Source organism: Thalassospira sp., assembly GCF_002709775.1.
Classification (GTDB): Bacteria; Pseudomonadota; Alphaproteobacteria; order Rhodospirillales; family Thalassospiraceae; genus Thalassospira.
Genome location: NZ_PAQR01000003.1, coordinates 57672 through 115342, shown reverse-complemented (window position 1 = coordinate 115342; position 57671 = coordinate 57672). Strand labels below are relative to the sequence as shown.

52 protein-coding genes and 3 tRNA genes (2 of these 55 cut by a window edge) are annotated in these 57671 nt (G+C 55.5%); 30 read left to right on the top strand and 25 right to left on the bottom strand.

Annotation, left to right across the window (positions count from 1 at the left end):
• Positions 1 to 177 carry the 5' portion of a redox-sensitive transcriptional activator SoxR gene (gene soxR / locus CMO10_RS01630; protein ID WP_297018584.1) on the bottom strand. 285 nt of this gene lie to the left of the window's left edge, so 177 of the gene's 462 nt are visible here — the first part of the coding sequence; the start codon lies at positions 175 to 177; the stop codon falls past the left edge of the window.
• A gap of 113 nt (positions 178 to 290) precedes the next feature.
• On the opposite strand from soxR, the gene CMO10_RS01625 reads away from it, so the two are divergent.
• Complete coding sequence (locus CMO10_RS01625) at positions 291 to 881, top strand: NADPH-dependent FMN reductase (RefSeq protein ID WP_044827300.1); 591 nt, start codon at positions 291 to 293, stop codon at positions 879 to 881.
• Positions 882 to 1067: 186 nt separating this feature from the next.
• On the opposite strand, the gene CMO10_RS01620 is transcribed toward CMO10_RS01625, so the two are convergent.
• Positions 1068 to 1394, bottom strand: coding sequence for an HPF/RaiA family ribosome-associated protein (locus CMO10_RS01620; RefSeq protein WP_044827015.1), 327 nt, complete (start codon positions 1392 to 1394; stop codon positions 1068 to 1070).
• Between the two features lie 303 nt (positions 1395 to 1697).
• Here CMO10_RS01620 and htpG point away from each other — a divergent pair, with 303 nt between their 5' ends.
• From htpG to CMO10_RS01605, 3 genes are all read left to right on the top strand, one after another.
• Entirely contained in the window at positions 1698 to 3572 is a 1875-nt protein-coding gene (htpG, locus tag CMO10_RS01615) for a molecular chaperone HtpG (protein WP_297018583.1), read from the top strand.
• 165 nt (positions 3573 to 3737) lie between these two features.
• Complete coding sequence (locus CMO10_RS01610; protein ID WP_297018582.1) at positions 3738 to 5063, top strand: deoxyguanosinetriphosphate triphosphohydrolase; 1326 nt, start codon at positions 3738 to 3740, stop codon at positions 5061 to 5063.
• A gap of 3 nt (positions 5064 to 5066) precedes the next feature.
• A complete protein-coding gene (locus CMO10_RS01605; RefSeq protein ID WP_297018581.1) occupies positions 5067 to 5297 on the top strand; it encodes a hypothetical protein in 231 nt (76 codons plus the stop codon).
• A gap of 90 nt (positions 5298 to 5387) precedes the next feature.
• Here CMO10_RS01605 and CMO10_RS01600 read toward each other — a convergent pair whose 3' ends face one another.
• The 7 genes from CMO10_RS01600 to CMO10_RS01570 form a co-directional block, all read right to left on the bottom strand.
• Positions 5388 to 5585 carry a YqaE/Pmp3 family membrane protein gene (locus CMO10_RS01600; protein ID WP_044827018.1) on the bottom strand — a complete coding sequence of 66 codons (198 nt, stop codon included), beginning with the start codon at positions 5583 to 5585 and terminating at the stop codon, positions 5388 to 5390.
• 30 nt (positions 5586 to 5615) lie between these two features.
• Positions 5616 to 6464, bottom strand: a complete 849-nt coding sequence (locus CMO10_RS01595; protein WP_297018580.1) for an OmpA family protein — start codon at positions 6462 to 6464, stop codon at positions 5616 to 5618.
• A 428-nt stretch (positions 6465 to 6892) separates the two neighbouring features.
• Positions 6893 to 7729, bottom strand: a complete 837-nt coding sequence (locus tag CMO10_RS01590) for an AsmA family protein (protein WP_297018579.1) — start codon at positions 7727 to 7729, stop codon at positions 6893 to 6895.
• Positions 7730 to 7922: 193 nt separating this feature from the next.
• Complete coding sequence (xth, locus tag CMO10_RS01585; RefSeq protein WP_297018578.1) at positions 7923 to 8720, bottom strand: exodeoxyribonuclease III; 798 nt, start codon at positions 8718 to 8720, stop codon at positions 7923 to 7925.
• 61 nt (positions 8721 to 8781) lie between these two features.
• Complete coding sequence (locus CMO10_RS01580) at positions 8782 to 9468, bottom strand: fumarylacetoacetate hydrolase family protein (protein WP_297018577.1); 687 nt, start codon at positions 9466 to 9468, stop codon at positions 8782 to 8784.
• Positions 9469 to 9620: 152 nt separating this feature from the next.
• Complete coding sequence (locus CMO10_RS01575) at positions 9621 to 10010, bottom strand: hypothetical protein (RefSeq protein ID WP_297018576.1); 390 nt, start codon at positions 10008 to 10010, stop codon at positions 9621 to 9623.
• Between the two features lie 149 nt (positions 10011 to 10159).
• Entirely contained in the window at positions 10160 to 11146 is a 987-nt protein-coding gene (locus tag CMO10_RS01570; protein ID WP_008890071.1) for a 2-hydroxyacid dehydrogenase, read from the bottom strand.
• 200 nt (positions 11147 to 11346) lie between these two features.
• Here CMO10_RS01570 and CMO10_RS01565 point away from each other — a divergent pair, with 200 nt between their 5' ends.
• Positions 11347 to 11862, top strand: coding sequence for an SH3 domain-containing protein (locus CMO10_RS01565; protein WP_297018575.1), 516 nt, complete (start codon positions 11347 to 11349; stop codon positions 11860 to 11862).
• A gap of 42 nt (positions 11863 to 11904) precedes the next feature.
• Here the strand turns inward: CMO10_RS01565 and CMO10_RS01560 are convergent, their stop codons facing one another.
• Positions 11905 to 12963, bottom strand: coding sequence for a coiled-coil domain-containing protein (locus CMO10_RS01560; protein ID WP_297018574.1), 1059 nt, complete (start codon positions 12961 to 12963; stop codon positions 11905 to 11907).
• A 179-nt stretch (positions 12964 to 13142) separates the two neighbouring features.
• Positions 13143 to 14534: a class I SAM-dependent RNA methyltransferase gene (locus CMO10_RS01555; protein ID WP_297018573.1), complete on the bottom strand. Its 1392-nt coding sequence runs from the start codon at positions 14532 to 14534 to the stop codon at positions 13143 to 13145.
• Between the two features lie 454 nt (positions 14535 to 14988).
• Here CMO10_RS01555 and CMO10_RS01550 point away from each other — a divergent pair, with 454 nt between their 5' ends.
• Entirely contained in the window at positions 14989 to 17544 is a 2556-nt protein-coding gene (locus CMO10_RS01550) for a bifunctional diguanylate cyclase/phosphodiesterase (RefSeq protein WP_297018572.1), read from the top strand.
• 106 nt (positions 17545 to 17650) lie between these two features.
• Here CMO10_RS01550 and mgtE read toward each other — a convergent pair whose 3' ends face one another.
• The 3 genes from mgtE to CMO10_RS01535 all read right to left on the bottom strand — a co-directional run bounded on the left by mgtE (position 17651) and on the right by CMO10_RS01535 (position 21952).
• The gene (mgtE, locus tag CMO10_RS01545) at positions 17651 to 19054 is read right to left on the bottom strand and encodes a magnesium transporter (RefSeq protein ID WP_297018571.1); all 1404 of its coding nucleotides are present in this window, start codon (positions 19052 to 19054) and stop codon (positions 17651 to 17653) included.
• Positions 19055 to 19232: 178 nt separating this feature from the next.
• The gene (locus CMO10_RS01540) at positions 19233 to 21524 is read right to left on the bottom strand and encodes an NADP-dependent malic enzyme (RefSeq protein WP_297018570.1); all 2292 of its coding nucleotides are present in this window, start codon (positions 21522 to 21524) and stop codon (positions 19233 to 19235) included.
• Between the two features lie 341 nt (positions 21525 to 21865).
• Positions 21866 to 21952: transfer RNA gene (locus CMO10_RS01535), tRNA-Leu, on the bottom strand.
• 117 nt (positions 21953 to 22069) lie between these two features.
• On the opposite strand from CMO10_RS01535, the gene lipB reads away from it, so the two are divergent.
• From lipB to CMO10_RS01520, 3 genes are all read left to right on the top strand, one after another.
• On the top strand, positions 22070 to 22720 hold the full coding sequence (lipB, locus tag CMO10_RS01530; RefSeq protein ID WP_297018569.1) for a lipoyl(octanoyl) transferase LipB: 651 nt from the start codon (positions 22070 to 22072) through the stop codon (positions 22718 to 22720).
• Between the two features lie 21 nt (positions 22721 to 22741).
• Positions 22742 to 23770: a diguanylate cyclase gene (locus tag CMO10_RS01525; RefSeq protein WP_297018568.1), complete on the top strand. Its 1029-nt coding sequence runs from the start codon at positions 22742 to 22744 to the stop codon at positions 23768 to 23770.
• 319 nt (positions 23771 to 24089) lie between these two features.
• The gene (locus CMO10_RS01520; RefSeq protein ID WP_297018567.1) at positions 24090 to 24629 is read left to right on the top strand and encodes a ribosome modulation factor; all 540 of its coding nucleotides are present in this window, start codon (positions 24090 to 24092) and stop codon (positions 24627 to 24629) included.
• Between the two features lie 321 nt (positions 24630 to 24950).
• On the opposite strand, the gene CMO10_RS01515 is transcribed toward CMO10_RS01520, so the two are convergent.
• The gene (locus CMO10_RS01515) at positions 24951 to 25259 is read right to left on the bottom strand and encodes a DUF4169 family protein (RefSeq protein ID WP_297018566.1); all 309 of its coding nucleotides are present in this window, start codon (positions 25257 to 25259) and stop codon (positions 24951 to 24953) included.
• A gap of 135 nt (positions 25260 to 25394) precedes the next feature.
• Complete coding sequence (locus CMO10_RS01510) at positions 25395 to 26516, bottom strand: OmpA family protein (RefSeq protein ID WP_044827033.1); 1122 nt, start codon at positions 26514 to 26516, stop codon at positions 25395 to 25397.
• A 337-nt stretch (positions 26517 to 26853) separates the two neighbouring features.
• Here CMO10_RS01510 and CMO10_RS01505 point away from each other — a divergent pair.
• From CMO10_RS01505 to CMO10_RS01490, 4 genes are all read left to right on the top strand, one after another.
• Positions 26854 to 26930: transfer RNA gene (locus tag CMO10_RS01505), tRNA-Arg, on the top strand.
• A gap of 54 nt (positions 26931 to 26984) precedes the next feature.
• Positions 26985 to 27061 (top strand) — tRNA-Arg (locus CMO10_RS01500).
• Positions 27062 to 27232: 171 nt separating this feature from the next.
• Positions 27233 to 28561, top strand: a complete 1329-nt coding sequence (locus CMO10_RS01495; protein ID WP_297018565.1) for a hypothetical protein — start codon at positions 27233 to 27235, stop codon at positions 28559 to 28561.
• A 203-nt stretch (positions 28562 to 28764) separates the two neighbouring features.
• Positions 28765 to 29286, top strand: coding sequence for a glycine cleavage system transcriptional repressor (locus CMO10_RS01490; RefSeq protein ID WP_297018564.1), 522 nt, complete (start codon positions 28765 to 28767; stop codon positions 29284 to 29286).
• 13 nt (positions 29287 to 29299) lie between these two features.
• Here the strand turns inward: CMO10_RS01490 and CMO10_RS01485 are convergent, their stop codons facing one another.
• Positions 29300 to 30460 carry a GGDEF domain-containing protein gene (locus CMO10_RS01485; RefSeq protein WP_297018563.1) on the bottom strand — a complete coding sequence of 387 codons (1161 nt, stop codon included), beginning with the start codon at positions 30458 to 30460 and terminating at the stop codon, positions 29300 to 29302.
• A 401-nt stretch (positions 30461 to 30861) separates the two neighbouring features.
• On the opposite strand from CMO10_RS01485, the gene CMO10_RS01480 reads away from it, so the two are divergent.
• Entirely contained in the window at positions 30862 to 31848 is a 987-nt protein-coding gene (locus tag CMO10_RS01480) for an HpcH/HpaI aldolase/citrate lyase family protein (RefSeq protein ID WP_297018562.1), read from the top strand.
• 63 nt (positions 31849 to 31911) lie between these two features.
• Here CMO10_RS01480 and CMO10_RS01475 read toward each other — a convergent pair whose 3' ends face one another.
• A complete protein-coding gene (locus CMO10_RS01475; protein WP_297018561.1) occupies positions 31912 to 32406 on the bottom strand; it encodes a GNAT family N-acetyltransferase in 495 nt (164 codons plus the stop codon).
• A 158-nt stretch (positions 32407 to 32564) separates the two neighbouring features.
• On the opposite strand from CMO10_RS01475, the gene CMO10_RS01470 reads away from it, so the two are divergent.
• The 7 genes from CMO10_RS01470 to CMO10_RS01440 all read left to right on the top strand — a co-directional run bounded on the left by CMO10_RS01470 (position 32565) and on the right by CMO10_RS01440 (position 42131).
• Complete coding sequence (locus tag CMO10_RS01470; RefSeq protein WP_297018560.1) at positions 32565 to 33521, top strand: acetyl-CoA carboxylase carboxyltransferase subunit alpha; 957 nt, start codon at positions 32565 to 32567, stop codon at positions 33519 to 33521.
• A gap of 126 nt (positions 33522 to 33647) precedes the next feature.
• Entirely contained in the window at positions 33648 to 34484 is an 837-nt protein-coding gene (locus CMO10_RS01465) for an ion transporter (RefSeq protein ID WP_297018559.1), read from the top strand.
• Positions 34485 to 34598: 114 nt separating this feature from the next.
• Positions 34599 to 35378, top strand: a complete 780-nt coding sequence (locus CMO10_RS01460) for an MBL fold metallo-hydrolase (RefSeq protein ID WP_044827040.1) — start codon at positions 34599 to 34601, stop codon at positions 35376 to 35378.
• Between the two features lie 93 nt (positions 35379 to 35471).
• Positions 35472 to 38699 (top strand): ABC transporter transmembrane domain-containing protein, encoded by a 3228-nt coding sequence (locus CMO10_RS01455; protein WP_297018558.1) that lies wholly within the window; start codon positions 35472 to 35474, stop codon positions 38697 to 38699.
• 73 nt (positions 38700 to 38772) lie between these two features.
• On the top strand, positions 38773 to 39018 hold the full coding sequence (locus CMO10_RS01450; RefSeq protein ID WP_297018557.1) for a hypothetical protein: 246 nt from the start codon (positions 38773 to 38775) through the stop codon (positions 39016 to 39018).
• A 181-nt stretch (positions 39019 to 39199) separates the two neighbouring features.
• Entirely contained in the window at positions 39200 to 40687 is a 1488-nt protein-coding gene (locus CMO10_RS01445; protein WP_297018556.1) for an NAD-dependent succinate-semialdehyde dehydrogenase, read from the top strand.
• 43 nt (positions 40688 to 40730) lie between these two features.
• Positions 40731 to 42131: an aspartate aminotransferase family protein gene (locus tag CMO10_RS01440; protein ID WP_297018555.1), complete on the top strand. Its 1401-nt coding sequence runs from the start codon at positions 40731 to 40733 to the stop codon at positions 42129 to 42131.
• 128 nt (positions 42132 to 42259) lie between these two features.
• Here the strand turns inward: CMO10_RS01440 and CMO10_RS01435 are convergent, their stop codons facing one another.
• Positions 42260 to 42682, bottom strand: a complete 423-nt coding sequence (locus CMO10_RS01435) for a hypothetical protein (RefSeq protein ID WP_297018554.1) — start codon at positions 42680 to 42682, stop codon at positions 42260 to 42262.
• A gap of 190 nt (positions 42683 to 42872) precedes the next feature.
• On the bottom strand, positions 42873 to 43892 hold the full coding sequence (locus tag CMO10_RS01430; protein ID WP_044827303.1) for a TRAP transporter substrate-binding protein: 1020 nt from the start codon (positions 43890 to 43892) through the stop codon (positions 42873 to 42875).
• A 229-nt stretch (positions 43893 to 44121) separates the two neighbouring features.
• Between CMO10_RS01430 and ehuR the strand changes: the two genes are divergently transcribed.
• The 9 genes from ehuR to CMO10_RS01385 all read left to right on the top strand — a co-directional run bounded on the left by ehuR (position 44122) and on the right by CMO10_RS01385 (position 53294).
• Positions 44122 to 45519: a MocR-like ectoine utilization transcription factor EhuR gene (ehuR, locus tag CMO10_RS01425; protein ID WP_297018553.1), complete on the top strand. Its 1398-nt coding sequence runs from the start codon at positions 44122 to 44124 to the stop codon at positions 45517 to 45519.
• 155 nt (positions 45520 to 45674) lie between these two features.
• The gene (locus tag CMO10_RS01420) at positions 45675 to 46259 is read left to right on the top strand and encodes a TRAP transporter small permease (protein WP_044827047.1); all 585 of its coding nucleotides are present in this window, start codon (positions 45675 to 45677) and stop codon (positions 46257 to 46259) included.
• 14 nt (positions 46260 to 46273) lie between these two features.
• Positions 46274 to 47557: a TRAP transporter large permease gene (locus CMO10_RS01415; protein WP_297018552.1), complete on the top strand. Its 1284-nt coding sequence runs from the start codon at positions 46274 to 46276 to the stop codon at positions 47555 to 47557.
• 106 nt (positions 47558 to 47663) lie between these two features.
• Positions 47664 to 48467, top strand: coding sequence for a maleate cis-trans isomerase family protein (locus CMO10_RS01410; protein ID WP_297018551.1), 804 nt, complete (start codon positions 47664 to 47666; stop codon positions 48465 to 48467).
• The gene (gene eutB / locus CMO10_RS01405) at positions 48464 to 49453 is read left to right on the top strand and encodes a hydroxyectoine utilization dehydratase EutB (protein WP_297018550.1); all 990 of its coding nucleotides are present in this window, start codon (positions 48464 to 48466) and stop codon (positions 49451 to 49453) included. Before CMO10_RS01410 ends, eutB begins: the two co-directional genes overlap by 4 nt.
• A 5-nt stretch (positions 49454 to 49458) precedes the next feature.
• Positions 49459 to 50451 carry an ectoine utilization protein EutC gene (gene eutC, locus CMO10_RS01400; protein WP_297018549.1) on the top strand — a complete coding sequence of 331 codons (993 nt, stop codon included), beginning with the start codon at positions 49459 to 49461 and terminating at the stop codon, positions 50449 to 50451.
• A gap of 57 nt (positions 50452 to 50508) precedes the next feature.
• Positions 50509 to 51690, top strand: a complete 1182-nt coding sequence (gene doeA, locus CMO10_RS01395; protein WP_297018548.1) for an ectoine hydrolase DoeA — start codon at positions 50509 to 50511, stop codon at positions 51688 to 51690.
• A 111-nt stretch (positions 51691 to 51801) separates the two neighbouring features.
• Entirely contained in the window at positions 51802 to 52800 is a 999-nt protein-coding gene (gene doeB, locus CMO10_RS01390; RefSeq protein ID WP_297018547.1) for a N(2)-acetyl-L-2,4-diaminobutanoate deacetylase DoeB, read from the top strand.
• Positions 52801 to 52802: 2 nt separating this feature from the next.
• A complete protein-coding gene (locus CMO10_RS01385) occupies positions 52803 to 53294 on the top strand; it encodes an Lrp/AsnC family transcriptional regulator (protein ID WP_044827053.1) in 492 nt (163 codons plus the stop codon).
• 76 nt (positions 53295 to 53370) lie between these two features.
• Here CMO10_RS01385 and CMO10_RS01380 read toward each other — a convergent pair whose 3' ends face one another.
• The 5 genes from CMO10_RS01380 to CMO10_RS01360 form a co-directional block, all read right to left on the bottom strand.
• Positions 53371 to 53556, bottom strand: coding sequence for a hypothetical protein (locus CMO10_RS01380; RefSeq protein ID WP_297018546.1), 186 nt, complete (start codon positions 53554 to 53556; stop codon positions 53371 to 53373).
• Positions 53556 to 54908, bottom strand: coding sequence for an amidase (locus CMO10_RS01375; RefSeq protein WP_297018545.1), 1353 nt, complete (start codon positions 54906 to 54908; stop codon positions 53556 to 53558). Before CMO10_RS01375 ends, CMO10_RS01380 begins: the two co-directional genes overlap by 1 nt.
• A 13-nt stretch (positions 54909 to 54921) precedes the next feature.
• Positions 54922 to 56343 (bottom strand): TRAP transporter large permease, encoded by a 1422-nt coding sequence (locus tag CMO10_RS01370; protein ID WP_297018544.1) that lies wholly within the window; start codon positions 56341 to 56343, stop codon positions 54922 to 54924.
• 56 nt (positions 56344 to 56399) lie between these two features.
• Positions 56400 to 56972, bottom strand: a complete 573-nt coding sequence (locus CMO10_RS01365) for a TRAP transporter small permease subunit (protein ID WP_297018543.1) — start codon at positions 56970 to 56972, stop codon at positions 56400 to 56402.
• A gap of 98 nt (positions 56973 to 57070) precedes the next feature.
• On the bottom strand, positions 57071 to 57671 hold the 3' portion of the coding sequence (locus CMO10_RS01360) for a TRAP transporter substrate-binding protein (protein WP_297018542.1). 557 nt of this gene lie beyond the right edge of the window; 601 of the gene's 1158 nt are visible here — the last part of the coding sequence; its start codon lies off the right edge, out of view; the stop codon is at positions 57071 to 57073.

Genomic DNA, 57671 nt, shown 5'->3' with positions numbered 1-57671 from the left:
GATAATGGCAAGCTTGCGCAGCACACCACGATGGAAACGGCGTTGGTTGCCATCCGTTCGGATGGAACTAATCAGCCCCTTGCGCTCATAAAAATGCACCGCTGAAACCGCAATCCCGCATCTTTTCGCGACTTCACCAACACTCAGATAGCGCTGCAGCGCCCCTTTTTCCGCCATTTTCCCTCTCCCGGCACGGCACATCAGAAAGTTTCGTTTTCACGCTTGACCTTAACCTTTGTTGAGGTTCTAGAACAAGAACCATTGAAAAGAAAACGACAGGAGTGAGCGTTGTGAAAGAGACATACAATGTCGCCGTAATCCTTGGCAGCGCCCGCGAAGGGCGCTTTGGCGAAACAGTGGCCAATTGGGCTGTTGAAACACTGCGATCCGATCAGGAGCTTTCGGTTGATCTGATCGACCCGGCGAAACTTGATCTGCCATCCCGCCATGTCGGGGCCGAACACCCCGGTGTTGCAGAACTCCAAACGGCACTGGCCGAGGCCGATGCCTTTGTCGTCGTCACCCCGGAATACAATCACAGCTTCACCGGCGAGCTAAAGCTGCTGATTGATGCCGCCAAACCGCAATGGAAGCGCAAACCGCTTGCCTTTGTGTCCTATGGCGGGATGTCGGGTGGCCTGCGTGCGGTTGAACAGCTGCGGCTTGTCTTTGCCGAACTGCATGTTGTCACCATGCGCGACGTCATCAGCTTTGCCCATGCCCATGACAAGTTCGATGAAACGGGTCGGCCCAAGGATCTTGAAGGCACCAATGCCGCCCTGCATCACATGATGACGGATCTGAAATGGTGGGCAGGTGCCCTTCGCGAAGCCCGCTATCCGCATGCCAAGCTTCAATTGCTTGAAGCCATCGCGTCCTGAACCGCGTCCTGACCGGCGTCACACCCGTCGGCCTTGCATCAGTCCGTCGCTGTTTGAACAGCTCCCCCACCCCTGACAGAGACGGGCTGATGCACCATCCTTTGCGCCCGGACTAAGGGCCATCACGCAAAACGGGGTGACCAGATGGTCACCCCGTTTGCTTTGTCTTTCAGACGCTCTGAAACCTTAGTGGTTTCGCATCTTGTCTGCATATTCCTTGAGCTGCCGACGTGCCGCCTGGAAACTGTTTTTCAGCGCGATATAGACGTCTTCGTGGGCATGATCGGCGCTATCGCGTTTCACCATGATTTCCTTGCCCGGTACATTGATGCCGAAATGCACGGCAAAGCGGTTTCCATGCGCATGAGAAGATTGTGGGCGCTCCACCACGACATGACAACTGGTCATGCGGTCGAAGGTTTCTTCCAGTTTTTGCACCTTGAAACGGATGCGCTCATCCAGCGCATCAGACTGATCAACATCACGGTAGGTGATTTGAACGGGAACCTTCATGGTACGGCCTCCTGTTTAAAGCCTTGGACGCAAGACAGGGCATTGCACCCTGCCGATTAACCCGGCCTGCTTTTTAACGGCTCGGGGACTTTCAGGAACGCTTCCAAAATTCTGTCTGCGTCCCTGTAATAAAACCGTCTTTCTTTATACTTAGGATACAAGACTTGCGCTGCAAGATGCGTTGACGCATATCAAGCTCGGTTTAGTTTAAGGACGTAAACTTTAACCCGTTGAGGAGTCAGTTCTTCTGCCAATATCGGAGGAGACTGACAGACGCTTGAAACAAAGGAGAAAAAAGAGGTCATGACGGAAGAAAAAATGCGGTTCGAGGCCGAGGTTAGCCGACTGCTCGATATCGTTGTCCATTCGCTTTATTCCAACAAGGACATCTTCCTGCGCGAGCTGATCTCGAACGCTTCGGATGCGTGCGACAAGCTGCGCTATGAAGCGATTGCCAAACCGGATTTGCTCGCTGGTGATGCCGACTTCAAGGTGCGCCTTCTGACAGATGATGTCCGCAATGTTCTGACGATTGCCGATAACGGGATCGGGATGAACAAGGAAGATCTGGTCGATAACCTGGGCACCATCGCCAATTCCGGCACCGCCAAGTTTCTGGATGCGGTTTCCAAATCCGACAACGCCAAGGATGTCGATCTGATTGGTCAGTTCGGTGTCGGCTTCTATTCCGCCTTCATGGTTGCCAACAAGGTCGAAGTCGTCAGCCGCAAGGCGGGCGAGGATCAGGCTTGGAAATGGTCATCTGACGGCAAGGGCGAATACACCATCTCCGAGGCCGAGATGGAAGGTCGCGGTACGCAGATCACCCTGCACCTGACCGACGACAACAAGGAATTCACAGACGAACATCGTCTGCGTCATATCGTCAAAACCTATTCCGACCATATCGGTATTCCGGTGGTTCTGATGAAGGGTGATGGTGATGAAACGCTTAACGAGGCATCCGCACTCTGGACCCGCCCGAAAAGTGAAATCACCGACGAACAGTACAAGGAATTCTACAAGCACACCTCGCACGCCTTTGATGATCCGTGGAAGACCATCCACTATCAGGCCGAAGGCGCGATTGAATATACCGGCCTTTTGTATCTGCCGACCATGCGCCCGTTCGATCTGTATGATCCGCAGCGCAAAGGTCATCTGAAGCTTTATGTCCGCAAGGTGTTTATCACCGAAGGTGCTGATGAGCTTCTTCCGCCTTGGTTGCGTTTTGTTTCCGGTGTGGTCGATAGCCAGGACCTGCCGCTAAACGTCTCGCGCGAGATGCTTCAGGACCATCCGTTGCTGACCAAAATCAAGAACGGCCTGACCAAAAAAGTCCTGTCCGAACTTGAAACCGCAGCCAAGAAAGATGCTGAGGGGTATGAGACCTTCTGGGAAAACTTCGGCTCGGTCGTCAAGGAAGGTCTGTATGAAGACCAGACAAACCGTGACCGCATCCTGAAACTTGCCCGGTTCCGCTCGACCCATGGTGATGGCTGGACGACCCTTGCCGACTATGTCGAACGCATGAAGGACGGCCAGAAGGCGATCTATTACATCAGTGGTGAGGATATCGACGCCCTTAAACGCAGCCCGCAGCTCGAAGGTTTTGCTGCCAAGGGGATCGAAGTTCTGCTTCTGACCGATCCGGTGGATGAATTCTGGATGCCGTCTGTTGGCCAGTTTGAAGAAAAAGACTTCAAATCAGTCACCCGCGGAGGCGCGGACCTCAATGACATCAAGTCTGATGACAAGGAAGCCGACAAGGACGACAAGAAGGAAGAGGATGCAAGCGATGCATCTGCCCTGATTGCCGCAATCAAACTGGCCCTTGGCAATGGCGTGAAGGACGTTCGGGAGTCTGACCGCCTGACCAGCTCGGCCTGCTGTCTGATTGCCGATGAAATGGGCATGGATCTGCGCATGGAACGCCTGATGAAGCAGCACAACCGTGTTGATGAAATCAGCCCGCGCATCCTTGAAATAAATCCGAAGCACAGCCTGATCAAAAAGCTGTCTGACATTGCCACCAAGGATGCCAAGGCCCCGATCCTGAATGACGCAGCCCTGTTGCTGCTGGATCAGGCCCGCATTCTCGAAGGCGAAGCCCTGCCCGATCCGGTCAGCTTTGCCCGTCGCCTTGATCTGGTGATGGAAAAGGGTCTGGGTGCTTAACGGCCCCGAAAATTTAATCTTTGTAAAACGGCGCATCATCAGATGCGCCGTTTTCTTTTGGTTTTGTGCAATATGTAAAATGCTTATTTACCAACAAGCGGCATAAACATCCCAGATATCAAAGAACCGAAGTCGGGCGGGAAGGCACAAAACACGATGACAGCGATGATGAACTGGCAAAAACTGCTTTCACCGGCGCGCCTTGGCACCCGTCATTCCAGTGTCGGGCAATTTGGCCGATCTGACTTCCACAAGGATTACGACCGGATCATATTTTCGGCGTCCTTTCGCCGCCTGCAGCGCAAGACTCAGGTTCATCCCCTGCCGGAAAATGACAATGTCCATACCCGCCTGACCCACAGTCTTGAGGTTTCCTGCATTGCAAGGTCACTGGGGCTTACAGTTGGTCATCGCCTGCATGAAAAGGGCAGCCTGCCCGACACGATCGAGCCCGATCACATGGCCGCCATCGTTCAGGCCGCAGCGCTTTGTCATGACATCGGCAACCCGCCCTTTGGCCATGCTGGCGAGTACGCCATCCGTCAGTGGTTCGTCGACGCCGCCCCGGAATTCACCCAAAGCCTGACTGCCGAGCAGTTCGCCGATCTGACGACATACGAGGGAAATGCACAGGGCTTCCGCCTTCTGACCAACAAACGGACTGGTCTGTATGACGGCGGAATGCGCCTGACCTATGCAACTTTGGCCAGCTTCCTGAAATATCCATGGTCAGCAGCCGGAAGCCCCTTCCCGCAGAAAAAGAAGTTCGGTGCATTTCAGAAAGAATTCGCTCTGCTCGAAGAAGTTGCTGATGCCACCGGCCTGATCCGCACTGGCGATCAGTCATTCTGTCGTCACCCGCTGGTCTATCTGGTCGAGGCAGCCGATGATGTTTGCTACGCCCTGATCGATATCGAGGATGGCGTGGAACTTGAACTGGTCGAGTTCGATGTTCTTGAAAAGATGCTCCTGCCCTGCATCACGGATGAGCTTCCAGTCGAGTATGCTCGCGAACCCAATTCCAGTCGCAAGATTTCCTTCCTGCGTGGCAAGATCATGACCGGGCTTTTGGACGCATTGGTCAACGCGTTTGTCGCCAACGAAGAAGCCCTTTTGGCCGGGGAATGGAAAGGCGATCTTCTGGCCTGTGCCGATGGCCCCTATAACGAGCTGATCACACAGGCGAAGTCATTCTCGGAAAAGCAGATCATTCTGAACCGGCGCAAGGTCCAGATCGAAGTCGGCGCCTTTGCCCATCTGGAGACCCTGCTTGAGACGTTCTGCAAGACTGCCCTTGATGTCCATCATGCCAAGTCGGAAGCCGATATATCCTATCGCACCGGTCGGGTGCGCGAGCTGATTGGCAATGATGCGATGCCCATCGGGGCGCCGCTTTATGATCTGTATCTGGTCATTCTCGACTATGTATCGGGCATGACCGATGATTTCGCCGCACGCCTTGCGCGTGATATCGGCGGCGGACAGCATTAAGCCATGTGGTTGTTTGGTCGCTTTATTTACCGTTACCAGCGTCGTACTGCATTTCTGGGTGCAGGGGCATTGGCCGCGATCATCTATGGCCTTGTTGATCAAAGCACACGGCCGGAAATTGAAGCATGGTATTGGCCGTCTGTTGCCAGTGCGGTGACCTTTTTTATCACGCGCTTTGTTATCTCGCGCCTGATTGGCCGGTTCATCGGCGGTGTCCGGCGGAAGCTTCAGTAAAGAACATCCAAGGCAAAAAGAAAGGCAGGCTAAAAAGCCTGCCTTTGCTATGCGGGTTTGTGGTGTCCACCAACCGGTGAACAGGGTCAGTTAGTCCTGACCACCACCCATGGCGCTGTTGATTTTCTTGTCAGTGTTATACTGACTGAGCGAGTAAACCGCCCAGATTGCCGCCGGGACCCAACCGACGAGGGTAATCTGCAAAATCAGGCAGATGACACCTGCAATCGGGCGCCCGATGGTAAAGAAAAGCAACCAGGGCAGAATAAGTGCGATCAATAGACGCATGGATGAAATCCCCTTTTTGGTTCGACGTGCTTACATGCCGTCTTCGAAAGTGACCGTCACAACGCGGTTGCCCTGTTCCGGCACACCGTCTGCGGTTGAAACCGGTACATTGGCTTCGCCGCTGATGCTGATTGCAAGTTTGCTTGCCGGAACACCGCCATCACGCAGTGCCTTGACGACCGCATCAACACGCGACTTGGCAAGGATGTCATTATACATCGCATCACCGGCACGGTCAGCATAGGCAACAAGGCTGATCATTTTCGGCTCGTAGCGGCCATAGGCCTCAACGATACCATCAACAACCGACATCGCCTTGCCATCAATTGCGGCACTGTCGAAACCGAAATAGACATTCATCGGAACCGGCATCGGCATTGCTGCCATCGGGGCCGGACCGGTGTCGAGTTCGGCCTGTACGATCGCCAGTGCCTGATAGAACGCCGAACGGCAGTTATCGATGTCTTCCTGCTGGATGTTTTCTTCGAGTTCCTGCAACCAGCAATCAAAACCGGTCTGCGCACGGGCAGCAGCACTTGCCGCCTTTTCACGACCACCGGCGTCAAGGGCCGACATCAAATCAGCGCGTGCAACTTCGACTTCGGCCACCGAACCTTCAGGAAGGTTACGCTCGGCAATAGCCTGCGGGCCGGCATCCATGCCCATGGCTGCCGTCTTGGAACGGTTGGTGAAATAACGCGCATCCGACCAATCCGCTTCGTCATATTCTGCCTGGGCAAGGTCGGCATAATTCTGGTGAAGAGCCGCGTCAAAAGCCGACCCTTCGTCGGCCATCTCGCGTACTCCGGGGATGTTCATGTTTGCGCACGCGCTTAAGAATGCAGCGGCGGATACAACGGCAAGCAGTTTAGCTTTCATCGGTTTTACTCCTTGGTCTGACCGACTGTCGGGATCCCAATCCCATTGTGTTTTGGCCATGCCGACATTTGTTCCCAATGTCTTGTCTGGCCAAAATGGCAGGCCTTTTGGCCCGTCTTTTCCATGTCACTCTTGTCATCAATCAGATCAGAAGACCTGACCCCGAATTTTGACCCGTCCCAAGTCCTTGGACGAGCCCCCCAAGACAACACAGATTGTGGATATACTTATCCCTATCCAGAAATATATAGAAGTCAAATTCATGAAAAAAAGCAGTGGGATAGAGAAAATTCATAATCCGCTAACATCCCGCTGCATCAACAACAGCAAAATCTTGTGGGTCTGCCCTACAAACACAAAGACCCGACGGATCATGGTCAATCCGTCGGGCCAAAGATCAGTTCAGGCCATTGCCATCTGATGATGGCCTAGTCCGAAGAACCACCAAACAGGCCCTTGACCGCGCCACCAAGTGCGTCGGCCCCTTCCTTAAGCTTGGTACCACCGCCACTGGCAGCACCGCCAACGGCACCGACGACACCCTTGCCAAGGTCACCAACACCCTGCAGCAGGCCATCAACATTCAGGCTTGAGACCGCCTTGAAGACAGAGGTGTTGATCGCTGTCAGGATTTCACCAGCCACCTCGGCCGGGGTCGCACCACCATCTTCCTTGCCAACATCGGTCAGGTGAATTTCAGGCAGGTTGGTCGAAAGCCTCTTGCCCTGCAGGAAGCCTGCTGAAACGCCGACATCACCATTACGGACATAGACATTATCAATAATGATCTTGGTTCCGCCTTCATCGGCGGCATCGCCGGATGCTTCGCTGTCCGCACCACCGGCACCGGTCGGGCCCGAAACGCGCTGGACGAAGGCCTCAACATTGCGCTGGATGGTGGCGATGTTTGAACTGCCATTGCCCAGCTCGTAGATTACGCTTGGTGAATCCACCACGACTTCGATGATCCGGATGGTATCGCTGGTCAGGGTCGAACCATCAAGGCGCACCGAAATATTGCCGAGCGAGAACGCATAATCGGTATTGAACCCGTCCGGGTTGCCGACCACCAGCCCGTTGATCGCGGCGGTGTTTTGCGTTGTTTCAATCGATACCCCGTCAACCGTGACATCGGCCAGGGTCACACGCGTGCCGGCCTCTTCGATGGTGGATTTCACGATGTCATCAAGATTGACGTAAACATATACAAGCCCGCCAACGACCAAAACGATGATCGCGGCCAGACCAATCAGTATCTTTTTCATTGCCCGTATCCTGCGTAATGAGCCACCGAAACTGCGTGAATTTTATCCCTTGAAAGGCAAATGGGCACGCATCCGGTTTCGTTCAACCAGAAGAGTTGCGCTGATCGGGCTGACAATCAAGTTATTTCACATGACAAAACAGCGGATTAGGTTTCCCTGATCCGCTGTTTTGATGTCTTCGATTATCGATGGTTCAAAGATTGAACTCGACCACAACGGGTGCATGATCGGATGGCTTTTCCCAGTCACGGGCAAGATCATAAACCGATGCGGTGCGGACCGTTCCAGCCATGTTCGGCGTCATCCAGACGTGATCAAGACGCCGGCCCTTGTTGCTCGCGCGCCAGTCGCGTGCGCGATAGCTCCACCAGCTAAACAGCTTTTCGGGTTCGGGCACAACTTCGCGCACGGCATCGATGAAATCGCCGGACTGGCGGAATTTCTCAAGAATTTCGACCTCGACCGGTGTGTGGCTGACCACTTTCAGAAGCTGCTTATGAGACCAGACATCGTTTTCCGACGGCGCGATGTTGAAATCCCCGACCAAAACTGCCTTGCGATCCGGATCGGCGGCGCGACGGTCGCTCCACCAGCTGGTCATTTCATCGATGAAGGACAGCTTGTGGGCGAACTTTTCATTGATCGCCGGGTCGGGTTCGTCACCACCCGCCGGGATATAGAAGTTATGAAGCTCGACACCGTTTTCGAACTTCGCCATGCAGTGACGACGATCTTCCTTGCCGCAGAAATGCTTGATGTCGGTCTCGACAAACGGCAGCCGCGAAATGATCGCCACCCCGTTATAGCTTTTCATGCCATGGTTATGGCGATGAACATAGCCCGCCGCCTCAAAGGCATCGTGGGGGAAATGTTCATCCGGGCATTTCAGTTCCTGCAAGCACAGCGCATCAGGCTGTTGGTCTTCAAGGAACTTGATGACCTGTTCAATGCGCAGTCGAACGGAATTGATATTCCAGCTTACGATTTTCAAAACGGACTCCGTTTTCATTCTTTTCAGGTGGGGCTCCTGACCCGCAATCCCCTGAAAGTTCCTATTTCAGGGTGACGGACAGTTCCGCAACATCTGCAATCACAAGATCCATCCGATCACCGCGCACGACCTGACCAACGCCTTCGGGCGTTCCGGTAAACAGAAGATCGCCCGGTTTCAGTTCAATCAGGGTCGAGAGATGCATCAGCGCATCAACTACCGGCCAGATCATCTTCGCCGTGGTATCGTTCTGACGCACATCGCCATTAACCGACAATTTCAGATTGGTCGCATGCGGGTTGCCGGCATCGGTCTTGGGCTGGATCGCGGAAATGGCCGCACAACCGTCAAAGGACTTCGCCATATCCCATGGCAGGCGACGTTCCTTAAGGCCCGCCTGCACATCACGGCGCGTCATATCAAGACCGGCGGCATAGCCGAAAATGGCGTCTTCGACGGCAGCACGATCAAGATCCTTGCCCCCCTTGGACAGGGCTGCGACCAGTTCACCTTCATAGTGCAAATCTTCGGTGCCCGACGGATATGGCAGATCGCCATTGCCAACAACCAGGCAGTCGGTCGGCTTCATAAATACACAAGGCGGGGTGTCAGAGGGATCCGATCCCATTTCGCGGACATGTTCGGCGTAGTTCTTACCGATGCAGAAAATGCGATTTACCGGGAAAACGTCGTTCGTGCCCTGAACCGGAATGGTCGTCGGTGCGGGCGCTTCAAAGATCAAACTCATGATGACCCCATGTTGTTTATTCAAACTGTCCCACAGTCATAAACAAGCACGGGTCAGAAAGAAACGACCAAAACGCGTTGAACCGCTTCTGCTGTCAGGAATTGTCAGGAGGGCCAATTATGGCTTTGCACGAAGCCTGTCATCCGATCCGATCAGCACCAGTTCTCACCCAAGATCATGTCGCGGACTTTGGTCTTGGCGGCCTGAAGAACAGAAAACTTTTCCGGATCATGAAGCGGCGGCACAGACAGGATCAAAAGCCGTGCTGTTTCCCCCGCATTGACATGCAGATGATATCGCTGCCCCTGAAGGATCGAAATGCAGCTGTCATGGCCTTCAAACACATTGCCGTCGCCATCAGAAATCTCGACATTTCCGGAACGCACAAAGACGATTTCCTCGGCATGGCGGCTTTGAACGCCTGATACCACGCATGGGCCCTGCAGCGCGACTTCGCGGGTCGCAAGACAGGATGCAACATCGTCATTGGCCGGGGTCGCCAGAACGTGATCAGCAGCAATCGTATTTGACAGGGTTACCATGTGTGCATTTCCCGAAATTGAAATCGCTCGGTGTGAACGCCGGGGAAAATGCCGATATCGGGTGAACTTCGATATCCACAAATGGGGAGTGCAAACAAAAAGGGTGATACAACTCGTATCACCCCTTTGAAATCGTTATGAATTGAGGATTACAGCAATCCTTCGATCACCCGGTCTGGCGGGGTATGACCATCGACAAATGTCTTGATGTTGATCAGGACCTTCTCGCCCATATCAACGCGCCCCTCGATGGTGGCCGATCCCATATGCGGCAACAGAACGGCATTTTGCAGTTCAAGCAGCTTCGGGTTCACCGCCGGTTCGTGTTCAAACACATCAAGACCGGCACCTGCAATTTCGCCATCGGCCAGCATCCGGGTCAGGGCCGGTTCGTCAACAATCTCGCCTCGTGCGGTGTTGACCAGAATGGCATGCGGCTGCATCAGTTTCAGACGACGCGCAGACAGCAGATGATAGGTCGCCGGCGTATGCGGGCAGTTGACCGAAATGACATCGACATGGGCCAGCATCTGATCCAGGCTTTCCCAATAGGTCGCATCAAGTTCTTCTTCAATATCCGGGTGCACACGACGGCGGTTATGGTAATGCACCGACAGGCCAAAGCCCTTTGCCCGGCGCGCAAGTGCCCGGCCAATACGGCCCATGCCAACAATGCCAAGACGCTTGCCCCAGATACGATGACCCAGCATCAGCGTCGGCCCCCAACCAGCCCATTCGCCCTTGCGAATAAGGCGCTCGCCCTCTGCAAGGCGGCGCGATACCGACAGGATAAGTGCCATGGTCATATCGGCGGTGTCTTCGGTCAGGACATCTGGCGTGTTGGTGACGGTAATGCCGCGCGATCGTGCGGTCTGCAGATCGACATGGTCAACACCGGTGCCGAAATTGGCAATCAGACGCAGGTTCGGACCAGCATGCGCCAGAACCGCTGCGTCGATCTTGTCGGTCACGGTCGGCACCAGCACATCGGCTTCCTTGACCGCATCAATCAGTTCCTGCTTGCTCATCGGCGCATCGTCAATGTTCAGACGTGCGTCAAACAGTTCCATCATGCGGGTTTCAATCGCTTCCGGCAGCTTCCGGGTCACGACGACAAGCGGTTTTTTCTTGGTCATGTGCCGATCCTATGCGGTCTTTTAACTCTTTTTCAGACAAAATAAGGCATGTTGCACTTTGGTGCCCTGCCGCACTGCAGTGATGCCACGCCGCAAGGTACAAAAGCAAGGATTTTGACGCAATTTTTGTAATTTTATTTCGCAATCGCGAATCTTTACAAAAGCCGCGCAAAGAGAATAAACGAGGGAATACCAACAAGATGCCGCAGAATTTGCGCAAATTTCTGTATCGCTTCATGGCCTTGGCGATTCTGACGAGCGTGACCACACCGATCGTGGCCAGCGCACAGGAATCGGGCCTGCCGATCCCGCGATTTGTCGCACTGCGTTCTGACAAGGTGTTCCTGCGCTCAGGTCCCGGCCTTCGATACCCGAAAGTCTGGATCTATCATCGCCGCAACATGCCGATGGAAGTGGTGTCGGAATTCGATACCTGGCGCAAGGTGCGCGACTGGGAAGGCAGCGAAGGCTGGGTGCATCAAAGCCTTCTGATCGGGTCGCGCCATGTCATCGTTACCGATGAAAACATCACGCTGTATTCAGCAGCCGACAAAAACGCCCGCAAGATTGCGCTGGTTTCGGCAAGCGTGATCGGCCGCATCGAAGATTGCCCGACGACGGTTGACTGGTGTCAGTTGCGTTTTGGTGATTTCGAAGGCTGGGCCCCCCGGCATGGCTTCTGGGGCATCTATGACGGCGAGAATATCGAAGGATAAGATCCTTCGGGTTTGCCGCGCTAAATCAGCCTAAAGCAGGAATCAGGCTTCGACAGAAACCCGGTTGGTCGGGCGATCCGCAACACCTGTGCCACCGCTGCTGCCAAATGTGCCATTGCCGCCGCTGTCATAGCCGCCAAAGGCTGGCGTTGCGAACGGCTGTGTTGCCCCGCTGCCCGGAATCGACTGGCCAAGGAAGTCCTGACCCGGGTTGGTGCCATCTTCTTCGGCTGTCGGATCAAGGAACGGATTTTCTTCCTGTTCCGGAACAGGGTCCGGACGCGGTTCAGGCAGGGTAATGCCACCAACGGCGACTGTCTGGCTGGCAAGCTGGGACGAAACGTCGCCAAGATAAGCCTGAAGATTTTCCGAAATACGTGCCTGCGCGTCTTCTCGACCGGATGTTTCCGATGCGGCAAGCTGGGCCTGCAGAATGTTTTCACCTGCGACCTGCGAAATCCGGTTCTGGTCCTGTGCGGTGCCAAGGCTGCCCTGATCAGCCGCCAGCGAGATTTCGCGATCACGCAGCGCTTGTTGCGCTTCATCCACCAGCGTGCGCGCATTCGTAACACCCGCACTGTCGGAAACATCGATGCTTGAAAGACCGGTCGCCAGATCCTCGGCACTCGATGCCGACAGATCAACATCAATACGATTGTCCGATGATGTGCCGGTACCCACCTGCAACGTGATCGATTGATCAGACGCAAGAAGGTCGCGGCCCTCAAAATTGCTATTGGCGGCAATATCGTCGATCTGGGTCAGGTAATCTTCGATCTGCGCATTCAGCTGTGCGCGCTGCTGCGTCGATAGATCTGTATTTTCTTCGGCAATCGTGACCAGCGCATCAATCTCGTCCAAGGCACTGCCGATCCGCGAAAGATCCATTGATGCCTGATCAAGAAGTGCACCCGCATTGCCAAGCGAGCCATTTAATTGTGCGCTGGTGTAACCGGCATTGCGAACCGAGTCGGAATTGCGGTTTGAGCTCTGGCTGTCAGAAGAAAACTGGCTGCTTTCAGACGCAATCAACCGGTTCTGCGGTGCGATTGCACGCGCAGTGTTGGTATAGATCGGCAGCTGACTGGCCAGTGGTTCCATTGCTTTTCCGCTCAAACAAGCCGGCAAGGCAACTACGTGCTGCACGGACAACGGATCGATTGTCTTCGACCCATTGCCCACCTGACCATCCTGGTGTCCGGCGGAAATACCAGCTACTAGTATAGTATATCAGTGAAGAAAAATTAAGCCCCAAAGCGAACCTGTGCGCGAACCAGGTCTTAGCCATTGGAAGTACGGCGCAAGACCGCAAACAATTCCAGATGCGATGACCACAGGAACTGATCGACCGGCACGACTTTTTCAATCTCGTAACCGGCATTGCGCAAAACACGCATATCGCGGCTAAAGGTCGCCGGATTGCAAGACACCGCCAGAACCCACTCCGGTCCATCAACAGCCAGCGCCTCGCATTGGGCAAGGGCACCGGCACGCGGCGGATCAAACACAACCAGATCAAATCCGCGCAGTTCATCCCCACTTAGGGGCTGTCGAAACAGATCGCGACGCACGACCTTGATCGGGCTGCCCGACTGCCCCACCGCATATTGCAGCAACTCAACCGCGCGCGGATCGCTTTCAACCGCCGTAACCGAACGGCGTTTGCCCGACAGGGCCAGCGAAAATGTAAAACTGCCGACACCACAGAAAAGATCAGCAACGTTTTTGGGCGCAATATCAGAAACGGCCGAGGTGATGGCACGAACCAGTGCCTGTTCGCCTTCACGGGTTGCCTGCAAGAAGCCACCCGGTGCAATCGGCACATCGATCCCTTCAAACCGGACCAACGGGGTATGGCGGGCCGCAACCGGCTCATCAGCGCGATCGCCACTCTTCCAGCTTAGCCGGGCGATATTCTGGTGATCGGCGAACTCCGCCAGATCCTGTCGCATATCAAGATCCGGGTCGTTGCTGGCGTGGACCAGTACATCCAGACCGGTATCGCTCAGGGTAACAAAGACTTCCTTGATATCGCGCGCATGCTCGGGCGGGCAGGCTTCCAGAAACATCACAAATGCTTCGCGAAACGCCATCAGTTCCGGCCGCAAAACCGCACAATCGGGCACATTGAGAACCGTGTGACTGAACCGCCCATGGAAGCCGACGAAAACGCCGGTCGCCCCGACATGCACCGAAAACCCGGCCCGCCGCCGACTGGCTGGTGGCGAGATTTCAACGTCCACGACCAGATCGTCGGCATCTTCGGGGTCAAGGCCAGCACGCTGAAGGGCGACCATCGCCTTGTCACGTTTCCAGGTGCTGTAATCATCGTCATTCATGTGTTGAAGCGCACAGCCACCGCATTCCTTGAAATGCGCGCAGCGCGGGGCGCTGTAGCCATCGGCGCGCGCAATTTCCGAAACGACCTCTGCCCCATAACCGTCGCCGCGCTTTTGGCGAAGTGCCACCCGCACTTCGTCACCGGGCAGGACGCAATCAACATAGATCAGCACCGACTTACCATCAGGCGCGGTGACATGGGCAATACCATCGCCGCGCGCACCGATCTGTTCGATGGTTACGTCTGCTTCAAACCCGATCAGCGGATCACGACGGGATGGTTGACGTTTGCGTCCCCCACGGGCGCGGGGATTGCGGTGATGGTGTTTCATGAACTCTCTCTGGGGGTGATCTTTGTCACACGAAAACCGACGATGTCTGCGGGGTGTCGGATTTCCGCCTGAGATACACCACTTCACGTTTTCAGAACAGGGGCTAAGCGGATTTATTATCGCCAAACCTGCCTCAAAACACTGTCACGGAATGCTTTTTGGTCATCACGCGGGAAAATTAATGCGTAAATGAAGGCGACCAACCCCTTAAAGTCGTGTAAGAATAACACCATAAAAGAATGGTAGCGATTTTGATCAATCAGAATGACAGCGCCTTTTTTCATCTATCAATGACAGAAAAACATTGATGGAAACTGGTATTGCCAGATATCGGCACGCCGCCTGATCGGGGAGGATCAGGACGTGTCACTATGTTGGGGGAGACATAGAAGAAGAAACAAAGCAGGCTGAGGAAAACGCAAACAAGCAAACGTCGCGCCTGAAAAAGCGGGCTTTGGCGGCGGGTTTTCTGACGGCGGCTTTCTTTGTCACAGCCACTTTCCTGATCTGGCAAACGGTTGAAAACAACCGCCGGGCCATTTTGCAATCTGCCGGACAGATCACGGCTAACGCCGTCGCCCAGCAGGTCAAAGGCATTGTGAACAACAACCTCGCTGTTCTTGAAAGCTTTGCCGACAACTGGCAGGGCGGCCCGCCTGAGGACGAGCGCGAGTATCTTTCAGTTGCGACCCCGCTGCAAAGCCGGTTCCCCGCCCTGCAGGCGATCAACTGGATCACGCCAAACTACATCATTCTTTATGTTGCCCCGATCAAGGGCAACGTCCCGGCCATGGGGGCAGATCTTAAACGTCATCCGCTGGCCGGTCCGGTTTTGGATATTGCGCTTGATCAACGCCGCACCCAAATCACCCCGACCCTTGAGCTGATGCAGGGCGGGCGTGGTTTTGCCGCCTACAGCCCGGTTTTGGGCCGTGATGGCGAGATCATTGGCATCATCAACGGGGCGTTTCGAATTCGCTCCATGCTGGCGTCCGTCATCAATACCGAACAGGTCGAAGATTACACCGTCCGTGTACGCGAAGGCGACACGGTGCTATTTGAAATCCGTGGCGAGGGGGATGACGAAACCCTGCAGCACACCGTGCCGTTTGATGTGGTCGGTCGCCAATGGCAGGTGGACGTTATTGCAGATCCCAAACTGGCGCAAAGCACAGTAAACCCCGAACTGATCGTGATGTTCGGTGCGCTGACAACGGTTCTGTTCACCACCATCGTCTTCTTGCTGACCAACCGGCAAAAGGCCGCTCTGCGCCGCACGGTTCATCACATCAATGCTGGCGATGACATCAATGACCTGTCGCTTTCGATCACCAAGCTTGACGGTCATCTGAAATCGATGTCACCGGAAACCGCTGAATTCTTTGACCTGCGTGAAGAGGATTACGGCTTTATCCGGTTCTATAACCTGGCACCGGAATTCCAGTCCGATGGCACCGCATCACGCCGATCGCAGGAAAAGATGCTGCTTGCGATCACCCGCGGTGATGATGAACTCCGGCGCGAGTGGATTGTCCGCAGTGCCGAAGGCGTTCATGTTGTCTGCAATCTGGCAATGAAGCCGTCCGCAACCCATCCCGATTGCGTCGACATTACCCTGCACCACAACCCGGCGGCCAATGCATCGGCCAACCGGCTGCGCTATCTGGCGACTCATGATCCGCTGACGGGTCTTCCGAACCATGCCCTGTTTGAGGATCGCCTTAATCAGGCAGTGGCGCATGCCAAACGCTATGAAAAGCTGCTGTCGGTTCTTGTCGTCGATATCGATAACTTCCGGGCGATCAATGACCGGTTTGGGGCCGATGTCGGCGATGAAACGCTGCGCACCATTTCCGGTCGTCTGCGCGCCACCGTGCGTGAAAAAGACACCTGTGCGCGGTTCTCGGGCGATATGTTTGCCATCATCGCAACCGACCTGTCGGAAGCAGAAGGTGCCGCATTGGTTGCAGAACGCGTGGTCGAGGCCATGTCGCAACCAATCCTGACCACCACGGGCGATGAAATCCGTCTGCATGTCAGTGTCGGTGTTGCGCTTTATCCCAATGATGCGCGCGCCCCATCGCAATTGATGGCCAATGCGGATGCAGCGATGTATCGCGCCCAGAAATCGGCAGAATCGTCTTATTGCTTCTTTGTCGAGACGATGAACAACGTCATGCATGCGCGCCTGTCGATGGAAACGCAGCTTCGGCGTGCGGTCGATGAGAAACGCTTCGTTCTGGAATATCAGCCGCGCTATCGCACATCGGATCGCACTCTGACCGGGTTCGAAGCGCTGCTGCGCTGGATAGATGACAGCGGCAAGCGTCGCCTGCCACCTGATTTCATCGCGGTTGCCGACCGGACCGGTCTGCTGTCTCCGCTGGGTCACTGGATCATTGAAACCGTTTGTAAGCAGGTTGCCGATTGGCGGCGTCAGGGCTATGTCCCGGTTCCCATCGCGCTGAACGTTTCAAGCCGCCAGTTCATTCAGGCCGATCTGATCAAGAACATTACCGATCTGACCGCCGAACATGAAATTGATCCGGCGATGATCGAGATCGAGGTTTCCGAAGAAATCGCTATGCGCGATCCGGAACGTGCCCTTGGTCAATTCTATCGCTTCTCCGAAGCCGGTATTGGCCTGACGCTTGATCACTTTGCGGCGGGCAACACGTCGCTTCGTTATCTGAAACGCTTCCCGGTTCAACGCATCAAACTGTCGAAGTCGCTGTTTAATGTCGCACTTGATGAACAGCCGGAAAACAGCGTGCTTCAGCCGGCCATCCGTCTGTGTAAAAGCCTCAACCGCAAGGTCGTGGCCGTCGGCGTTGAAACCGAAGAACAGATGGCATCACTTCAGGCCGCCGAATGCGATGAGATCCAGGGCTTCCTGCTGTCAGCCCCGCGCGATGCCGCCGATACGCAGGAACTTCTGATCCATCAAACGCCGAACCAACCAGCGCCGAAAAAGGCGTCTGGCCCGGCGGATGACAAGAAGTCAGGCTAACATGCCAACGGCGATCACCGGCCATTTTGAAAACACCGAACCCCGCACCAACTTGGCTGCGGGGTTTTGTTTTTCATTACGGCGACTGATCGCCTAGACGGCAAAGCTAAAGCAGGAACGCCGCAGCCAATCCAAGGAAGGCAAAGAAGCCGACCACATCGGTAATCGTGGTCAGGAAGACCGATGACGAGACCGCCGGGTCAATACCGGCGCGTTCCAGCCCAAGCGGGATCAGCGCCCCGAACAACCCGGCAAACAGCAGGTTAATGATCATCGCAACCCCGATGACCCCACCGAGCAGCACATCATCGAACCAAAGCCAGGTGACTGCACCTGATAGAATGGCAAAGGCAATCCCGTTGAGGCCACAAACTGCGACTTCCTTGCGGATAACGCGCCATGCGTTGGTGCTGGAAAGTTCACGGGTCGCAATCGCGCGCACCGCAACGGTCAGGGTCTGCGTACCGGCATTCCCGCCCATGGAGGCAACGATTGGCATCAGAACCGCAAGTGCCACCAGCTTTTCAATCGTGCCTTCAAAAAGCCCGATCACAAGCGATGCCATGATCGCCGTACCCAGATTAACCAGAAGCCATGTAAAGCGTGACCGTGTGGTGGCAAGGATGGCACTTGAAAGGTCATCCTCCTCGCCGACACCGGCAAGGCGCATCATGTCTTCTTCGTATTCCTCGTCAATAACGTCAACGACGTCATCGACCGTGATCACACCGACCAGCCGTCCGCTATCATCAACGACCGGGGCGGAGATCAAGTCACGCTGACGGAACAGATGGGCGACGTTTTCCTGCTCCTCGGTCACCACGACCGTGCGCATTTCGTCCGATTCCATCACATCGCGGATCAGCACCGGGCGATTGGTCCGGATCACGCGCGACAGCGGCACAATCCCGACCGGGCTATAGCGCGGATCAACGACAATGATGTCATAAAAATCTTCCGGCAGGCTCTTGGCCGAACGCAGGAAGTCAATGGTTTGCCCGACTGACCAGTAATCCGGAATCGCCACCAGCTCGCGCTGCATGATACGACCGGCGGTATATTCCGGATAAGAAAGCGCCTCTTCAACGCGGGCACGTTCGATGTCCGAAAGCGCGCCAAGAAGTTCGCGTTGTTCTTCTTCGTCAAAATCCTCGATGACCTCGACAACGTCATCGGAATCAAGTTCCGTGATCGCCTCGGCCACCACGTCGGTGCCCAGAAGACCGATGACTTCTTCACGAAGTTCGTCATCAAGTTCGGTAAGGAATTCCGGATCAAAATCCGGACGGATCAGATCGACAAGCTGTTCACGCTGGTTGGAACTCGCCCAACCCAGAAGGTCGGCGATATCGGCAAAGTGCAGCTCGCCCAGAAGGTCGGCTGCCTTGCTGCTATCCTCGTCGCCAAGGGCATCGAAAACTTCGCGGGCATATTCGGGAGTAAGATCGACATATTCATCGCCGGAAGACGTATCTGCCGGACGGTCGAGTTCTTCAACCTGACCTGTCATCTGCCCCTCCCTACTTAATGCGCTGCCGCTGTTTCCTGCAAAATATCAAACGCCGTGCCGGGCCCTTGGTTCCAATGCCCGACACGGCTGTTTCTGCGCCATCCCATTGCCCCGGTCAAGGGCCCGACGGCAAATCACCATCCCTGCCCCACAAATGGAACAGGGATGGCGTTATGTTTTACTGGCCTTCCTGATTGCGCGTCACGGCATCAACGACGGCAATCGCCGTCATGTTGACAATACCGCGCACGGTAATCGACGGGCTGACAACGTGGGCAGACTTGGCCGCACCAACCAGAATCGGCCCCACCGGAAGCCCGTCACCCAACATCTTGACCATGTTATAGGAGATGTTGGCCGCATCAAGGGTCGGCATGACCAGAAGGTTGGCCGAACCGCTCAGCATCGAATGCGGGAAGATCCGGTCACGGATCGGTTGCGAAATGGCTGCATCCGCATGCATTTCACCTTCGATCTCAAGATCCGGGGCCTGCGTTCTGATCAGCTGAAGCGCATCACGCATCTTGCAGGCCGATTTGTTTTCGTGGCTGCCAAAGTTGGAATGCGAAATCAAAGCGGCCTTTGGCGTAATACCGAAACGCTTGACCACGTCTGCCGCCATGATGGCGGTTTCTGCGACATGCTCTGGGGTCGGGTCGACCGACACATAGGTATCGGTCAGGAAGAACGTCCCCTGCTTCATGATCATCATGTTGACCGTCGAGAAGTCGGTCACACCCTTGCGCAGGCCCACAAGATTGCGGACATAGCGCAGATGGCGCAGGAAACCGCCCTGACAGCCACACAACATCGCGTCGACTTCTCCACGACGCAGCATAAGAGCCGCGATCACGGTCGGACGGGTACGCACAATCGCACGGGCATATTCCGGGTTGATCCCGCGACGGCCCATGATGTTGTGGAAATCCTGCCAATCCTGTTCGAAATGCGGATTGTCATCGGGATCGTGAATTTCGATCTGCTCATCCGGGACAAGACGCAGGCCAAGCTCGGTAATCCGCTCAAGGATAACCTCGCGACGGCCAATCAGAACCGGATGGCAAATGCCGTCATCGACAAGCACCTGACAGGCCTGCAGAACACGACGCGATTCGCCTTCGGGATAGACCACGCGTTTCTTGTGCGACCGCGCCACGTCAAAGACTGGCTTCATGACAAGGCCAGAGCGGAAGACAAAGCCTTCCAGCTGCTGACGGTATTCGTCAAAATCCTCAATCGGGCGTTTGGCAACACCGCTATCCATCGCGGCCTTGGCAACACGCGGCGGGATTTCAAGCATCAGGCGCGGATCAAACGGCTTGGGAATCAGATATTCCGGACCGAATTTAAGCTCTTCCCCGCCATAGGCGGTTGCCACCACGTCGGAAACTTCTGCCTTGGCAAGGTCGGCAATCGCCTCGACCGCGGCGATTTTCATTTCCTCGTTGATCTCGGTCGCGCCGACATCAAGCGCACCACGGAACAGGAACGGGAAACAAAGAACGTTGTTCACCTGGTTCGGGTAATCCGTACGACCGGTCGCCATCACGGCATCCGGGCGGATTTCCTTGACCAGTTCCGGGGAAACTTCGGGGGTCGGGTTGGCCAGCGCCATAATGATCGGGCCTTCGCCCATCTTGCGAAGCTCTTCCTCGCCCATGACGTTCGGGGCCGACAGACCCAGGAAGATATCAGCACCCTCGATCACGTCGCTGAGTGTACGTGCGTTGGTTTCAATCGCGTATTCGGCCTTCCACGGATCCATTTCCTCGGCCCGGCCCTTATAGACCACACCAAACCGGTCAGTGACCGTAATGTTGTGCTTAGGCAAACCCATGGAAACCAGAAGGTTCAGACATGCCAGTGCGGCTGCACCGGCACCCGACGTCACAAGGCGGACCTTGTTGATATCCTTGCCGGTAACGCGCAGACCATTCAGGACCGCAGCGGCCACACAGATCGCCGTACCATGCTGGTCATCGTGGAAAATCGGAATGTTGCAGCGTTCGCGCAATGCCTTCTCGATGATGAAGCATTCCGGCGCCTTAATGTCTTCGAGGTTAACACCCCCGAAAGTCGGCTCCAGCGCAGCCACGATATCGATGAATTTTTCCGGATCGGTTTCGTTCACTTCCAGATCGAACACGTCGATATTGGCGAACTTCTTGAACAGAACCGCCTTGCCTTCCATCACCGGCTTGGACGCCAGCGGGCCAATCGGGCCAAGGCCCAGAACCGCCGTACCGTTGGAAATCACGCCAACCAGATTACCACGCGCGGTGTAATCGGCAGCAGTATCGGGGTTTTTGACGATTTCCTCGCACGCAAACGCAACGCCCGGCGAATAAGCCAAGGCAAGGTCACGCTGGTTGGCAAGGGTGGTCGTTGCCGTTACGGACAATTTCCCCGGGGTGGGATACCGGTGATAGTCCAAAGCTGCTTCGCGCAGCTTGTCATTTCTATTTGCCATTATAATACCTTTGATTTCAGGTATTTACATAAATTAACCGTTAATCGGTTAAATCCTGATAATTCACTCTAGCGGGACCGGTAGACTAAATGAGTTTGGCCCGCGATTGAAGCACTCAGTGTCATTCTCTGCCAATGGGCTGCATTGCGTAATTTTCAACGCGGCACCGCACAATAAATCAACCGGTTATGCCGCAAGCGCGTCATGCAACCTGCCGACCGATTCTGTGTCGGATGCAAACCATTGTAGGGGATATATGGGGAAGGTCCAGAAACGAAAAAACCCGCCATTTCTGGCGGGCTCTTTTCGTGACCTTCCCGATTGGCCGGGAGGCCAGATAATGGTGCGGTCGAGAAGACTCGAACTTCCACGGGGGTTAGCCCACAGCGACCTCAACGCTGCGCGTCTACCAATTCCGCCACGACCGCATATGTTTTGCAGCAAAGCCCTTGAGGTATTTAAGTGGGCTTGCCTTGGTGCGGAAAGGGAGATAGCAAATTGGTATCCCCTGATCAAGGGCTCATTTCACTTATTTGACAGGAAAAATGCAAAGCAACGCCCCAACCGCGCAAAACCCCGAGTGGCGCACCACCCCGGAGTTGGTTTCCTACCCCGAAGCCCTTGCTGAAATGGAAGCCCGCGCCGAAGCGATTCATGCCGGCGAAGCCCATGAACTTGTTTGGTTTCTTGAACATCCACCGCTTTACACAGCGGGCACCAGCGCGCATGCAGAAGACCTTGTCGACCCGGATCGCTTCCCGGTCTATGACGCGGGCCGTGGCGGGCAATATACCTATCACGGGCCGGGGCAGCGGACTGTTTATCTGATGCTCGACCTCAAGAATCGCGGTCGCGACGTGCGTGCCTATGTCCATAACCTTGAAGAATGGGTGATTCGCACCCTGGCCCTTCTTGGCATCAAGGGCGAACGCCGGGATGGCCGGGTTGGCATCTGGGTCGTGCGCGATGACGGGCGCGAAGACAAGATCGCTGCCATTGGCGTGCGTGTGCGTCGCTGGGTGACCTTCCACGGCATTGCAATCAATGTCGCCCCGGACCTGTCACATTTTGGTGGGATCGTGCCCTGTGGCATTTCTGAGCATGGTGTCACCAGCCTGCGCGATCTTGGCGTCGATATTCCTATGGCCCAGCTGGATCGCCTGTTAAAACAGACCTTTGGCGAAATCTTTCCGTAACACCAGTCCCGGGCGTTCCGCATGAGTGACAAGTCACAGCCAGCCAAGGCAGAACAAGCGCCCATAGCGGGTTCTGCCAAAGGCAACTCCAAAAGCCACAAGATGCCCGAAAGCGTGGCTGATGGCGGGATGGCCGATGCCGAACGCGATATTCTTGCCGAACTGGAAAAGGCACTTGGCGAACATATCGCCCTGTTACTGCGCTGGAATCGCAAACTGGCCCTGCCGGATTCGCCAGTCGATACGGATGCGGACGATGATGATCATGATTGCGATTTCGGGGCCTGGTACGCGCTTAATCGCCATAACCGGCTGATTGATCAGCCGGCCATGCATGCGCTGGCGACAACCCATCAGCAACTTCACGATTCGGCAAAGCGGCTTTTATCCGCACGTGAAGTCGATGGCGAAGTCGATTCGGCCGAATTTGACATGATGGCGCTGCGCGCTGAATCGTTCTTTGCCCAGTTGCGGCGTCTTGAACGCGCCTTCCGCACGGCGCGATCCGATGTCGATCCGCTCACCGGCACCTATAACCGGCAAACCATGATGGGCGATCTCAATGCCGAACGCGAACGCGCGATCCGTACCGAAGTGCCCACCGCCATCGCGCTGGTCGATCTTGATCACTTCAAGTCGGTTAACGACACCTACGGCCATCAGGCTGGCGACATGGTCCTGCAATCGGTCGCAGGCATCCTGCAGTCGCACGTACGCCCCTTTGACAAAGTCTATCGTTATGGCGGCGAAGAATTCCTGATCTGCCTGCCCAATGCAGATATGAAACAATGCGCGCGCGTGCTTGAACGCCTGCGCCGCGTGATCGAGGCATCCCCGGTGACCGTCAGCGACGACCCCATCCTGCCGGTCACGGCGTCGATCGGGGCGGCTCCGATGACCAAAAGCCGCACGACAGAGCAAATCATCGAAAAAGCCGACAAGGCCCTTTATGCAGCCAAGGAAGGCGGGCGCAACCGCGTGCGCGTCTGGCGCAATCCGGATGGCAAGGCAGCTGCCACGGCGGCAAAAACCGGCAAGGATGCGACCTGAACGTCGCACAACCGTCCAAATTTCCCACACCACCGGAAATCGCCCCCGATCACGAAAAATTTTCGCTGAGTTTTGTTGCGACGCAACACCCTCAATCTGTGGGGGATTTCAGTTTATTAGCCGAAAAAAGTGTTTTTGTTCACTGCGAAGAACAAAAAATTCCGCATAAGCGAAATCTTGTCTTCACAAGTTGGCAACATATCTGCAAACTATAATAAGAAAAAGGCAGCAGGGCTTTGCCCCTCGTGCAAGGCCGAGAGAGATCAAACCGCTGCCGACTTGGGAGGGAATTCGTTTAGACCCGAACGGAGGCCCATGAATGTCCAGTTCTATGGATTTCGCGCCTGGCGATCCCGCCTTGATGCTCACCGTGCTTCGCAGTGCGGAAGCAAATCTTGATCGCAGCATGTTGCTGCGCCGTGTCCTGTCTCTTTTCTGTACTGATGACTATGGCAACCAGATTGCCGTTGAAGATGGCCCTGACCTGCAGCGCCGGATTGATAACGCCATCGCCCATCTTGAGTTGGCTGGCCTGATCCGCATGACAGCCGGGGACGAACTTTCGATCACCTCGCTTGGCACCGCCATGATGCTTGCTTACCCGCTTGGCATTGATGATGGTGTGCTGTGCTCCCTGCCTGCTTTCCGCAACAGCATCTATGAAACCCATGCCCCGGTGGTTCAGGAACGCCACCTGCCGAACTCGGCCTATGGTTCCGGTTTCTCGGCCGGTATCGAAGCCCACCGCCTAACGGAAAACCCCTATCCCTCTGACTCGCGTGACCATGAAGACTGGTTGATGGGTTGGGACGAGGCCCTTGATCAGTCCAAACGCGAAGCCGAAACGCTTCTGAACTGATCCGCGCACGGCCAAATGGCCTTACGCAGAAGATATGCGACCGGCACCGTAAGATGAGTTTTGGTGCTGTGATTTGAAGACCCGGCCTTTCCGGTGTTGCCGTGCCTGCTTGTGCAACGGCCAAAGCCTGCCCGTTTGACCCGCAACGATGGCATCAAGCCATTGTCACTGGACCGCAAACATGGGCAGCGAACCCTTACCCCCTGATCCCAACACATAGAACCAAGCCTACCCCTGATGCGAACGCAAGGGCTCCAAAAGCGCGTCACGACGGAAGCGCGCCCCCGCAAAGCAGGAGCATAATCAACATAATTTGGGAACTCAGGTCTCGGACGGACGGTCCGGCGCAAAAATCGAAATCACGTTGTTTTTGGCATTGTCGGGCGACTTGGCGTCATCGCTCCCCGCCACTGATACGACTTCGTCGTCAGCTTCATCCGCGCTTGGCGCCGCTGCATCAACACGCTTGTGGCCATCAAGCTGCTTGCCGGCATTCTTGCGTTCGTGATCGGAAAGCTGGCGTTCACCGCGCGTGCGACCGTGCAAGGCCCGGTTCTGGTCGGCCTTGCGGGACTTTTCATCGCGCTGTTTTCGTTTGCGTGCCTGACGCAGATTGACGAGATCGCCCATGTCACACTTCTGTTGCCAGGCTGGCCGTATTGACCGGTCAGTCTGAGGGAACCAAAGCCCGAAATAAAAAACGGGCGCTTCGAAATCCGAAGCACCCGTTAGCCGTTCTTAAAATCCGTTGGTGTCCGGCAGGACTTAGCGCACGAAGACGTGCACCTCGTTGGCCGAAACAGATGCGCTGGTGGCATCGGAAGCACGCACGCGCGAGCTCGGCATGCCCATATCGGTCAGGGACCGAAGAACTGCCTGCGCGTTACGCTTGGATTTGTTGGCGTTCAGCGCAACCTGCGCCGGGGTACCACGATTCGGCGTCACCGCAACCACATCAAAGCTTGCCTGCGGGCGACGTTCCAGAACACGGTTGACCGCATTGTAAAGCGCCTGCTCGTACTTGACGCTGGCCGTATCGAAACGGATCACGACAAGCGGACGCTCACTCGGTGCGGCAGCCATACGCTGGCCGGACGATGCCGGTGCAGCCTGTGACTGGAAAACACGTTTGGAAAGGGAATCGCCGAAGATTTCGCCGTTTTTGACAGCCAGAGCCAGCGCATTAAGGTTTGCGCGCTCGGTGCTGACATAAGACGTCTGACGGGCAAGGCTTTCACTGATTTCGTTCAGAAGACGGTCAATCAGCACCGTGGTGCGGTTGGTTTCGTCTTCGAGAAGGGCCAGCTGACGATGGTCTTCGTCAACAGCACCGGAAACCTGATAGGCCGAACGAACCGACTCAAGCAGGAAGGTCGACAGCGTGCTGTCGGCAGCAACCTTGTTGGCCAGCGAGTTCAGCGCGGCGATATCGTCGTTCACACGATCGAGTTCACCCTGTGCGGTGTTCCACTGCTGCACCAGAACCGGGTTGCCCGGGGTCGTGCCAACCTGCAGACGTGCGCTGATCGCCGCCACAGTGCCATGATAGGCCTGCGAATGCGCGACAGTCTGTGCACGAAGCTGCTGCAATTCGTTGTTATGCTGGTTCAGAGCGCCCTTAAGACGGTTAAGCTCCTGCTGCATGTTCTCGACTTTGGAACCGACAAAGGTTCCGGTCTGAGACACACCGGTCAGCGGTTCCGTGCTTGCAGCAGCGGTATAGCTGGTGGTGGCAGTCGCACCGGTCGGTTGGGAAGCAACGACGTTTTCCTGCGTCGTTTCCTCTTCTCCGGCAAGTGTCGGCCAAAGGGCCTCAGAAGAAAAAGAACATCCCCCCAGCATCAGGGCGGTGCCGATTACGGCGAGGTAGGTTTTACGAACGGCCATTTCGATCTATTACCTAAGTAGAAATATGCGAATCTCCCTGGGCTTGCCTTTTTATCTAGGTGAAACAAGCCCCTGCTCCCCCGGGATTGAAAGCATCTTAGTCTACGACCACTTATGGAACAAGACGCATTTGCCCCTTTTTTGCCGAGTCTTGTCCTTATTCACTGCAAACTGGACAAAGCCGGGCAAAACAGGGCCGTAGCAGTCAGGNAAACCGCGCCTTACGAAAAAATGGCAAAAATTCAAATTTACNNCTTGCAATGANNNNCTCGTTTGCATAAGTTCCGCTCCGCCGACGGGGAGCAGNNCTNNGCNAACCGCCGGAAAATAAGGCAAAGCGCCCGTAGCTCAGCTGGATAGAGCATCTGACTACGAATCAGAAGGCCGGAGGTTCGAATCCTTCCGGGCGCGCCAGTGAAAGGCTCGACGTCACCGCGTCGGGCCTTTACCATTTATACAAGCGTAAAAGCGCCCGTAGCTCAGCTGGATAGAGCATCTGACTACGAATCAGAAGGCCGGAGGTTCGAATCCTTCCGGGCGCGCCAGTCAAAGGCCCGACGTTATCCGTCGGGCCTTTGTTCGTTTCCGGCCCAGCTCATCGCACAAAATCCCTGTGAATAACCGCTTCAAACTCTCCCTCCCCCACTAGACTAGCCCGGACGGTTGTTGTTTGATTACCCCTTGCTTTCCAACTGGGTTCGGTGAGGAAGGTCTACATGACACGCAATAGGCGAGCGAATAAAACTGTCGAGGTGGTGAAGTATCATTTTTCGAGCCTCACTTTCTCGCCTTACAATAATGACAACCAATGGGTTGCAGAGCTCCGCGGCATAGCAAGTCTTAACAGCTTTTTCGCCGATTTCACGCTCAAGGTTACCTCTACACCCTACCAAAAATGGCAATTAGTAGCGCTTAATTGGTCACCTATGCTTGAGATACCATCTCCGCTACGCAGCCGACAATTTGCTCAAAGCATTCTTAACCGTGCTAGTAGAATTCTTGATCCGACCAATATGTGGCCGACAGAGCAACTACCTCAAGGAGCGAAGAGCGCACTAAACATCGGCCCTATACTAGACGAGCATTCCTACCACACCTGCGTGTCTTCAAGGCACGAGACCCTATCGCTTCCGACTTCTTCTTGGGAAAGCTTGTGGCACCGAATTGAACGAAGGGCAAAGCATGATCCTTATTTCGAGGTTTTGGGTTGTTCGCGCGCCGAGCTCATAACATTACTCCCTGAACTAAAAGCCTTGTTTAATTACGAGTGGGTAAGAGCCCAATACAAAAAGGCTGGCTTCTCTAACCTTTCGGCTCCGCTCGAAAGTGAGGACCAAGGTTTCTTCCCTGCTTATCACTTAGCTCGCACGGCTCTCGGGGGAATCTGTCGCGACCCCGGTTGGGTTTATTTAGCTGAGATCGGCAGAGCGCTTATCACCCTCAAAAACGTTGATGGTATCGAAATTCTAAAGCGAGGAGCCACTCAACAATCTGGAGTTCAGCATCACCTGTGCTTCGCAGCAGAATTACATGAACGGGGACTGCTTCATAGCTTGGAGCCCTTGAGCGGTTCAGGTTCAGCGCGTTGCGATCTGATCGCGATGTGTGGAAATCATCACTACCAAATCGAACTCAAGGAGCTCACATCCAAAAAACCACTAAAACGGCTAAAGGCCGAACTAAGTGAAAAATGTAGAAAGTTACCCAAACACCCAAAGACCCCTATCGTATTTTACGTGGTTTTCCGGGAAGTCGGCGCTGAAGATGCCCAACTAGAGCAAACATTTTTCAATGAAATCAAAGCAATTGAAGACATGATTCCCCCCAAGATCAGCGCTGTCGTCGCTGGACGTCGGTTTGTTGACGCAACTGGGGGCCGCGTAAAGCACGACACTGAAATCATAGCCCTCAACAAACAGGCAATTACGCCGGCAAATCCAGCCCACCTTGATGAACTGTTCAGGTCAAACTACGAAGTTTCTGAAATGCCATTTTTTGGCGTTACAAGCTTCTTTATCTTTGGCCCACGGAGAGAAAACGACTAGGTGTCGATGTTTTGGAAAATAGCAATTTTGGCTAGCCCAGTGGCAGTCGAGGACTGCTAGGCAAACTCTCCCGATTGGACCAATGTAACTACTCTTTAGCGCAAATCTATCTGGCGACAAAATCACTGCAGGGCAGATCACGCGGTGTTATGGTCTATAGATTACTAGGGCAAAGCCCGACTTTCAAAGACGGAGCGTACCAAATGAATGCCAATACCCGGATCACCATTTCCTGCGATGACCGCGTCGGTTTGGTCTCGGACATCACCGGACGACTGTTCGATATCGGCGCCAATCTTGGCCCGACCTCGTTCGCGTTGACGGGGACAAAGGCACAATTTGAAACAAGCTGCGAATTGCCCGAAGACTGCCCGATCAGCGAGTGTAAAACCGGCCTTAGGGAACTATCGCTCGAAAATGCCGATATCACGGTCGAGGCCATCGCGGCGGCACCGGAACTGAAGACCGCACCGGGTGCGACCCATCTTATTGAATGTTCGGGGATTGATCAGCCGGGCCTGATCGCGCGCCTGTCGGAAATCTTCATCGAATATAACGCCAATATCGTGCGTCTGGCGGCATCGGCAACCGATGAAAAGGATGCCCGGATCTATACCCTGCGCTTTGCCGTCGCCATCCCGCCGGAACGGGCTGCGAACTGCCTTGCGACCCTTGCCAACACTGCAGGATCCATGCGCCTCGTCTTCAAGTTTGATGAGCTCTGAGGTCCAGGCCTCGTTAAATCACAACCCGATTTCGGCCTGATTGCTTTGCCTGATAAAGCTTCTGGTCGGCACTTTTCAGCACCGCCCACGGGTCGGTGGTGTCTTCGTCACGTTCGCACACACCAACCGAAATGGTGACTGAAACGGATTTGTTTTTTTCGGGCGGAGTAATCTTGTTATCCGCAATCCGCTGACGCAGGGCATCAAGCGGTTCTTGCGCGCGCTCTGCTGTGCGCCCGGCAAACAGCACGGCGAATTCCTCGCCGCCATAGCGATATGCCTTGCCGCCGCCGCCAACACGAGCGAGTTCACGTGCGACCTTTTTCAAAACGATATCGCCAACATCATGGCCATAGGTGTCGTTGAACTTCTTGAAGTGATCAACGTCCAGCATCGCAATCGCATATTGATTGCCAAGCTCGGCCATCGCATGCCCGAGCGCACGCCTGCCGGGCAACCCGGTCAGATCATCAACAAACGCCATCCGCCAGGCTTCCTGCGCCAGCCCCGCCAGAACCACACCGGTTGCCGCCAGATATCCGTATTGAATAACCCCGGTGCCCATCACCGCTGCCACATCAATCGCAATGATCGCGGCGGCAAAGCTGGTCTCAAGCGGCTTGTGCCGAATCAAAAGCAACACCACCGCGATAACCGAAATGATCATCGCCGGATGGGGCATAGCCCCAAGAATGCCGGTACTGACAAAGAACCGCGTATCAAGCACACGATGCAGGGCTGATCCGACATCCGGCTGACCGGCCAGCATCAGCATGACAAATATCTGCAACCCCAGAACCAGCATCCGGGCAATGCCGCGCGGGTTTAAAACACCGCGCTCGGCGGTGAAGCCCAGCAAAAGCAGGTTGATCGGGATCAGATAAAGCGTCGCAATCCGAAGGAACGCCAGTCCCTCCGCTGAAATCCCCGCCCCGTTGCCAACCAGAAGCCAATAGCAAATCAGCAACAAAAGCATGACGAAAACCGCACGTCCGCGGTTAAACCACCAGCCAATCGCCCCGCCCAGAACCGCCAGCAAAAACGGCCCATATCGCACAAGCCCCGATAGTTCTGCTGGCACCAGCGTCGGTGAAACGGCCAGTACAAGGCACGCCCCCATGATGAGCGCAGGCGCCAGACCGGCAGAAACAACGATGGAATAAGCGCGACGCATGGGCCGTTTGGTACTACCTGCTGATGGGGTCTTTCGGGTGCACGTTTGGCGGCACTCCCGATATCGTCGGTAATCTAACGACAGTCCGGTTAAGGGGCTATTGCTTTATCGGGCTTATCTCGAGTTTTTCTTAAGTAGCCATGCTGTTCCACGCGCCTGCGTCGAAAGCACTAGAACAATACCCGTTTTAAGACTTGCCACCATTCGCATCCGCACCATAAATTAGTCACAGGATTACTGCGACGCACAATGTTCGCAGACCACATAACTGTCACGGCGGCCACGGTACGATCCCGAAAACGGGACGCAATAATACGCCACATGCTTCGCGCGATGATCCCTTGATGATCCGTCGCCTGCGAAGCACTGATTGAAATGACAGGTTCTGGAGAAACGTTACCATGAGCTTCACCCCACCGACCCCGGCCCCGGCACGTCTGAACCGGTCCGAACTTGCCGTTCCCGGCAGCCGGATCGAACTGTTTGAAAAGGCCGCAAAATCCAAGGCCGATGCCATTTTCCTTGATCTGGAAGACGCCGTTGCGCCCAGTGATAAGGAACAGGCGCGCAAGAACATCATCGCTGCCATCAACGATATCGACTGGGGCGACAAGGTTCTCTCAGTCCGCATCAACGGCCTTGATACCCACTATATGTATCGGGACGTTGTCGATGTTCTCGAACAGGCCGGTGATCGACTGGATCTGATCATGATCCCGAAGGTCGGAACTGCAGCCGACGTTTACGCCCTTGATATGATGGCAACCCAGATCGAAACGGCAAAGGGCCGCAAAAAGCGCATCGGGTTTGAGCTGATCATTGAAACCGCCCTTGGCATGCAAAACATCCACGAAATTGCCGCGGCCTCCCCGCGCAACGAAAGCCTGCATTTCGGTGTGGCCGATTACGCCGCCTCGACCAAGGCGATGACGACCGGCATCGGCGGACCGAACCCGCATTATGGCGTTCTGACCGACAAGGATGGCGACAATCCACGCGACTATCACTGGGGCGATATGTGGCACTACGCCATTGCCCGCATGGTGGTGGCCGCACGCGCCAATGGCCTGCGCCCGATTGACGGTCCGTTTGGCGATTTCTCTGATCCTGATGGCTACCGCGCCCAGGCAGCCCGCGCCATGGTGCTGGGTTGTGAGGGCAAATGGGCCATTCACCCAAGCCAGATTGGCCTTTCGAACGAGGTCTATTCACCGTCGGAAGAAGAAGTCACCAAGGCCAAACGCATCCTCGAAGCCATGGAAAAAGCCCAGGCCGAAGGGGCCGGTGCCGTCGCCCTTGATGGTCGCCTGATTGATATCGCATCGATCAAACAGGCCGAAGTCATGGTGCGTCAGGCCGAAGCCATCGCCGCACGCGACGCGGGTTAATTTTCCAAACCGATCCAAGACGGGTTAGCGGGGGCGCAGATTACAACTGCGCCCCTTTTCTGTTCAGGCAGGCAAAAGGTTGCGCGCCATCTTCCAGAACGTGGTTCTGTCATAACCCTCGTGAACACCTTCGCCGGCGATCTCAAAACCGCGCGACTTAAAGAACGCGATATTGTCTTCAAGCTCGATCCGCACATGAAGGCGCATATTCTGTTTACCGCGATCTCGCGCGAAGGCGCAGGCTGCTTCGACCAATGCCTTGCCTGCACCCGATCCCTTTAGCGCTGGGTCAACCGACAGTTTGTAAAGGTAGGCATCCTTGCCGACATCCTCGAGCCAGATTTGGCCGATGACATTGCTCATGCCATCGCGGGCGACAAACAGCGTGTCGCGGGCGAAACGCCATTGCAGTTCGGAAACCGAAACCGCTTTGGCGGAGCTTGGCGGATCAACGATACCGTCCTGAAAGGCAAAAGCGCCAAGCAGGATTTCAACAAGCCTTTCAAACGAAACTTCATCAGGGGTTTCGACGAGTGTGATCTCGATACTGGACGTCATGGGGTTCCACGTGCAAACTGTCGGGTGTGATGTGTGAACACTACGCCATAATTCTTACGTAAACGGAAAATATGGACTGCTCTTAGCTCCGCCCTTGACGTAGCGGGCCGATATACTATGTTCCGCCCCATTGTTTCCCAGTCGGATATGATGCACTGATGCATAACTTCCTCGATTTTGAAAAGCCGATCGCCGAACTTGAAGGCAAGATCGAAGAGCTCCGTCACCTGACGGGCAATGACGAAGTCAACATCGCAGACGAGGTGTCGCGCCTGCAGGAAAAGCTGACCAAGCTTTTGCAGGGCACCTATGGCAAGCTGACCCCCTGGCAGAAAACCCAGGTGGCGCGCCATCCGGATCGTCCGCATTTCACCGACTATATCGCCAACCTGTTTGACGATTTTACCCCGCTGTCCGGTGACCGCCAGTTTGGCGAAGACGCCGCAATCATCGGCGGCTTTGGTCGTTTGCAGGGCCGCACGGTGATGGTGATTGGCCATGAAAAAGGCCGCGACACCGAAACCCGCGTGAAACACAATTTCGGTTCTGCCCGCCCGGAAGGCTATCGCAAGGCGATCCGCCTGATGCGTATGGCTGAACGGTTCAACATTCCGGTTGTGACCCTTGTTGATACCGCCGGTGCATTCCCGGGTGCCGATGCCGAAGCACGTGGCCAGTCCGAAGCCATCGCGCGTTCGATCGAAGCCTGCCTTGATATCAAGGTGCCGCTGGTTTCCGTGATCATCGGTGAAGGCGGATCGGGTGGCGCGATTGCCTTGGCCGTCGCAAACTCGGTGCTGATGCTTGAAAACTCGATCTATTCGGTGATTTCACCGGAAGGGTGCGCATCGATCCTTTGGCGTTCTGGCGAAGAAGCCAAAACCGCAGCAGAAGCGCTGCGTCTGACCGCACAGGATCTGTTGCAGCTTGGCGTCATTGATGAAATCGTGCCCGAGCCGCTTGGCGGTGCACAGCGCAATGCCAAGGAAGCCTGCAAACGGGTTGGTAATGCGATCATCAAGGCCCTTGAAGGCATGGACGATGTCGAAGGTGGCGTTCTCAAGGCCCGCCGTCGTGACAAGTTCCTTGAAATGGGCCGCAAAGGCCTGAACTGATTTTCCATTCAGGGCGCAGACCATCGATAGCGATGCTGCGCCCTGTTGTTATTTTCCGGCGCAGTCTGTCCGTCGGTGACATCCGGCACAATGAAGCGCCCTTTTCCGACCTGGTCGGGAGGCATCATGAACTTTCTTCGCCGGATTGTTGAATCCAGCCGTTTTCAGAATTTCATCACCGCCGTCATCGCGCTGAACGCCGTCATCCTCGGGCTTGAAACATCCCCGACCGTGATGGATGCTGCGGGCACACTGCTGCACGCGCTTGATCAGATCGCCGTTGCGATCTTTGTCGTCGAACTTCTGATGAAACTGGTTGTCTACCGGTTGGCCTTCTTCAAGCGCGCCTGGAATATCTTTGATTTCACGATAGTTGCCATCACCCTGCTGCCTGCAGGCCAGGGGGTTTCGGTCCTGCGTGCGCTGCGTATCCTGCGTGCCTTCCGTCTGATTTCGACCGTGCCTTCCATGCGTAAGGTTGTCGAAGCGCTGATGCGCGCCATTCCCGGCATGATTTCGGTTCTGACCCTGCTGTCGCTGGTGTTTTATGTCTCGGCCGTCATGGCGACCAAGCTGTTCGGGCAAGGTTTCCCTGACTGGTTTGGCAATATTGGCGCGTCACTTTATTCCCTGTTCCAGATCATGACGCTGGAAAGCTGGTCGATGGGGATCGTCCGTCCGGTGATGGAGTCTTACCCGTTGGCATGGATGTTCTTCGTGCCATTCATCCTGATTACGACCTTTGCGGTGCTCAACCTGTTCATTGCGATCGTGGTGGATGCGATGTCGACCCATGTTGACGTTGAAGAAACCCAGACACGCGATGTCATCGAACTTGATCACCGCGAAATCATGACGGAACTCCGCGCACTTCGGGCAGAAATGAGCAAACTGGCCGCCGCACAGAACCCGCAATCAGGCTCCACACCGTCAGACGAAAACGGGTCAAAAGAAACCACCTGATCGACCGGTCAGGATTGGCTTGCCTGCAAAATTTGGAACTTTCCTTATAAAAGGGGGTGGTTAAACGCCCCGAACCTCGTCTAATCTTTCGACAAAATATCGGGAGATCGGGGAATGAGACTAACGTTTGCGGGGACAGGCTCGGCCTTTTGTATGGCCGCCGACAATTTTCAGAGCAACATGGTTCTGGAAACGACCCCGTCGGGCAATGACCAGCCACAGCGCCTGCTGATTGACTGTGGTTCGGACGCGCGCCATTCGCTGCGCAATCTGGGTTATATGCCAAACGACTTTCATGGCGTTTATATCAGCCATCTGCATTCGGACCATATCGGTGGTCTGGAATGGATGGCGCTGGCCAACTACTTTGTCTTCGAAGGCCATCGCGTCGAACTGTTTGCTGTCAATGAACTGCTCGACCCGCTGTGGGAACATTCGCTTCGCGGCGGGCTTGAAACCAGCGACCATGGCAACAGCAAGCTGTCGTCATACTTCGATGTGGTGCCGCTGACCACCAAGGACGGATTTGACTGGAACGGCATGCATTTCGATGTCATCCCCGTACCCCACGTCGTCACCCCGGAAAGCACAATGTTTTCCTATGCCCTGTTCGGGCACGGCAAGAACAAATCTTTCTTCCTCAGCACGGATGCGATTTTCAATCCACAAGACCATATGCCGTTCTACAAAAAGGCGGATATCATCTTTCAGGATTGCGAACTTGGCCCCCGCCATTCCGGGGTGCATGCACATTACGACGAACTTTTGACCCTGCCCGACGACGTAAAGGCAAAGATGTGGCTGTATCACTATCAGGCATATGACAAGCCCGACGCCGTGGCAGACGGATTTTGTGGATTCATTGAGCCGGAACAAAGTTTTGATCTTGGTTGATCAGACATCCGGCGCATAATCTGCACACTACCCAAACAATAAAACGAGCAAACGGAACAAAGATGTTCCAGATCCACAAAACGGGACGTGCGAATGCCAAAATCGGTTTTTGCCTATATCTGGCGTCATAGCCGCCTCCAGCAGATCATTCTCACACTGATCACGCTGGCCTCTTTCCCGTTCCTGTATTACTCGCTCGATCTGCCCAAGCAGATCGTCAACGAAGCCATCGGTGGTGCTGGGTCGCCCTATGACATCATGGGTATTGACCTCAACCAGATCGAGTATCTGTTCGCACTTTCAGGTATTTTTCTGGCCCTTGTCTTCATCAATGGCGGGTTCAAATATTTCATCAACGTCTATCGCGGGGTGATGGCCGAACGGCTGTTGCGGCGCCTGCGCTATCTGTTGTTTGACCGTGTCCTGCGCTTCCCGGTTCCGCATTTCCGCAAGACCAGTCAGGGCGAAATTGTTTCGATGATCACCGCCGAGGCCGAACCGCTTGGCGGTTTCTTTGGCGAGGCAATCTCATTGCCGCTTTATCAAGGCGGCATCCTGATCACGATTTCGGCCTTTATCTTTATCCAGGATCCTTTGATGGGTCTGGCGGCCATCGCGTTTTATCCGCTACAGGGCTATCTGATCCCGAAACTGCAAAAACGCGTCAATCTTCTGGGCAAGCAGCGCGTACAAAACGTGCGCCGCATGTCCGAACATATCGGTGAAACCGTTGGCGGTGCCACCGATATACGGGCAAACGAAACCCAGGGCTTTGAGCTGACGCATTTCACCCAGCGTCTGGGACGAATTTTCGAGATCCGCAAGGAAATCTATTACCGGAAATTCTTCATCAAGTTCCTGAACAACTTCATCGCCCAGATCACGCCATTCTTCTTCTATTCCATTGGCGGTTATCTGGTGATCACCGGTGATCTCAGCTTCGGTGCACTTGTCGCGGCCCTTGCCGCCTATAAGGACATGTCCGCACCTTGGAAAGAACTGCTTGCCTATTATCAGCGCCTTGCCGATGCGCGCATCAAGTACGAACAGCTTCATGAACAGTTCGAACTAAGCGATCTGGGTCCCGAACATCAACTTGATGCCGAACCCTCCAAGCCGCTTACGGGCCCGCTTGATGTTGCAGCCCTGTCATGGACCGATGATGACGGGACGCGCGTGGTTGAAAATGTGTCCTTTAACATGCCCCTTCCCAGCAAGGCGCTTCTGATCGGATCATCCGACAGCGGCAAGTCGCAGTTGGCAAGGCTTCTGGCACGCATCCTCGACCCGACCGGCGGGCGTATTCAGTTCGCCGATATTGATGCATCAACCCTGCCGGCTGCTGTCGTCGGGCAACGTTTGGCCTATGTTGGGGCGGATGCCTATCTGTTTAACGGCAGCATTTCAGATAACCTGTTTTACGGCTTGAAACACCGTCCGGTCCTGCTCGAACAAGATAACGATAACGAGGCGCCGTCTGAAACCGAAACCGGCAAGGACGTCGTTCCCGCCAATGCGGAACACGAACTGGTAAAACATTTTCCGGATCCGAAATTCGTCGATGTGATCGAACTTGCAGATCCTGCCGAATTGCCATGGAAGCTGACCCGCGAGATGTATGACGAGATCAAGATGTCGGGGAACATCCCCTATGATCCGTCGGCCGAGTGGATTGATTATGTCGGACCGGGCTTTGCATCGCGTGAAGACCTGCAAAAGGAACTGATGCGCCTGCTTGAGGTCGTCGGTCTTGATCGTGACATTTACCGTATCGGTCTTTTGCGCCGTATCAGCCCGGAAGAACGTCCGGAACTGGTCCAATCGGTTCTGACAGTACGCCCGCGTCTGAAGGAAATCCTTGCAGAACGGCAGTTGTCCGACCTTGTCGAACCCTATGATTTCGAGAAGTACAATGACAACGCACCGGTCGGCGTGAACATCATGTTCGGGACACCGTCGCGCACAGAATTCAAACGGTTCGATTTCCTGTCGCACCCCTATATCCAGAAAAGCCTGCGCGACAGCGGCCTGTACGACAAGATGGTCAAGATGGGCCGTGAAACGCTTGATCTGATGATCGAACTGTTTACCGGCCTTCCCCCGGGGCATGAATTCTTTGACCGTTACAGCTTTGTCTCGGCCGATGAAATGCCCGAAGTCAAAAACATCCTGCGCCGTACCGAAGGTGTCGCGGTCGATGATATGCGCAAGGAAGACCAGCTGCGTCTTCTTGACGTTGCCATGCATCTGACCCCGGCCCGACATCGTCTGCGCGTGATTGATGATGATTTCCGTGAACTCGTGCTGAAGGCCCGGCCAAAAGTCCGCGCAAACCTGCCCGAAGAACTGGCAGGCTATATCGACTTCTTCGAGGCCGATGGCTATGCCCCGGCCGCACCGATCCTTGATAACTTGCTGTTTGGTCGCTTTGCCTATGGCCGTGCAAATTCGGAAGAACGGGTGGGCGAGGTCCTGTTTGAAATTGCCCATGAAGGCGGACTTTACGAGGGGCTTGTGGCGCTTGGCCTTGAAAGTCAGGTCGGTGTCGGCGGCAGTCGCATGTCCCAGACATTGCGTCAAAAGATCGCCCTTGTCCGCGCACTGATAAAGAACCCGGATCTTCTGGTGGTAGATGAAGGCCTGTCGGCACTTGATCGCGAAACCCGCGAGAGCATCATCAATTATCTGACCGGGGAAAGCGACCATACCAGTCTGATCTGGGTCGATGATGATGATCATGCCGGCGAAAAGTTCGACACACTATTGCATATGTCGAACGGCAAGCTGGTCAAACGCCGCAGCATGGCTGATGACAGCGAAACCACCACCGATGAAGGCGAAGACGATGCAGCCGCACTGGCAAGTGGCGACATCGACCAGGAAGTCCGGTTGCTGCGCACCATCCCGCTGTTTGCCGGGCTCGACCCCAGTGTCGTCAAACTGCTGGCCTTTACCAGCCCGCGCCTGACCTTCAAACATGGTGAGGTTCTCGTCAAACAGGGGGATCCGGGCGATGCGGCCTTTATCGTCATTTCCGGGCGCGGTGAAATCTGGCTGACCACCGATGAACACCAGACGCTCAAACTGCGTGACGTCCATGCCAAAGAAGTCATTGGCGAGATTGCGCTTCTTGTCGATGCACCGCGTTCGGCAACGATCCGTGCGGTCGAGGACATGACGGTCCTGAAACTCGACAAGGCCGAATTCCTTGGCCTTGTCCGACAGGACCAGGCGGTTTCAAACCAGCTGATCCGTGTTCTTGCCGAACGGCTTGATCAGACCACCAAGCAGTTGACCAACCGCAATAACGACAACAAATAACGATCTGGACGGGGCACCATTATCATGGCTGCTCCGTCCTTCCGCCCTTGCCTTACCTTATGAACTGCGCCTGATGAACAAGATCGCCTCCATTCTGCTTGCCGGACTTCTTGCCATTGTCATGCTGGGCGGCTTTATCGCCCTTGTCGGCGGCAGTGTCATTGGTGCGCTTGTCTTTGTCATCGGCATCCCGGTCGCCTTTCCGATGTCGACAAGTGTCGTTGTGCTGTTCTTTACAGTCATCATCATCCGCACCGTCATCGAAAAACGCCGTCAGAAACGCGAACTGCGCAAATATCTCGACCGCGCAGAAGACTGATTTTCTGCGGGTTTTGACCTCTGGCAGAAAAAACATTCGTTTTTTGCCACTGCTTGCCAAAAAAAACGCATCAAATGGCATGGAGTTCGGACACCTCCTCTGAGCCGACATTGATACCTTCCTTGCAGTTCACATGACACGCTTCGTGCACCCTGCGCGAGGCCCAAGGAAGGAGGCCCCCATGACGGCACAATCAAAGGAACAGCGTTGCGTATCGCTAAGCCAGCTTTCCGATCTGCGTTTGCTGCGCGAACATGCCTATATTGATGGCCGCTGGTGCTCGGCTGATAATCTTCAGGTAATCGAAGTCACCAACCCGTTTGATGGCAGCTTCATCGGCACCGTTCCGAACATGGGTATTTCCGAAACCCGCAAGGCCATCGCGAGCGCCAAGGAAGCCTTCCCGGCATGGGCCGCCCTTCTGCCGCAGGAACGTGGCGCTGCACTGCGTCGCTGGCATGATCTTCTGATCGAAAACAAGGAAGACCTGGCCCTTCTGATGACCCTTGAACAGGGCAAGCCGATCAATGAGGCACGCGGAGAAATTGACTATGCCGCAAGCTTCATCGATTTTTACGCCGAAGAAGCCAAACGGGTGAATGTCGAAAACATCACATCCCACCTGCCCGGCCGCAACATGACCGTCAAGCGTGAGCCGATTGGCGTCACCGCGGCCGTAACGCCGTGGAACTTCCCGTGCGCGATGATCACGCGCAAGGCTGCGGCTGCACTTGCCGCTGGTTGCTCCATGATTGTCCGCCCGGCAACCGAAACGCCGTTCTCGGCCACCGCATTGGCCGAACTGGCCGAGCGTGCCGGTATCCCGGCTGGCGTGTTTAACATCGTGACCGGTGATCCGAACCCGGTTGTCGGCGAGCTTTGCGGCAATACCGAAGTCCGTGCGCTTTCCTTTACCGGTTCGACCGAGGTTGGCCGTCTTCTGCTGTCGCAGGGCGCGCAGACGATCAAGAAAATGTCGATGGAACTGGGTGGTCATGCGCCATTCATCGTCTTTGATGACGTCGATCTCGACGAGGCGGTTGCCCATGCGGTGAATGCCAAATTCGCCACCAGCGGGCAGGACTGCCTGGCGGCCAACCGCATCTTTGTTCAGCGCGATATTTATGACGACTTCCTTGATAAATATGCCAAGGCCATCGCAGAATTGCAGGTCGGCAACGGCATTGAGGAATATGTCGAAATCGGTCCGCTGATGCATGACCGTGCGGTTGCCAAATGCGAAGACCATGTCGCAGATGCGCGCGCCAAGGGTGCCCGTGTACTGACCGGCGGCAAGAAAATGGGTGGGTTGTTCTATTCCCCGACCCTACTGGCCGATGTCACAGATGACATGCAGATCTATCGCGAAGAAACATTCGGCCCGGTCGCCCCGGTCATGGCCTTTGATACCGAAGACGAGGTCGTCACCAAGGCCAATGACAGCGAATATGGTCTGGCGGCCTATCTGATGACCAAGGATTATGACCGTGCCGCACGTGTTTCGAACGCCCTTGAATACGGCATGGTCGCGCTGAACTGCGTGAAAATCACCGGCGCACCGATCCCGTTTGGCGGTGTGAAGCAATCCGGTCTGGGGCGCGAAGGATCGCGCCATGGCCTCGAAGAATTTACCGAACTGAAATACGTCTGCGCTGCTTACAAAGCGTAAAGCGCGCAAAGGCATCAACCGCATTCACATGGGAGAATTACAAATGAATGTCATCAAAAATACCACGGCTGATCTGCAGGAAATGGATCGGGCGCATTTCATGCACCCCTCGACCCACATGCGTCAGCACGCGGCCGGCGAAACCCCGAACCGCATCATCAATGGCGGCAAGGGCATCTACATTCACGACACCGAAGGCAAGGAAAGCCTCGATGCGTTTGCTGGCCTGTACTGCGTAAACATCGGCTATGGCCGCACCGAAATTGCCGATGCGATCTATGCGCAGGCAAAGGAACTGGCCTATTACCACACCTATGTTGGTCACAGTAACGAAGCGATCATTCGCCTGTCGGATCGTATTGTCAAAAGCGCGCCCGAAGGCATGCAGCGCGTCTATTACGGCATGTCCGGTTCGGATGCGAACGAAACCAACATCAAGCTGATTTGGTACTACAACAACATCCGTGGCCTGCCGCAGAAAAAGAAAATCATCTCGCGTTGGCGTGGTTATCACGGCTCGGGCATCATGACCGGCAGCCTGACTGGCCTTGCGGCCTTCCATAACGCATTTGATCTACCGCGCAGCCCGGTTCTGCACACCACCTGCCCGCACCACTACTGGAATGCAGAAGCCGGTGAAACCGAAGCAGAATTCGCCAAACGTTGTGCCGATGATCTGGAAAAAATGATCCTGCGCGAAGGTCCGGAAACCGTTGCTGCGTTCATTGGCGAACCAGTCATGGGCACGGGCGGCATCATTACCCCGCCAGAAGGTTATTGGGAAGCCATTCAGGCCGTTCTGAACAAATATGATGTTCTTCTGGTTGCCGACGAAGTTGTCACCGCCTTTGGCCGTACCGGTTCCTATTTCGGTTCCCAGCATTATGGCATCAAGCCGGACCTGATCACGATTGCCAAGGGTGTCTCGTCGGGCTACCTGCCGCTTTCGGGTGTGATCATTGGTGAACGCGTTTGGAAGGTTCTGGAACAGGGTTCCGATCAGATGGGCCCGATCGGCCATGGCTGGACCTATTCCGCCCATCCGGTCTGTGCAGCAGCTGCCAACGCCAACCTTGATATCGTTGATGGCGAAAATCTGACCGGTAACTCGGCAGAAACCGGTGGCTACATGCAAAAACGCCTGCACGAGACCTTTGACAACCATCCGCTGGTTGGCGAGGCCCGTGGCGTTGGCCTGATGGCAGCTCTTGAGTTTGTTGCAGACAAAACCAAGAAGGAACGTTTCGATCCGAATGCGAAAATCGGTCCGCGCGTTTCCGCCGCCTGCCTTGAGCGTGGAATGATTGCGCGCGCCATGCCGCATGGTGACATCCTTGGCTTCGCCCCGCCGCCTTGCATCACCAAGGCCGAGGTCGACAAGGTTATCGACATCGCCAAACAGGCTGTTGATGCGGTTGCCGACGAAGTCGCTGCTGGCAAATAAGCCAGCCTGACGTCACAGATAAAGATTACCGCTTGCGTCATACCTTCTTCCCGACGCGGGCGGTCCACAGGGGCCGGACCCATGCCGGCCCCTGTTTTTATGTCTGCACGGCCAAAGGCCCACACCTATCAGCAAGTGGTCTCAAACTTGCCATCAGCACCCTTTTTGGACGACACCGTGCAATCGCCCGTGACACTGCCCGATGCATTGATGATTTGAAGTTTGATTTCGGCATTTCCGCCGCCTTTGGCCGGCCACCAGATCGAGCCGGCACCATCCGAACCAGACAGGTTCAGATAGGGTGCCGCATTCGCGTTGGTCACACCGGCAACGACGTCGGAATTCTCGGAATTACTCAGCGCATCCTTGACGGTCACCTTTGCTGAGTCCGGGGATGTCTGATTCCATTCACTTGATGAGATCGGCACACCATTGGGGTTAAGAACCTCCGCCTTGGGCGAAGTCACAAGCGTTGCGAACGCCATCAAGGCAAACATAATCGCCGGAAAGATCGCGTCACGGACGGTTTGAAGCAGGTTAAACATATTCACAGCCATATCCTTTCACGTCAGTTTCATCACCGCAGTCCGGTCGTCGGAAAGGGCACGTATCAGACGCTGAAAGCTTGCGCTTGTGAGCATCACCGGGATGGCGAAGCATCTATTTCCGCACAAAGAAAAACCCCCGCAAGCATCGCCTGCGGGGGTTTTGCGAAATCCCGTTAAAGTCGGGAAATCTCGATTACATCGCGGTACCGAATTCTTCACGAAGCGACTTCAGCACTTCTTCGGTGTCACCGCCGACTTCCTCAACAAGGCTTGCGCCAACGCCCTTGGACGCTTCCTTGAAGACCGAACGCTGTTCTTCGCTCAGGCGAATAACTTCGATTTCCGGCTTGGCTTCCTTGATACGTGCAAGGGCTTCTTCATTGGCCTTGGTCTGGGCTTCATAGATGAAGTCATCCAGCTCAGCCTTCACGTCTGCCAGCATTGCTTTGCGTTCGTCAGACAGACCGTCATAGAACGCCGCGTTCGAAACCACGGTGGTGGTGTATTGCTGCTGACCGGCATAGACCAGATAATCGGTCACTTCGTAGAATTTTGCACTTTCAACGAAGAAGATCGGGTTGACCTGCGCGTCAATCACGCTGGTCTGAAGACCTGAATAAACCTCACCCCACGGCAGGGCAACCGGGTCCGAACCAAACGATTCATAGGTCTCGATCAGGATCGGCGAGGTCATCACGCGGAATTTCACACCATCGAAATCAGCCGGCTTTTCGACCGGTTTCTTGGTGGTCCAGACCATTTCGCCTTCCGGATACATGGTGTAAAGCTTGAGCCCCTTGGACTCGAAATCCTGGGAAAGGCCTTCGTAAATGGTCGGGCTCGACGACAGAACTTTCTTGTTCACCTCGTTATCCTGCGACAGCAGGTAAGGCACGCCAAAGACCTGAATTTCCGGCACAAAGGTACCAAGGTGACCAGGCGACGCGTTCGAGAACTGAACGGCACCGGCTGCGGTCAGCTCGGTAATGTCATTCTCGGTGCCCAACTGGCCATAGGTGTAAATGGTTACGTTCACATCGCCATTGGTCTTTTCCTCGACCAGGCGCTTGAATTCCTGTGCATACAGGTCCTGAACATCACCCGGGCTTTCTTCGTGGGCGAATTTCCATTCCTCGGCATGGGCAGCGGTCCCGGCCACTGCAAACAGGGCAGCGGCTGAAAGTGTCGCTTTAAGGAGTTTGTTCAGACTCATATCGAAGTCTCCCGTGTTATCGCGCTCAACGAACTGCACCAGCGCTTTCGATGGCGCGCGGATCGGAACGCTTGATTTCAACATCACTGTGATGAACGAGCGAAGTTTTGAAATGTTCCTGCATCAGGTCAATGCTAGTTATGTCTCATGACAAATTAACCCGAACACCTACACAGACCCCGCCCCGCATGTTAGGGTCAGACCAAACATCAGGGATGGAAACAAAATCATGTGGTTACCTGAAATCGACCTTAGCGGCGAAACAGGTCCGAAATACAAGGCACTGGTCGAAGCGATCATTACCGACATTGAGTCAGGCAGACTGCGCCACGATGTCCGGATGCCAACACACCGTGAACTGGCCTATCGCCTGAAAGTCAGTGTTCAGACCGTCAGTGCCGCCTACAAGGAGGTCGAACGCCAGGGCTATTTGCGATCAGAGCGCCGTCGCGGGACCTTTGTTCAGGCCCGCCTGACTGATCGGGCATCGTCCTTTATCCTCGATAGCCGCCAGCCCGATCTGATCGATCTGTCGATCGTGCGCGCGGCCTATACCGATTTTCACAATGACCTGTCGCGCCAGATGCATGCCAAACTGGCCGAGGAACCCCATCACAGCTGGATGGAAAGCTGCCGGCCGGTCGCCGGTTTTGAATATCACCGCGAAATCGGACGCAACTGGCTTGGCGGCATGGGGGTTGATGTCGATATCCCCAACCTTCTGATCACCAATGGTGCGGCACAGGGCGTCTTTACCGCCCTTTCCACCGTCATTCAGCCCGATGACGTTGTCCTGACCGAGAGCCTGACCGATCATGGCGTGATCGGATCAGCCAGTATTCTGCGTTTCAAACTGGGCGCACTTCCCACCGACGACGAAGGTATCCTGCCTGATGCCTTTGAGCGCGAATGTCGCACACGCCAGATTCGCGCACTTGTCGTCACACCGATCTTTACCAACCCGACCAATTGCCTGATGGGGCTGGAACGGCGCAAACGCATTGCCGAAATCGCCGAACATTACGGCGTTTACGTCATCGAGGACGATGTTTATCGCCCGCTTCTTGAAGAAAACCTGCCGCCGATCACGAGCTTCCTGCCAAAGCTCGGCTTCCATGTTTCAAGCCTGACCAAGGTGGTTATGCCGGGTCTTCGGACCGGCTTTTTGACGGTTCCCGCACATTTGTCGATTCGCGCCAGCAGCGTTTTACGTGTCACCGGATGGATGGGGACTCCATTGATGGCAGAGATCGGCGCACGCTGGATAGCCGATGGCACGGTCGATCAGGCCGTCACTGTCCAGCGCGCCCTGATGCGCGAACGTCAGGCCCTCGTCGCCGAGATTTTGGGCGATGCCGTCGTGCGCCATCATCCGACGTCACTTTCGGCCTGGGTGCGCATTCCCGAACACTGGCAGGAGGAATGGTTTGCCTCTGAACTGCGGAAAAATGGCGTTGCCGTAACGATTTCCGACCCGTTCATGACCGTCAAGGTGCCGCGTCCAAACGCCATGCGGATCTGCCTTGGCGGCGCGCCAGATACGCCGTCCGTGCAGCATGCCCTGATCCAAATTCGCCATACCATGGATCAGATGCCGGGCGTTCACGCCTTCGACGTGATGTATTGATTTTGTGTCATGACAAAAATCTGATTGAACCATCACAAAGCGTTTTTATTCTGACTGAACCGGCGTGAAGCGAATGACAGCATGTGTGGGAGGGAACCAAACATCCACACAGAACGTTCCATAAAAATGTCTCGCACGCGCATCAAGGAGGTTCTATGTCAGGTTCAAACGGGGAGGCCCCCGCTCCGAGTGGCGGGGCGTTGGGTATTCTGAGAAAACTCGACCACGGCTTGTCCGTTGTCGAAAGACAGCTTCTTGGATGGAGCATCGTGGTCATGGCGGTGAACACCGTCGCCAATGTGATCATGCGGCTCGGCTTTAATTCGAGCATCTTCTTTTCCGAAGAGCTCAATCAGTTTCTGATCATTCTTGTGACATTTGTCGGCATCAGCGAGGCCGCCCGCATGGGGCGCCATATCCGCATGTCGGCCTTTACCGATATGCTTGGTCCGCGTGCCAGCAAGATCATGATGATCATCATTACGCTCGGTACGGCCAGCCTGCTGTTCCTTCTGGCTTGGTATTCGATTGATTATGTGTCCTCGCTGATCTCGTCGAACCGGCTGACCCCGGCCTTGCGCATCCCCTATTACCTGACTGTTCTGATCGTGCCGTTTGGCCTTTGCGTTACCGGCATCCAGTTTGTTCTGGCCGCGTTGACCAACATCCTCAAACCCGGGACGCACCTGTCCTATCAGGTTGAGGATACGTTTGACGACGCCGACGAGCATCATCTGTAAGGGGGAATGGAAAAATGGATTTAGGTACTTCAATCCTTCTGGTGATGCTGGTCCTGCTGGTGCTGGGCTTCCCGATGATGGTCCCGCTGGCAACTGCCAGTGTCGTCGCCTTCATGTTTTACATGCCCATCCCCGAACGCATCCTTATCCAACAAATGGTCACGGGCATTTCGCCGGTGGCCCTCATCGCGGTACCGATGTTTATCTTTGCCGCCGATATCGTGACAAAGGGGCATACGGCCAACCGGCTGATTGACCTGGCCATGACCTTTGTCGGGCATGTCCGTGGCGGCCTTGCCGTCACCACGGCCCTTGGCTGCACCATGTTTGGCGCAGTATCGGGCTCGACGCAGGCGACCGTAGTTGCCATGGGTGGCCCGCTGCGTCCCAAGATGCTCAAGGCGGGGTACGAAGACAAATTCGCCATGGCGCTGATCATTAATGCCAGCGACATCGCGTTTTTGATCCCGCCATCGATCGGCATGATCGTGTTTGGCGTAGTTGGCAAAGTCTCGATCGGGGAGCTGTTCCTGGCCGGCATTGGCCCGGGCATCCTGATTTTGGTGATGTTCTCGCTCTACTGCATGTACTACGCCCAAAAGAACGACATCCCGACCATCCCGCGCATGACCTGGGCTGAACGTGGCAAGGCCGTAATCAATGCCGGCCCGGCCATCATGTTCCCGGTTCTGATTGTTGGTGGCATTTATCTGGGCTGGGTCAGCCCGACCGAGGTCGCAGCAGTCGCCGTTGTCTATGCCGTTATTCTTGAAGTTCTGGTCTTCAAGTCGGTCAAATGGTCCGAACTGCTGTCGATTGCGCGCTCAACCGGTCTGATCACCGCCGTGGTGTTCATTCTGGTCGGTGCCGGCACGACATTCTCGTTCGTGATTTCCTTTGCCCAGATTCCGCAACATGTGATTGGTGCGCTGGGGCTTGAAGGTGCAAACCCCTACATCATTTTGGCGGCCATCTGCATTGCCTTCTTTATCGGCTGCATGTTCGTTGATCCGATTGTTGTCATTCTGGTTCTGACCCCGATCTTCATGCCGCTTGTGAATTCGGCCGGTCTGGACCCGGTTCTTGTCGGTACGCTGGTGACGCTTCAGGTTGCCATTGGCTCTGCCACGCCCCCGTTTGGGTGTGACATCTTTACAGCCATCGCAATCTTCAGGCGGCCTTATGCCGAAGTAATCCGTGGAACGCCGCCCTTCATCTTCATGCTGCTGCTGGCAGCCGTGATCTTGATCTTCGTTCCGCAGATCGCACTGTTCCTGCCAGAGCTTGCCTTCCGTTAAGCAAGCACTGGCCCACAATTTCCGGATAAGCCCGGAAGCATATTGAAAATTAAAACGACCGGGTCGTCCTGATCATCATCGGGACGGCCCGCCTCTGGAGTTCAGGATGATGTCCGTATCCCGTGCGGTCACGCCAGAGCCGGTGGATGTGCCCTATTCCCCTGACCCGGTCGGACCGGCAGGGCGGATTGGGCTGATCACGCTGGCAACCGATTTCAATAGCGAGGATGATCTGCGCACCATCCTGCCCGGTGACCTGCGCCTGTTCACCACGCGCATTGAAAACGCCAATCCTGTGACGGTCGAAAACCTGCAGGCCATGGCGGCCGACTTGCCGCGCGCGGCCAAAACCCTTCTGCCGGGCTATGGCGTCGATGTTGCCATTTTCGGCTGCACATCGGGAACAGCTGTGACCGGATCTGACAAAATCGCCGAACTGATCAATCAAGGCATGCCGGGCACCAAGGTCACCAATCCGCTTCTGGCAAGTGAACTTGCCCTGCGTGCGATCAACGCACAAAAAATTGCCATCCTGACCCCGTATCTTCCGGCCGTGACCCAATCCGTTGCCAACGAATTTTCCGATAAGGGTTTTGAGGTCACCAACGTGATGGGCTTTGGTCTGGATAATGATTTAGACATGACCGCCCTGCCGCCCAAGGCGATCCTTGAAGCAGCACTTAAGGTCGATACACAGGATGCCGATGCGGTGTTTATTTCCTGCACCGCGATCCGGTCTGCCGAAATCATCGCGGAAGCCGAACGGCAGCTTAAAAAGCCTGTCATCACCAGCAATCAGGCACTGGTCTGGCACGCCTTGAACCTGATTGAGTACAAAAAACCGATCACGGGGTTTGGAACCCTGTTTGATCAGGCCCCGAAACCAACGAACGAAGTCGAGGTCCCATGAAAGACCCCATCACATTTGCTGATGTTCTTTCTGCCCGCAAAACCATTGCGGACCATGTGATCCACACGCCATTGCGCCCGTCAGCAAGCCTGACGGATCGTGTCGGAAGCCCGGTCTGGCTTAAATGCGAACAGCAACAATATACCGGCAGCTTCAAGCTGCGCGGTGCCGCCAACGCGGTTCTGCGCCTGAGCGACGAAGACAAAGCCAAGGGTGTTGTTGGTGTTTCGACTGGTAACTATGGCCGCGCACTGGCCTATGCCGCGCGCAATGCAGGCGTCCGTTCGATCATCTGCATGTCCGAACTGGTGCCCCGGAACAAGATCGATGGCATCCGAGCCCAGGGGGCGGAAGTCCGCATCATCGGACAGTCACAGGACGCAGCCCAGCATGAAGTCGACCGTCTGGTCAAAGAGGAGGGCATGATCATGCTGCCGCCCTTTGACCATGCCGATGTCATTGCCGGGCAAGGCACGCTTGGCCTTGAAATCATAGAAGCCCTTCCCGAAGTGGACACCTTGTTGGTGCCTTTGTCCGGCGGCGGGTTGCTGGCCGGTGTGGCGCTGGTCGCCAAGTCGGTCAATCCGATGATCCGGGTTGTCGGCATCACGATGGAACGCGGCTGTGCGATGATAACAAGCCTTCAGGAAGGCAAACCGACCGCGGTGAAGGAACTGCCGACACTGGCCGACAGCCTTGGCGGCGGCATTGGTGAAAACAACCAGTACACGTTTGATATGTGCGGCGATCTGACAGACGATTTCGTGCTCGTCAACGAAGCCCAGATCGCCGACGGCATCCGGGCAGCCTATCTCGACGACCAACAGGTGATTGAGGGGGCTGGTGCGGTTGGTATTGCCGCCCTTCGCGCCGGACTGGTCGATAACCCGGGGCGCACGGTTGTCCTGACGACGGGATGCAATATCGACATGGATATGCATAAACGCATTGTTGGCGGCGAAGACGTCGACCTGATGGCGGAGTAACCTGAATGCCCACGATCAGAATTCTGACCGAAACGGACCTGCGCAACGTCATTGATCTGGACATGGATGCCATTGACTGTGTTGAAGGCGCGTTCAAGGCGCTTGCCACGCAGGATGTCCGCATGCCGCCGATCCTGCGTCTGGACATTGACGAGTTTAATGGCGAGGTCGATGTCAAAACAGCCTATGTACCGGGCATAGACAGCTTCGCGATCAAGATCAGCCCCGGCTTTTTTGATAACCCGAAACTCGGCCTGCCATCGGTCAACGGATTGATGAACCTGTTTTCATCCAAGACCGGCCTGCTTGAGGCCGTGTTGCTTGATAACGGCTATCTGACAGATGTGCGCACGGCCGCTGCGGGCGGTGTTGCCGCCAAACATCTGGCCCGTGAAGACGCCAAACATGCCGCGATCTATGGTGCCGGTGTGCAGGCGGGTTTGCAGCTCAAGGCGCTGACACTGGTGCGCAATATCACCTCGGCCACCATTTGGGCACGCGACCTTGCCAAGGCCGAGGCCTGCGCGAAAAAGGCATCGCTTGAACTGGGCATTCCGGTGAGTGCGACCACGGATGGCAGGGATGCTGCTGCAACGGCTGACATCATCGTCACCACGACGCCTGCGCGCGAACCCGTCCTGATGGCCGATTGGGTTCAACCGGGCACCCATGTGACCGCCATGGGATCGGATGCCGAACACAAGAACGAAATTGATCCTGCCCTGATCGGGCAGGCCGACCTTTATGTCAGCGACAGTCAGGCACAAACCCGCATTCTTGGCGAACTTCATCACGCCATCGATGCCGGTATTGTTGCTGCTGACGCAGCATTACCCGAACTCGGCCAGATCATTGCCAAATCCTTGACCGGCAGAACATCTGCAGGTCAGATTACGGTCTGTGATTTGACCGGAACCGGTGTTCAGGACACCGCGATCGCCACCCTCGCCCGTCACCGCTGTGATGCAGCCGGTGCAGGGGTCGAGATTAATTCGTAACAACAAAAGGAAAATGGGTCAGGAAGCTGAAACCCCGCCTTTATCTGGAGGCCTGCGATGAGCCAGGTAGAATTGAATTTCACGCGTGAGGAATACGCCGAACGCCTGGAGAAAACCAAAAAAGCCATGGTGGAAAAGGGCGTCGATCTTCTGATCGTGACCGATCCGTCAAACATGGCCTGGCTGACCGGCTATGACGGCTGGTCGTTCTATGTCCATCAATGTGTACTGGTACCGATAGAAGACGACCCGATCTGGTTCGGGCGTTCGCAGGATGCCAACGGGGCCAAACGCACGGTCTATATGCCGCATGACCGTATCATCCCGTATGCGGATTACTATGTGCAATCGACCACCCATCACCCGATGGACTACCTTGCCGAGGTGATTGAACATCGCGGTTGGGGATCGCGCCGCATTGGTGTGGAAATGGATAACTACTATTTCTCGGCCAAGGCTTTCCTGCAGCTCCAGACCCATCTGCCGAATGCCAAGTTTTCCGACGCTACCGCACTTGTGAACTGGCAGCGCGCGGTTAAATCGGAAACCGAGATTTTCTATATGCGTCAGGCGGCACGCATTGTTGAAAACATGCATGAACGCATTTTCGAAATCGTTGAACCGGGCATGAAAAAGAACGAACTGGTCGCGGAAATTTTCCGTACCGGGATCGCCGGTATTGATGGCATTGGTGGCGACTATCCCGCCATTGTGCCGCTTCTACCGTCCGGGCAGGATGCAGGTGCCCCTCATCTGACCTGGGATGAAAAACCCGTTCCGGGCAATGCCGGGACCTTCTTTGAAATTGCCGGCTGTTACCGCCGCTATCATGCACCGCTGTCGCGCACGATCTATCTTGGTGACCCGGATCAGCGTTTTCTGGATGCCGAAAGTGCCCTGATCGAAGGTCTTCAGGCCGGTCTCGAAGCTGCAAAACCTGGCAATGTCTGCGAAGACATCGCGAACGCCTTCTTTGGCGTCTTGCAGAAATTCGGCATCGAAAAAGACAGCCGCTGTGGCTATCCGATCGGGCTTTCCTATCCGCCGGACTGGGGCGAGCGCACCATGAGCCTGCGCCCCGGTGACCGCACGGTTCTTGAACCGGGTATGACCTTCCACTTCATGCCGGGCCTTTGGTTCGATGACTGGGGGATCGAGATCACCGAAAGCATGATGATCACCGAAACCGGGTCGAAAACCCTGACCAGCTATCCACGACAGCTGTTTGTCAAAAACTAAAAGCCGCCCAAAACCGCAGCGCCCGCCAGGACATTGAATCATGTCGGGCGCTGCCAGATGCCACAGCCTGACGACGACGGTCGCGAAGTCAGGCTTTTTAAGGATACGACCATGACAAAACCATCACCCATCAGCCCGACGATCCCGCTTGATCAGGATGGCATTCACCACGGCTTTTTAAAGCTGCCCTATTCGCGCGATGATTCCGCGTGGGGTGCCGTGATGATCCCGATCACCGTGATCCGCAATGGTAATGGCCCGACGGCGCTTCTGACCGGCGGCAACCATGGCGATGAATATGAAGGTCTGGTGTCACTGTTCAAACTTGCTGAATCCCTGTCGGTGGGTGAGATCACCGGCCGCGTGATCATTCTGCCCGCCATGAACTATCCGGCGTTTCGCAATGCGTCCCGCACATCCCCGATTGATGCTGGCAACATGAACCGGTCCTTCCCGGGCAAACCCGATGGCACCGTCACGCAAAAGATCGCCGATTACATTTTCCGCTATCTCGTGCCTGAAGCCGATATCGTTCTGGATATCCATTCCGGCGGCAAGACGCTTGATTTCATTCCGTTCTCAGCCGCCCACGTTCTACCCGACAAGGAACAGGAAGCCCGTTGTGTTGCGGCCATGAAGGCATTTGGCGCGCCCTATTCGATGATGATGCTCGAACTTGATGCAGTTGGCATGTTTGACACCGTGGTCGAGGAAGCTGGCAAAACCTTTGTCACCACCGAACTGGGGGGTGGTGGGTCGACCACCGCCGAACGTGTCGCCATTGCTGATCGCGGTGTGCGTAACATCCTTATTCATGCCGGCATCCTCAAGGGCGAAATTGAACCATCCCCGACCGGTACGACCATGCTCGATATGCCTGATGACCGGTGCTTTGTCGCATCCGAGGCCAGCGGCCTGTTTGAGCCCTGCGTTGATCTGGGGGACATGGTCAAGGAAGGCGATCTGATTGCGCGTATCTATGATGTGGAACGCACCGGAACCCCGCCGCGTGAATATTATGCCCCGCGTGACGGCATCGTATCGTGCCGTCACTTCCAGGGCCTGATCAAGACGGGCGACTGCCTGATTGTGATTGCCGAGGTGCTCTGATCATGATCAGGCTTGATGAGCTGGATCTGAAAATCCTTAAAACCCTGCAACGCGAAGGGCGCATCACCAAGGTCAAACTGGCCGAGGCGGTGAACCTTTCGCCAAGCCCGTGTTGGGAACGGCTCAAACGGCTTGAGGATCTTGGCGTCATCTCGGGCTATCACGCCCATATCAATCTGGAAAAGCTGGTCAAGCCGACGCTGGTTCTGACCGAAGTCACACTCCGTCATCACCAGCATGATGATTTCCAGATTTTCGAACGCGCGGTCCAGGACATCCCCGAAATCGTCGAATGCTATGCGCTTGGCGGCGGCGTGGATTACATGCTCAAGGTGCTGTGCCATGACGTTGATGCCTATCAGCGCATGATTGACGGCCTTTTGGTGTCCAATATCGGGATTGATCGGTATTTCACCTATATCGTCACCAAAAAGGTTAAAACCACACCGATCCCGCCGATCGAGAACCTTGTGGCCCCGCCCGAACGCAAGTAACGAACAAAAAACGGGGCAGGAAGTGCTTCCTGCCCCGAAGTTCGGCTTGCATCCACAGGGGTTTACCCCCGCTGGATCAGTGTTTGTCTTCCTTGTGACCCATGGCGACATGCCACATGTCCCACCCTGCCAGACACAGGGTGAACCCGACCATGATCGCCAGATCCCAACGCGGAACATAGACCACAAGCGTTACGACAGATGCCGCGAGGACGATAAAGGCCAACAAGGCCATCGCACGATTTAAAAGAACGTTTTCCATCACGCGTCCTCCTGATTACCAAGAAATGTTTTGAGCCAGTTGGCCGTGCGCATCAGTCGCGCATCATCGCCAACCCGCCCGACAAGCTGAATTCCCATCGGCATCCCGCTTTGTGACCATAACAACGGAATGGTCACAGCTGGCGTGCCGCAGAATGTCCAAAGACCATTAAAGATCGCATTGCCGGTGGTCTGAAGATTGGCCGGTGCCGGTCCGGGTGCCGCCGGTGTGATGATCGCATCACAGCGTTTAAACACCTCTTCCAGCCCGGCATTCAGAACCTTGCGCCAATCAAGGGCCGCCAGATAGTCGCGCGCCTTGACGTCATTGCCCTTATCAAGGGCCTCGCAAATTTCGGGCGACAACTGATCCCGGCCCCGCTTTTCATAGCCGTAATAGTCCTTGGCCATTTCAGCAAAATTGATCCGGGCCCGTAATGCCGCTGCATCGTCAAATGCATTTGGCAAGGGTGCCTCGAAACACTGATCACCGAGCATGTCGGTAATCTCGCGAAACGCCGCCACGGTTTCTTTGTCGGCAAGCTCGTCAAATTGCGGCGGGCGGACAAAGGCCAAGGTTGGCGTGACGCGCGGGGTTGCCTTGGCGGTATCGAGCAAGCGCGGCGTCGGGCTTGGCGTGGTTGCCGGATCACCCGCGTCATAGCCAAACAGGCTTTCGGCCACCATCGCTGCCCCGTCGACCGAATTGGCAAACACACCAATGGTATCAAGGGTCGGGCTTTGGCTGAGAACGCCCGTGCGGGCAATCGCGCCAAAGCTTGGCTTGAAACCAACCACCCCACAGAACGAGGCTGGCCGGATCACCGAGCCACCAGTTTGCGTGCCCACCGCAAGCGGGATCATGGCCGCAGCAACGGCGGCGGCCGATCCAGCTGATGACCCACCGGGGGTATGATCCGGATTGTGCGGGTTGCGCGTTTTGGACGGATGCATGAAGGCAAGCTCGGTCGAGACCGTCTTGCCCATAATAATCGCCCCGGCCGCCTTCAGACGCGATACAAGCACCGCGTCTTCGCTTGGCACCCGGCCTTCGTCAAGCACCGTGCCATTGGCGGTCGGAATATTGGCCGTATCAATCACGTCCTTAAGACCGACCGGCAAACCATGGAGCGGGCCAATCGGTGCCCCGGCCTGACGCCTTGCATCAAGAGCCCGGGCCTGGGCAATGGCATGATCGCTATCAAGCCACGCCCATGCCTGAACCTGCGGTTCGACTTCGGCAATACGTTCCAGACAGGCCTCGACATATTCGACTGCGCGGACCGCCCCGCTTGCAAGGCGGTCACGCAACTCGACGACATCAAGTGTCAGTAACGGGTTGATGTTACTCATTCAGGCAATCCCCTTAGCGTGCGCCGTAGAACAGATCCGGCAGATGGAACACGATCTGTGGGAAAGCGTACATCAAAACCATGCTGACAATCACCATGAACAGGAACGGCATGATCCCCTTGAAGATATCGGTCAACAATATCCCGTTGGGTGCCACCCCTTTGAGGTAATAGGCCGACATGGCCATTGGCGGAGTCAGGAACGACGTCTGCAGGTTCAGCGCCACCAGAATGCCAAAGAACAGCGGATCAATATCAAACAGCGGCAGCAGCGGCAGGAAGATCGGAACGAAGATGATGATGATTTCCGACCATTCCAGCGGCCAGCCCAGCAGGAAGATGATCAGCTGTGCCAGAAGCAGGAACTGCAGCGGTGTCAGGTCAAGACCACCGACAAACTCGGCAATCACATGTTCACCACCAAGATAGGAGAACACAGACGAGAAGGTGTAGGACCCGACAAACAGCCAGCACACCATCGCCGATGTGCGCACCGTCAGATAAACCGATTCCCGCAGGCGATCAAAGGTCAGCGCCCGATAAGCAGCCGCCAAAACCATACCACCCAGTGCACCGATTGATGCCGCCTCGGTCGGGGTTGCCAGACCAAACAGGATCGAGCCAAGCACTGCCAAAATCAGGAAGGCCAGCGGGAAGAACGAGGTCGCCAGCATCCAGAGCACCTTGGGCAGCGGCACTTCAGGAATCTCGTCACTGCTCGGACGCGGGGCAGCTTTGGGCTGCAACATTGCACGCCCCATGACATAGAGCAGATACAACCCGACCAGCGTCAGACCCGGCAGAAGTGCACCGGCATAAAGACGCACGATCGAAACACCTGACGCCGCCGCATAAACGATCAGCATGATCGATGGCGGGATCAGAATGCCAAGCGTACCACCGGCACAAATGATGCCCGATGCAAAGCTTTTATCGTAACGCGCCTTCAACATCGCCGGCAGGGCCAGCATCCCCATCAGGGTCACAACCGCGCCCACAATCCCGGTCGCGGTTGCAAACAGCGCACAGGTGATCAGGGCTGCAACACCAAGGGAACCGGGGATATTGCGTGCGGCAATGTTAAGGGTGGAAAACAGACGGTTCACGATGTTGGCACGTTCAACGATATAGCCCATGAACAGGAACAGCGGCACCGCTGTCAGGACCTCGTTGGACATCACCGTGTATGTCTGGTTGATGAACAGATCGAATATTCGGTTGTTAACTGCCCCTTCAACCCACGTGATCGCGGATGTAAGGGTGTCACTGTCTTCGGCCAGTCGGTTAAAGGCCCGCCACATACGGCCTGCATCGAAATAGGCGTAATAGCCAAATCCGATCCCAAGCGCCATCAGGGTGAAGGCAACCGGGAAGCCCAGAAATACCAGTAGAATAAAGATGCCCAGCATCATCAGGGCGACATGTGCGTCAATCACTTTGGCTGCTCCGTTCGGGGGCGTGTATCGCGTATGAACCAGGAACTGTCATGGGTTCAGTCTTCCTTGGTCACTTGCTGCTTCATCAGCAGCTCTTCGGTTTCTTCAACATCGTCATCCGCATTGCGCCAGTACCCTTCACGGATACACAGAATGCAGCGCATCACCTGGGCGATGCCCTGGATGAACAAAAGAATACCGGCCGCGACAATCACCGCCTTGAATTGAAAGATCGGAACACCCGCCGGGCTGTTCACACTGACTTCTCCGTATCCGAATGACCGGGCGGCATATTTCCAGCCTGCCAGGATCAGTGCGGTCACACCGGGGAAGAAGAAGAAGATATATAAAACCAGGTCGACCTTGGCCTGGGTCGTCGGCTTCCACAGGCGATAAAGGAAATCGCCGCGGACATGCCCGCCACGTGACAGGGTATAGGCCCCACCCATCATGAACAGCGTGCCATACATGATAAAGGACACATCAAGTGACCAGGTGGTTGGTGCGTTAAATAGGTATCGCGAGATCACCTCATAGCTCATGCCAAGCGTCATGAGGATGATCAGCCAGCCAAAGGCCTTGCCAAACCAGGCTGACAGTTTGTCCGCGAATTCAATAAATCCGATCATGAAATCCTGTCCGTTCGCGTATTGACTGCTCCGCCAGTTCAAAAGCGAGAACCAACGGAGCAGTCAGGATCATCAAAACTCTAAACCCGGTCGGGTGATCAGAGTTTCAGTTTGCCCGGGAAGTAGTGATCATATGCGAGCACGTAGTCAGGCGAGTTCATCAGTTCGTAGTAGGTCACGCGCTCGACCCAGGCACGCTGGCTATCAAGAACACGCTTCATGAACGGATCTTCTTCAAGCGTCGGGATCAGTTTGTCCCAGGCTTCAAGCTGACCAGCGAGGATTTCTTTCGACGTACGGTGTACTTCGACACCTTCGGACTGCAGTTTCTGCAAGTCGGACGAATAGTTATCCATGGCGAGTGCGGTGTTCGAGGTCGAAGCAGCTTCGACACCGTGACGCAGGATCGCCTGCAGGTCGGGCTCAAGATCTTCAAGCATCGATTTGCTAAACAGGAATTCGAAGCTTTCAGATGCCTGATGGTACGAAGACAGATAGTAGTTCTTCGCAACATCCTGTGCGCCAAAGCGCATGTCAGAAGACGGGTTGTTGAATTCGAACGCGTCAATCACGCCGCGTTCCATTGCAGGCACAATCTCACCGCCCGGAAGCTGTGCGACCGACATGCCCATCGACTGCAGAAGGTCTGCTGCCAGACCAACAGTGCGGTACTTGAAGCCCTGAATGTCGGCAACGGTG

What these genes read in the sequence shown, in the direction of transcription:
- CMO10_RS01620 (WP_044827015.1), bottom strand. Translation starts at nt 1,394, where the DNA reads ATGAAGGTTCCCGTTCAAATCACCTACCGTGATGTTGATCAGTCTGAT.
- htpG (WP_297018583.1), top strand. Translation starts at nt 1,698, where the DNA reads ATGACGGAAGAAAAAATGCGGTTCGAGGCCGAGGTTAGCCGACTGCTC.
- CMO10_RS01610 (WP_297018582.1), top strand. Translation starts at nt 3,738, where the DNA reads ATGATGAACTGGCAAAAACTGCTTTCACCGGCGCGCCTTGGCACCCGT.
- CMO10_RS01605 (WP_297018581.1), top strand. Translation starts at nt 5,067, where the DNA reads ATGTGGTTGTTTGGTCGCTTTATTTACCGTTACCAGCGTCGTACTGCA.
- CMO10_RS01600 (WP_044827018.1), bottom strand. Translation starts at nt 5,585, where the DNA reads ATGCGTCTATTGATCGCACTTATTCTGCCCTGGTTGCTTTTCTTTACC.
- CMO10_RS01595 (WP_297018580.1), bottom strand. Translation starts at nt 6,464, where the DNA reads ATGAAAGCTAAACTGCTTGCCGTTGTATCCGCCGCTGCATTCTTAAGC.
- CMO10_RS01590 (WP_297018579.1), bottom strand. Translation starts at nt 7,729, where the DNA reads ATGAAAAAGATACTGATTGGTCTGGCCGCGATCATCGTTTTGGTCGTT.
- CMO10_RS01580 (WP_297018577.1), bottom strand. Translation starts at nt 9,468, where the DNA reads ATGAGTTTGATCTTTGAAGCGCCCGCACCGACGACCATTCCGGTTCAG.
- CMO10_RS01575 (WP_297018576.1), bottom strand. Translation starts at nt 10,010, where the DNA reads ATGGTAACCCTGTCAAATACGATTGCTGCTGATCACGTTCTGGCGACC.
- CMO10_RS01570 (WP_008890071.1), bottom strand. Translation starts at nt 11,146, where the DNA reads ATGACCAAGAAAAAACCGCTTGTCGTCGTGACCCGGAAGCTGCCGGAA.
- CMO10_RS01565 (WP_297018575.1), top strand. Translation starts at nt 11,347, where the DNA reads ATGCCGCAGAATTTGCGCAAATTTCTGTATCGCTTCATGGCCTTGGCG.
- CMO10_RS01560 (WP_297018574.1), bottom strand. Translation starts at nt 12,963, where the DNA reads ATGGAACCACTGGCCAGTCAGCTGCCGATCTATACCAACACTGCGCGT.
- CMO10_RS01555 (WP_297018573.1), bottom strand. Translation starts at nt 14,534, where the DNA reads ATGAAACACCATCACCGCAATCCCCGCGCCCGTGGGGGACGCAAACGT.
- mgtE (WP_297018571.1), bottom strand. Translation starts at nt 19,054, where the DNA reads ATGACAGGTCAGGTTGAAGAACTCGACCGTCCGGCAGATACGTCTTCC.
- CMO10_RS01540 (WP_297018570.1), bottom strand. Translation starts at nt 21,524, where the DNA reads ATGGCAAATAGAAATGACAAGCTGCGCGAAGCAGCTTTGGACTATCAC.
- lipB (WP_297018569.1), top strand. Translation starts at nt 22,070, where the DNA reads ATGCAAAGCAACGCCCCAACCGCGCAAAACCCCGAGTGGCGCACCACC.
- CMO10_RS01525 (WP_297018568.1), top strand. Translation starts at nt 22,742, where the DNA reads ATGAGTGACAAGTCACAGCCAGCCAAGGCAGAACAAGCGCCCATAGCG.
- CMO10_RS01520 (WP_297018567.1), top strand. Translation starts at nt 24,090, where the DNA reads ATGTCCAGTTCTATGGATTTCGCGCCTGGCGATCCCGCCTTGATGCTC.
- CMO10_RS01515 (WP_297018566.1), bottom strand. Translation starts at nt 25,259, where the DNA reads ATGGGCGATCTCGTCAATCTGCGTCAGGCACGCAAACGAAAACAGCGC.
- CMO10_RS01510 (WP_044827033.1), bottom strand. Translation starts at nt 26,516, where the DNA reads ATGGCCGTTCGTAAAACCTACCTCGCCGTAATCGGCACCGCCCTGATG.
- CMO10_RS01495 (WP_297018565.1), top strand. Translation starts at nt 27,233, where the DNA reads ATGACACGCAATAGGCGAGCGAATAAAACTGTCGAGGTGGTGAAGTAT.
- CMO10_RS01490 (WP_297018564.1), top strand. Translation starts at nt 28,765, where the DNA reads ATGAATGCCAATACCCGGATCACCATTTCCTGCGATGACCGCGTCGGT.
- CMO10_RS01485 (WP_297018563.1), bottom strand. Translation starts at nt 30,460, where the DNA reads ATGCGTCGCGCTTATTCCATCGTTGTTTCTGCCGGTCTGGCGCCTGCG.
- CMO10_RS01480 (WP_297018562.1), top strand. Translation starts at nt 30,862, where the DNA reads ATGAGCTTCACCCCACCGACCCCGGCCCCGGCACGTCTGAACCGGTCC.
- CMO10_RS01475 (WP_297018561.1), bottom strand. Translation starts at nt 32,406, where the DNA reads ATGACGTCCAGTATCGAGATCACACTCGTCGAAACCCCTGATGAAGTT.
- CMO10_RS01470 (WP_297018560.1), top strand. Translation starts at nt 32,565, where the DNA reads ATGCATAACTTCCTCGATTTTGAAAAGCCGATCGCCGAACTTGAAGGC.
- CMO10_RS01465 (WP_297018559.1), top strand. Translation starts at nt 33,648, where the DNA reads ATGAACTTTCTTCGCCGGATTGTTGAATCCAGCCGTTTTCAGAATTTC.
- CMO10_RS01460 (WP_044827040.1), top strand. Translation starts at nt 34,599, where the DNA reads ATGAGACTAACGTTTGCGGGGACAGGCTCGGCCTTTTGTATGGCCGCC.
- CMO10_RS01455 (WP_297018558.1), top strand. Translation starts at nt 35,472, where the DNA reads ATGCCAAAATCGGTTTTTGCCTATATCTGGCGTCATAGCCGCCTCCAG.
- CMO10_RS01450 (WP_297018557.1), top strand. Translation starts at nt 38,773, where the DNA reads ATGAACAAGATCGCCTCCATTCTGCTTGCCGGACTTCTTGCCATTGTC.
- CMO10_RS01445 (WP_297018556.1), top strand. Translation starts at nt 39,200, where the DNA reads ATGACGGCACAATCAAAGGAACAGCGTTGCGTATCGCTAAGCCAGCTT.
- CMO10_RS01440 (WP_297018555.1), top strand. Translation starts at nt 40,731, where the DNA reads ATGAATGTCATCAAAAATACCACGGCTGATCTGCAGGAAATGGATCGG.
- CMO10_RS01430 (WP_044827303.1), bottom strand. Translation starts at nt 43,892, where the DNA reads ATGAGTCTGAACAAACTCCTTAAAGCGACACTTTCAGCCGCTGCCCTG.
- ehuR (WP_297018553.1), top strand. Translation starts at nt 44,122, where the DNA reads ATGTGGTTACCTGAAATCGACCTTAGCGGCGAAACAGGTCCGAAATAC.
- CMO10_RS01420 (WP_044827047.1), top strand. Translation starts at nt 45,675, where the DNA reads ATGTCAGGTTCAAACGGGGAGGCCCCCGCTCCGAGTGGCGGGGCGTTG.
- CMO10_RS01415 (WP_297018552.1), top strand. Translation starts at nt 46,274, where the DNA reads ATGGATTTAGGTACTTCAATCCTTCTGGTGATGCTGGTCCTGCTGGTG.
- CMO10_RS01410 (WP_297018551.1), top strand. Translation starts at nt 47,664, where the DNA reads ATGATGTCCGTATCCCGTGCGGTCACGCCAGAGCCGGTGGATGTGCCC.
- eutB (WP_297018550.1), top strand. Translation starts at nt 48,464, where the DNA reads ATGAAAGACCCCATCACATTTGCTGATGTTCTTTCTGCCCGCAAAACC.
- eutC (WP_297018549.1), top strand. Translation starts at nt 49,459, where the DNA reads ATGCCCACGATCAGAATTCTGACCGAAACGGACCTGCGCAACGTCATT.
- doeA (WP_297018548.1), top strand. Translation starts at nt 50,509, where the DNA reads ATGAGCCAGGTAGAATTGAATTTCACGCGTGAGGAATACGCCGAACGC.
- doeB (WP_297018547.1), top strand. Translation starts at nt 51,802, where the DNA reads ATGACAAAACCATCACCCATCAGCCCGACGATCCCGCTTGATCAGGAT.
- CMO10_RS01385 (WP_044827053.1), top strand. Translation starts at nt 52,803, where the DNA reads ATGATCAGGCTTGATGAGCTGGATCTGAAAATCCTTAAAACCCTGCAA.
- CMO10_RS01380 (WP_297018546.1), bottom strand. Translation starts at nt 53,556, where the DNA reads ATGGAAAACGTTCTTTTAAATCGTGCGATGGCCTTGTTGGCCTTTATC.
- CMO10_RS01375 (WP_297018545.1), bottom strand. Translation starts at nt 54,908, where the DNA reads ATGAGTAACATCAACCCGTTACTGACACTTGATGTCGTCGAGTTGCGT.
- CMO10_RS01365 (WP_297018543.1), bottom strand. Translation starts at nt 56,972, where the DNA reads ATGATCGGATTTATTGAATTCGCGGACAAACTGTCAGCCTGGTTTGGC.